51 protein-coding genes, 2 tRNA genes and 1 pseudogene (1 of these 54 cut by a window edge) are annotated in these 56,707 nt (G+C 70.5%); 29 read left to right on the top strand and 25 right to left on the bottom strand.

Features of this window, described 5'->3' with window-relative positions:
- Positions 1-671: TetR/AcrR family transcriptional regulator (locus AOM00_RS10835; protein WP_156159134.1), on the bottom strand; the 671-nt coding region annotated here is incomplete at its 3' end.
- A 271-nt stretch (positions 672-942) separates the two neighbouring features.
- On the opposite strand from AOM00_RS10835, the gene AOM00_RS10840 reads away from it, so the two are divergent.
- The 5 genes from AOM00_RS10840 (at position 943) to AOM00_RS10860 (ending at position 7,501) form a co-directional block, all read left to right on the top strand.
- Complete coding sequence (locus AOM00_RS10840; protein WP_228373478.1) at positions 943-1,779, top strand: NADP-dependent oxidoreductase; 837 nt, start codon at positions 943-945, stop codon at positions 1,777-1,779.
- An 85-nt stretch (positions 1,780-1,864) separates the two neighbouring features.
- A complete protein-coding gene (locus AOM00_RS10845; protein WP_062517802.1) occupies positions 1,865-4,333 on the top strand; it encodes an MMPL family transporter in 2,469 nt (822 codons plus the stop codon).
- Positions 4,334-4,528: 195 nt separating this feature from the next.
- On the top strand, positions 4,529-5,521 hold the full coding sequence (locus tag AOM00_RS10850) for a phosphotransferase family protein (protein WP_062517803.1): 993 nt from the start codon (positions 4,529-4,531) through the stop codon (positions 5,519-5,521).
- A 1-nt stretch (position 5,522) separates the two neighbouring features.
- Positions 5,523-6,869 (top strand): MATE family efflux transporter, encoded by a 1,347-nt coding sequence (locus tag AOM00_RS10855; protein ID WP_062517804.1) that lies wholly within the window; start codon positions 5,523-5,525, stop codon positions 6,867-6,869.
- The gene (locus AOM00_RS10860) at positions 6,866-7,501 is read left to right on the top strand and encodes a TetR/AcrR family transcriptional regulator (protein WP_062517805.1); all 636 of its coding nucleotides are present in this window, start codon (positions 6,866-6,868) and stop codon (positions 7,499-7,501) included. Before AOM00_RS10855 ends, AOM00_RS10860 begins: the two co-directional genes overlap by 4 nt.
- 317 nt (positions 7,502-7,818) lie before the next feature.
- On the opposite strand, the gene AOM00_RS15820 is transcribed toward AOM00_RS10860, so the two are convergent.
- Positions 7,819-8,067 carry a hypothetical protein gene (locus AOM00_RS15820; RefSeq protein ID WP_228373482.1) on the bottom strand — a complete coding sequence of 83 codons (249 nt, stop codon included), beginning with the start codon at positions 8,065-8,067 and terminating at the stop codon, positions 7,819-7,821.
- Between AOM00_RS15820 and AOM00_RS10865 the strand changes: the two genes are divergently transcribed.
- Together AOM00_RS10865 and AOM00_RS10870 are read left to right on the top strand one after the other, a co-directional pair.
- A complete protein-coding gene (locus AOM00_RS10865) occupies positions 7,988-8,392 on the top strand; it encodes a flavin reductase family protein (protein WP_267127716.1) in 405 nt (134 codons plus the stop codon). The two genes, AOM00_RS15820 and AOM00_RS10865, sit on opposite strands and share 80 nt — an antisense overlap.
- Positions 8,393-8,445: 53 nt before the next feature.
- Positions 8,446-9,114, top strand: a complete 669-nt coding sequence (locus AOM00_RS10870) for a nuclear transport factor 2 family protein (protein ID WP_169746842.1) — start codon at positions 8,446-8,448, stop codon at positions 9,112-9,114.
- Between the two features lie 71 nt (positions 9,115-9,185).
- Here the strand turns inward: AOM00_RS10870 and AOM00_RS10875 are convergent, their stop codons facing one another.
- On the bottom strand, positions 9,186-9,494 hold the full coding sequence (locus AOM00_RS10875) for a hypothetical protein (protein ID WP_062517808.1): 309 nt from the start codon (positions 9,492-9,494) through the stop codon (positions 9,186-9,188).
- A gap of 333 nt (positions 9,495-9,827) precedes the next feature.
- Between AOM00_RS10875 and AOM00_RS10880 the strand changes: the two genes are divergently transcribed.
- From AOM00_RS10880 to AOM00_RS10895, 4 genes are all read left to right on the top strand, one after another.
- A complete protein-coding gene (locus tag AOM00_RS10880) occupies positions 9,828-10,496 on the top strand; it encodes a GntR family transcriptional regulator (RefSeq protein WP_062517809.1) in 669 nt (222 codons plus the stop codon).
- A gap of 208 nt (positions 10,497-10,704) precedes the next feature.
- A complete protein-coding gene (locus tag AOM00_RS10885) occupies positions 10,705-11,976 on the top strand; it encodes an acyl-CoA dehydrogenase family protein (protein WP_156159135.1) in 1,272 nt (423 codons plus the stop codon).
- Between the two features lie 36 nt (positions 11,977-12,012).
- Entirely contained in the window at positions 12,013-12,741 is a 729-nt protein-coding gene (locus tag AOM00_RS10890; protein ID WP_062517811.1) for a dienelactone hydrolase family protein, read from the top strand.
- A 649-nt stretch (positions 12,742-13,390) separates the two neighbouring features.
- Positions 13,391-14,488 (top strand): NAD-dependent epimerase/dehydratase family protein, encoded by a 1,098-nt coding sequence (locus AOM00_RS10895; RefSeq protein WP_082096934.1) that lies wholly within the window; start codon positions 13,391-13,393, stop codon positions 14,486-14,488.
- Positions 14,489-14,561: 73 nt separating this feature from the next.
- Here the strand turns inward: AOM00_RS10895 and AOM00_RS10900 are convergent, their stop codons facing one another.
- From AOM00_RS10900 to AOM00_RS10910, 3 genes are all read right to left on the bottom strand, one after another.
- Entirely contained in the window at positions 14,562-15,566 is a 1,005-nt protein-coding gene (locus AOM00_RS10900; protein WP_062517813.1) for a glycine betaine ABC transporter substrate-binding protein, read from the bottom strand.
- Between the two features lie 138 nt (positions 15,567-15,704).
- Positions 15,705-16,436 carry an ABC transporter permease gene (locus AOM00_RS10905; RefSeq protein WP_062517865.1) on the bottom strand — a complete coding sequence of 244 codons (732 nt, stop codon included), beginning with the start codon at positions 16,434-16,436 and terminating at the stop codon, positions 15,705-15,707.
- Positions 16,433-17,098, bottom strand: coding sequence for an ABC transporter permease (locus AOM00_RS10910; protein WP_228373479.1), 666 nt, complete (start codon positions 17,096-17,098; stop codon positions 16,433-16,435). Before AOM00_RS10910 ends, AOM00_RS10905 begins: the two co-directional genes overlap by 4 nt.
- A gap of 59 nt (positions 17,099-17,157) precedes the next feature.
- On the opposite strand from AOM00_RS10910, the pseudogene AOM00_RS10915 reads away from it, so the two are divergent.
- A pseudogene (locus AOM00_RS10915) lies at positions 17,158-17,883 on the top strand (ABC transporter ATP-binding protein); the annotation flags it as partial.
- A gap of 72 nt (positions 17,884-17,955) precedes the next feature.
- On the opposite strand, the gene AOM00_RS10920 reads toward AOM00_RS10915, so the two are convergent.
- The 3 genes from AOM00_RS10920 to orn all read right to left on the bottom strand — a co-directional run bounded on the left by AOM00_RS10920 (position 17,956) and on the right by orn (position 19,454).
- The gene (locus AOM00_RS10920; RefSeq protein WP_082096938.1) at positions 17,956-18,621 is read right to left on the bottom strand and encodes a DUF4126 domain-containing protein; all 666 of its coding nucleotides are present in this window, start codon (positions 18,619-18,621) and stop codon (positions 17,956-17,958) included.
- A gap of 105 nt (positions 18,622-18,726) precedes the next feature.
- Positions 18,727-18,799: transfer RNA gene (locus AOM00_RS10925), tRNA-His, on the bottom strand.
- Positions 18,800-18,836: 37 nt separating this feature from the next.
- The gene (orn, locus tag AOM00_RS10930) at positions 18,837-19,454 is read right to left on the bottom strand and encodes an oligoribonuclease (protein WP_062307573.1); all 618 of its coding nucleotides are present in this window, start codon (positions 19,452-19,454) and stop codon (positions 18,837-18,839) included.
- Positions 19,455-19,580: 126 nt separating this feature from the next.
- Here orn and AOM00_RS10935 point away from each other — a divergent pair, with 126 nt between their 5' ends.
- The 9 genes from AOM00_RS10935 (at position 19,581) to AOM00_RS10975 (ending at position 29,203) form a co-directional block, all read left to right on the top strand.
- Complete coding sequence (locus AOM00_RS10935) at positions 19,581-19,937, top strand: GntR family transcriptional regulator (RefSeq protein ID WP_062517814.1); 357 nt, start codon at positions 19,581-19,583, stop codon at positions 19,935-19,937.
- A complete protein-coding gene (locus AOM00_RS10940) occupies positions 19,934-20,821 on the top strand; it encodes an ABC transporter ATP-binding protein (RefSeq protein ID WP_062517815.1) in 888 nt (295 codons plus the stop codon). Before AOM00_RS10935 ends, AOM00_RS10940 begins: the two co-directional genes overlap by 4 nt.
- Positions 20,818-21,558 carry a hypothetical protein gene (locus AOM00_RS10945; RefSeq protein ID WP_062517816.1) on the top strand — a complete coding sequence of 247 codons (741 nt, stop codon included), beginning with the start codon at positions 20,818-20,820 and terminating at the stop codon, positions 21,556-21,558. Before AOM00_RS10940 ends, AOM00_RS10945 begins: the two co-directional genes overlap by 4 nt.
- A gap of 310 nt (positions 21,559-21,868) precedes the next feature.
- On the top strand, positions 21,869-22,870 hold the full coding sequence (locus tag AOM00_RS10950) for an ABC transporter substrate-binding protein (protein WP_062517817.1): 1,002 nt from the start codon (positions 21,869-21,871) through the stop codon (positions 22,868-22,870).
- A gap of 105 nt (positions 22,871-22,975) precedes the next feature.
- Positions 22,976-24,511, top strand: a complete 1,536-nt coding sequence (locus AOM00_RS10955; protein WP_062517818.1) for a sugar ABC transporter ATP-binding protein — start codon at positions 22,976-22,978, stop codon at positions 24,509-24,511.
- A complete protein-coding gene (locus tag AOM00_RS10960) occupies positions 24,508-25,572 on the top strand; it encodes an ABC transporter permease (protein ID WP_062517819.1) in 1,065 nt (354 codons plus the stop codon). The genes AOM00_RS10955 and AOM00_RS10960 overlap by 4 nt, the downstream gene beginning before the upstream one ends.
- A complete protein-coding gene (locus AOM00_RS10965) occupies positions 25,572-26,603 on the top strand; it encodes an ABC transporter permease subunit (protein ID WP_228373480.1) in 1,032 nt (343 codons plus the stop codon). Before AOM00_RS10960 ends, AOM00_RS10965 begins: the two co-directional genes overlap by 1 nt.
- A 55-nt stretch (positions 26,604-26,658) precedes the next feature.
- The gene (locus AOM00_RS10970) at positions 26,659-28,182 is read left to right on the top strand and encodes a sugar ABC transporter ATP-binding protein (RefSeq protein WP_062517820.1); all 1,524 of its coding nucleotides are present in this window, start codon (positions 26,659-26,661) and stop codon (positions 28,180-28,182) included.
- A gap of 1 nt (position 28,183) precedes the next feature.
- Positions 28,184-29,203: a LacI family DNA-binding transcriptional regulator gene (locus AOM00_RS10975; RefSeq protein WP_062517821.1), complete on the top strand. Its 1,020-nt coding sequence runs from the start codon at positions 28,184-28,186 to the stop codon at positions 29,201-29,203.
- A gap of 3 nt (positions 29,204-29,206) precedes the next feature.
- Here AOM00_RS10975 and AOM00_RS10980 read toward each other — a convergent pair whose 3' ends face one another.
- Both AOM00_RS10980 and AOM00_RS10985 read right to left on the bottom strand, forming a co-directional pair.
- A complete protein-coding gene (locus tag AOM00_RS10980; RefSeq protein ID WP_062517822.1) occupies positions 29,207-30,316 on the bottom strand; it encodes an NADH:flavin oxidoreductase/NADH oxidase in 1,110 nt (369 codons plus the stop codon).
- Positions 30,317-30,411: 95 nt separating this feature from the next.
- Positions 30,412-31,011 (bottom strand): TetR/AcrR family transcriptional regulator, encoded by a 600-nt coding sequence (locus AOM00_RS10985; RefSeq protein ID WP_062517823.1) that lies wholly within the window; start codon positions 31,009-31,011, stop codon positions 30,412-30,414.
- 280 nt (positions 31,012-31,291) lie between these two features.
- Here AOM00_RS10985 and AOM00_RS10990 point away from each other — a divergent pair, with 280 nt between their 5' ends.
- Complete coding sequence (locus AOM00_RS10990) at positions 31,292-32,356, top strand: heme-binding protein (RefSeq protein WP_062517824.1); 1,065 nt, start codon at positions 31,292-31,294, stop codon at positions 32,354-32,356.
- A gap of 96 nt (positions 32,357-32,452) precedes the next feature.
- Here AOM00_RS10990 and AOM00_RS10995 read toward each other — a convergent pair.
- Positions 32,453-32,525: transfer RNA gene (locus tag AOM00_RS10995), tRNA-Arg, on the bottom strand.
- Positions 32,526-32,677: 152 nt separating this feature from the next.
- Between AOM00_RS10995 and AOM00_RS11000 the strand changes: the two genes are divergently transcribed.
- The 4 genes from AOM00_RS11000 (at position 32,678) to ettA (ending at position 38,215) form a co-directional block, all read left to right on the top strand.
- Complete coding sequence (locus AOM00_RS11000) at positions 32,678-34,267, top strand: dynamin family protein (protein ID WP_062517825.1); 1,590 nt, start codon at positions 32,678-32,680, stop codon at positions 34,265-34,267.
- The gene (locus AOM00_RS11005; protein ID WP_169746843.1) at positions 34,264-35,727 is read left to right on the top strand and encodes a GTPase; all 1,464 of its coding nucleotides are present in this window, start codon (positions 34,264-34,266) and stop codon (positions 35,725-35,727) included. Before AOM00_RS11000 ends, AOM00_RS11005 begins: the two co-directional genes overlap by 4 nt.
- 156 nt (positions 35,728-35,883) lie before the next feature.
- Positions 35,884-36,414: a single-stranded DNA-binding protein gene (locus tag AOM00_RS11010; protein ID WP_062517827.1), complete on the top strand. Its 531-nt coding sequence runs from the start codon at positions 35,884-35,886 to the stop codon at positions 36,412-36,414.
- Between the two features lie 118 nt (positions 36,415-36,532).
- Positions 36,533-38,215 carry an energy-dependent translational throttle protein EttA gene (gene ettA, locus AOM00_RS11015; RefSeq protein ID WP_062517828.1) on the top strand — a complete coding sequence of 561 codons (1,683 nt, stop codon included), beginning with the start codon at positions 36,533-36,535 and terminating at the stop codon, positions 38,213-38,215.
- A gap of 132 nt (positions 38,216-38,347) precedes the next feature.
- On the opposite strand, the gene AOM00_RS11020 is transcribed toward ettA, so the two are convergent.
- Positions 38,348-38,731, bottom strand: a complete 384-nt coding sequence (locus AOM00_RS11020; RefSeq protein ID WP_062517829.1) for a VOC family protein — start codon at positions 38,729-38,731, stop codon at positions 38,348-38,350.
- A 40-nt stretch (positions 38,732-38,771) separates the two neighbouring features.
- Between AOM00_RS11020 and AOM00_RS11025 the strand changes: the two genes are divergently transcribed.
- Entirely contained in the window at positions 38,772-39,251 is a 480-nt protein-coding gene (locus AOM00_RS11025) for an acyl-CoA thioesterase (RefSeq protein ID WP_062517830.1), read from the top strand.
- Between the two features lie 136 nt (positions 39,252-39,387).
- Here the strand turns inward: AOM00_RS11025 and AOM00_RS11030 are convergent, their stop codons facing one another.
- From AOM00_RS11030 to AOM00_RS11055, 6 genes are all read right to left on the bottom strand, one after another.
- Positions 39,388-40,290 (bottom strand): glycine betaine ABC transporter substrate-binding protein, encoded by a 903-nt coding sequence (locus AOM00_RS11030; protein ID WP_082096942.1) that lies wholly within the window; start codon positions 40,288-40,290, stop codon positions 39,388-39,390.
- 142 nt (positions 40,291-40,432) lie between these two features.
- A complete protein-coding gene (locus AOM00_RS11035; protein ID WP_174442341.1) occupies positions 40,433-41,377 on the bottom strand; it encodes an ABC transporter permease in 945 nt (314 codons plus the stop codon).
- The gene (locus AOM00_RS11040) at positions 41,377-42,675 is read right to left on the bottom strand and encodes a quaternary amine ABC transporter ATP-binding protein (RefSeq protein WP_062517832.1); all 1,299 of its coding nucleotides are present in this window, start codon (positions 42,673-42,675) and stop codon (positions 41,377-41,379) included. The genes AOM00_RS11035 and AOM00_RS11040 overlap by 1 nt, the downstream gene beginning before the upstream one ends.
- Before the next feature lie 338 nt (positions 42,676-43,013).
- Positions 43,014-43,886, bottom strand: a complete 873-nt coding sequence (locus AOM00_RS11045) for an acyl-CoA thioesterase (RefSeq protein WP_062517833.1) — start codon at positions 43,884-43,886, stop codon at positions 43,014-43,016.
- The gene (locus AOM00_RS11050; protein ID WP_062517834.1) at positions 43,886-44,308 is read right to left on the bottom strand and encodes a globin; all 423 of its coding nucleotides are present in this window, start codon (positions 44,306-44,308) and stop codon (positions 43,886-43,888) included. Before AOM00_RS11050 ends, AOM00_RS11045 begins: the two co-directional genes overlap by 1 nt.
- Before the next feature lie 11 nt (positions 44,309-44,319).
- A complete protein-coding gene (locus AOM00_RS11055; protein WP_062517835.1) occupies positions 44,320-45,426 on the bottom strand; it encodes a mechanosensitive ion channel family protein in 1,107 nt (368 codons plus the stop codon).
- Positions 45,427-45,490: 64 nt separating this feature from the next.
- Between AOM00_RS11055 and malQ the strand changes: the two genes are divergently transcribed.
- Positions 45,491-47,635: a 4-alpha-glucanotransferase gene (gene malQ, locus AOM00_RS11060; RefSeq protein WP_062517836.1), complete on the top strand. Its 2,145-nt coding sequence runs from the start codon at positions 45,491-45,493 to the stop codon at positions 47,633-47,635.
- Positions 47,636-47,681: 46 nt separating this feature from the next.
- On the opposite strand, the gene pepN (AOM00_RS11065) is transcribed toward malQ, so the two are convergent.
- Together pepN (AOM00_RS11065) and pepN (AOM00_RS11070) are read right to left on the bottom strand one after the other, a co-directional pair.
- On the bottom strand, positions 47,682-50,276 hold the full coding sequence (gene pepN / locus AOM00_RS11065; protein WP_082096946.1) for an aminopeptidase N: 2,595 nt from the start codon (positions 50,274-50,276) through the stop codon (positions 47,682-47,684).
- 298 nt (positions 50,277-50,574) lie between these two features.
- The gene (gene pepN, locus AOM00_RS11070; RefSeq protein WP_062517838.1) at positions 50,575-53,175 is read right to left on the bottom strand and encodes an aminopeptidase N; all 2,601 of its coding nucleotides are present in this window, start codon (positions 53,173-53,175) and stop codon (positions 50,575-50,577) included.
- 87 nt (positions 53,176-53,262) lie between these two features.
- Between pepN (AOM00_RS11070) and AOM00_RS11075 the strand changes: the two genes are divergently transcribed.
- On the top strand, positions 53,263-53,697 hold the full coding sequence (locus tag AOM00_RS11075; RefSeq protein ID WP_062517839.1) for a GNAT family N-acetyltransferase: 435 nt from the start codon (positions 53,263-53,265) through the stop codon (positions 53,695-53,697).
- Positions 53,698-53,742: 45 nt separating this feature from the next.
- On the opposite strand, the gene AOM00_RS11080 is transcribed toward AOM00_RS11075, so the two are convergent.
- From AOM00_RS11080 to AOM00_RS11095, 4 genes are all read right to left on the bottom strand, one after another.
- Entirely contained in the window at positions 53,743-54,588 is an 846-nt protein-coding gene (locus AOM00_RS11080) for a MetQ/NlpA family ABC transporter substrate-binding protein (protein ID WP_062517840.1), read from the bottom strand.
- Positions 54,589-54,632: 44 nt separating this feature from the next.
- Positions 54,633-55,313 (bottom strand): methionine ABC transporter permease, encoded by a 681-nt coding sequence (locus AOM00_RS11085; protein WP_062517841.1) that lies wholly within the window; start codon positions 55,311-55,313, stop codon positions 54,633-54,635.
- Entirely contained in the window at positions 55,310-56,302 is a 993-nt protein-coding gene (locus AOM00_RS11090; RefSeq protein ID WP_062517842.1) for a methionine ABC transporter ATP-binding protein, read from the bottom strand. The genes AOM00_RS11085 and AOM00_RS11090 overlap by 4 nt, the downstream gene beginning before the upstream one ends.
- A 349-nt stretch (positions 56,303-56,651) precedes the next feature.
- Positions 56,652-56,707 carry the end of a GGDEF domain-containing protein gene (locus AOM00_RS11095; protein WP_062517843.1) on the bottom strand. Its footprint extends 1,402 nt past the window's final position, so 56 of the gene's 1,458 nt are visible here — the last part of the coding sequence; the start codon falls outside the window, past its right edge; the stop codon is at positions 56,652-56,654.

The following is a 56,707-nucleotide window of genomic DNA, read 5'->3' on the forward strand; positions in this document are numbered from 1 at the left end:
CGCGAGGGCGCGTCGGCGTTTCCTGTCATGCTGCGGTAGAACTCGTCTCCGGATAGCGCGGGGGTGCCCAGGTCTGTCGGACCATCCCGCCGCGTCCGCAGGCCGTCGAGCAGCAGGCCGGCGTAGCGCCGCCATTGACCGGGTGCGACGTCGCGGCTTCGTTCCGATGCGGCGCCGAGCATGAGCTGGATGATCGGGAAGTCGATGGGCTCGAGGTCGTCGCGCAGCTGTCCGGAGCGCTGTGCGCGCGCGATGAGCGCGTCCACCCTCGGGGTGAGGAGCGTCTGTGCCATCTCCAAGGCGGCGCCGGTGCCGTGTCCTCCGACCATCAGGATCTCTCGCAGCCCACGGTCTTCGGCGAGCGCCGCGGTGGCCTCCAGGAAGAAGCGCTCGAAGGCCGCCCAGGGGTCGTCCTCGGTGAGCGCGTTCTTGGCTATCTCGGCGACTTGCCGGACGCCTTCGTCGAGGACCGCCTCGATGAGCTCCTCGCGGTTCGCGAATCGTCGGTAGACGGTGCCGACGCCTACGCCGGCGTGGCGGGCGACGTCGTCGATTGCCACGTCGAGGCCGCGCGCTGCGAACACCTCTCGGGCCGCGCGGAGGAGGCGCTGGCGGTTGCGTTCGGCGTCGGCGCGAAGGGGGCGCTGCTGCGGCGAGGCCGAGGTGCTCATGGGCTCATCCTAGAGCGGTAAGCGGATGCATGTGCTCCGTTTTGGTGCTAAGGTCCCAACCAAGCGGAGGGTGATCCTCCGCTTCTAGGGCGTCGATGCCGGCCGCGCAGGCGCCACGATGGGCCGACGCTGCCAGCCCCGACGCCGTTGACTGCCCGTCATGCGCACCAGGTGCGCACGTGGCGCGCACCGAACGGAGAGGTACGACATGAAGGCGCTGCGCATCCATGCCTACGGAGGACCCGAGGTCCTTGAGGTGGACGAGGTTCCGATGCCTCGACCGGCCCCAGGGGAGGCGCTCGTCAAGGTGGCGGCGACGTCCTTCAACCCTGCCGATGTGGCGATTCGCGCGGGTGCCTTCGCCGCCGTGCTCCCGTTGACCTTCCCTCACACGATGGGCATGGACCTCGCCGGGACGGTCGTCGGAGATGCCGGACCGGAGTTCGCGCAGGGGGATGCTGTCGTGGCATTCCTCCCGCCGAGCATGGCGGGCGCCGCAGCCGAGTACGTCTCCGTGCCGGTCGGGCTGCTCGCCCACGCGCCGACCACGATCCCGTTGATCGAGGCAGCGGCGTTGCCGTCCACCGGGACCACCGCGTGGCAGGCGCTGTTCGAGCACGGTGAGCTCGCCGGTGGTCAGCGCGTGCTCGTCAACGGTGCGGGCAGCGTGGTCGGTGGCCTCGCGGTCCAGCTCGCGGTTGCCGCCGGTGCGGAGGTTGACGCGATCGCGGGGCCGATGAGCGTGGAGCGCGTGCGCGGCTACGGCGCAGCGAGGATCCTTGACTACACCGAGATGGCGGTCAGCGACATCGAGCCGGGTTCCTACGACCTCGCCGTCAATTTCGCGCCCACCCCGGTCGCGGAGCTCGCGCCGCTGGTGCGGACCCGCGGTCGTCTGGTGTCGGCGACCACCGACATCGACGCGGCCGACGAGCGGATCGCCGCGATCAGGATGGCCGCGCACCCCTCGCGCGCGGTCCTCGAGAAGCTTGTCGCGTCAGTCGACGCCGGCCGACTCCGCCTCCACGTGACAGGCGTGCGTCCCCTCGAGGATGCACCCCTCGTGCATGTCGACCGCGACCGAGGGAAGACCCTCCTGCGCCCGTGACCCGTTGCTGCCGGGCGTGCCCCGCCTGGCGGCTCTCCGACCGCTCCCTGTTTTTCAGTCCCCTACATTTCTGAAAGGACCTCCAGTGGCTGCACTTCTCTACCGGCTCGGCATCTCGTCGGCCCGGCATCCATGGCGCGTGATCGGTGCGTGGCTCAGCGCGCTCGCACTCGCCGTCGGCGCCTTCGTGCTGTTCGGCGGCACGCTCTCCACCGCCATCAGCATCCCCGGCACACCGACCGAGGAGATCGGCGCGCAGATCGCCGAGGGCTTCCCCGACGCGGGTGCAGGCGCCAGCACCGTCCTCTTCCAAACCGTCGACGGCGAGCCGTTCACGGAGGCGCAGCAGGCCGAGGTCGGCGCGACGCTCGCTGCCTTGGCGGACGTCGATGGCGTCACAGGCGCCGTGGATCCCTTCGCGACCGCGAACGAGATCGAGACGCAGCATGCGGACGTCACCCGGGGCCTTGATGAGATCGCGGCGGCCCGCGCCGACGTCCAGGCGGGGCTCGAGCAGATCGCGACCCAGCGCGAGAGCCTCACGGAGGCGGGAACCCTCGACGTCGCCGTCGACGCCCTCGACGCGCAGCAGGAAGAGCTTGAAAGCGCGCTGGCCGAGCTTGACGCTCAGGAGGCTTCGCTCGGCAACGCGGTCGCGCTCATGTCCCTCGCGGACGGTGCCCAGCAGATCTCGGACGACGGTGCGACGGCGATGGCCGCAGTCCAGTTCAACGAGGCGGCGACGACGATCTCGGAGGAGCTCAAGGACGCCGTCAAGGACAGCCTCGCGGACCACCCGATCGACGGCGTCGACGGTATTCCTGCGGGTGAGATCTCCGGCGAGATGCCCAGCATCGTCGGGCCGGGGGAGATCGGCGGCCTGCTGGTCGCGGCGATCGTCCTGGTCGTCATGCTCGGGACGATCACCGCGGCCGGCCTCCCGCTCATCGTCGCGCTGCTCGGCGTCGCTGTCGGGCTCATGGTCTCGCTCAGCCTTTCGAGCGTCCTCGACATGATGACGCTGACGCCGATCCTCGGGCTGATGCTTGGCGTCGCGGTCGGCATCGACTACGCGCTCTTCATCATCAACCGTCACCGCAAGCAGCTCCGCGGCGGCATGGAGGTCCAAGAATCGATCGGCCTGGCCAACGGCACGTCGGGCAACGCCGTGCTCTTCGCCGGAGCCACCGTGGTGACCGCGCTGCTGGCGCTCAACCTCGTGGGCATCTCCTTCCTTGGCGCGATGGGCACCGTGGGGGCGATCTGCGTCGCGGTCGCCATCGCGATGGCGCTCACGCTCACCCCGGCCCTCATGGGGCTCGCAGGATCGCGTCTCACCCCCAAGGCGAAGGAGCGCGGCCCGGCCCGCGCGGCGCGAAAGCGCGACCGGGGCGCGACCCCCAAGCAGATGACCACGCGTCGCGCCGTCCTCACGATCGTCGGCGCCGTCGCGCTGCTCATCGTGATCGCCATCCCCGCGCTCGACATGCGCATGGGGCTCAACACGAGCGCCGGGGAGCCGGCGGAGTCCGACGGCTATCGCGCCTACACGCTCACCCGGGACGAGTTCGGGGCCGGCTTCAACAGCCCGCTCGTCACGGTCGCGGACATGGGGGAGGTTGTCACGGACGATGCGCTGCTGGCGGAGCAGGTGCGCGTCGGTACCGCGTTGAAGTCGCTCGACGACGTCCGCGCGGTGGTGCCGATGGGCGCCTCTGAGGATGGCACCCTCCTCGCGTTCCAGCTCATCCCGACCGAGGGGCCCACCGAGGTATCGACCGAGGACCTGGTGGTCGAGATCCGCGACCTGGAGCTTGCCGGGCTCGACTCCTTCGGCGTCGCAGGCAATGCCTCGGGCAACATCGACATCAGCGAGAAGGTCGCCGATGCGCTCCCGATCTACCTCGCCGTGGTCGTGGGATTCTCGCTGCTGATCCTGCTGGTCGTGTTCCGCTCGGTGCTCGTCCCGCTCACCGCGACGCTCGGCTTCGTCCTGTCGCTCGTTGCGATGTTCGGCGGCCTGACCGCGGTGTTCCAGTGGGGGTGGCTCTCGGGGGTGTTCGGCATCAACGAGCCCGGGCCCGTGCTGACGTTCATCCCGATCGTCGCGATCGGCGTGCTGTTCGGGCTCGCGATGGACTACCAGTTGTTCCTGGTGTCCGGCATGCGTGAGGCGCACGTACACGGAGCGCCCGCGCGCGAGGCTGTGGTCACCGGCCTCCGCGCGGGCCGGAGCGTGGTGGTCGCGGCCGCCCTCATCATGGTGTCGGTCTTCTCCGGGTTCATCTTCGCGGAGTCGGCTCTGGTGAAGTCCGTGGGGTTCGCGCTCGCGTTCGGCGTGCTCCTCGATGCGTTCGTCGTGCGGCTCCTGCTCATCCCGGCTGTCATGCACCTGCTCGGATCGGCTGCGTGGTGGCTTCCTGCGTGGCTCGATCGCATCCTCCCGGATGTGGATGTCGAGGGCGCGGCGCTCGAACGCTCGCACCCCCTCCCGCAGGCGGATGACGCGACGGACGAGGGCGACCTGGTCGCGGCGGGGTCGCCGAAGGTCTGACGCACGGCCTCCTGGCCGCTCCGGGGCGCGTGGTCGCGCGCCCTGGAGCGGCCCAGTGCTGTCCGGCCGCGTGTGTGGCGTGCCTCGGGCAGAACGATGCGTGAAACCCGGCACCCCTGTCGGTTTCTGTTAGGCTCACTTCTCATGCCGGCCATGCAGGTCGGAGTATCGCGATGCACGAGAGGACGAGTCTCGATGGAGAGCCTCACCAAGAACCGCCAGTCCACCGACACCCTCCGGGTGCTGATCGAGCGCGGGTTCGGACACGATGAGGTGCCCGACGGCGAGGGCTTCGCCGAGGAGATCACCGAAGGCTGGTTCAACGTCGCCTACCGCATCCGGCTTCGGTCGGGTCGGCGGGTGGTGCTCAAGGTTGCCCCGCCGGCCGACGTTCCCGTGCTGACGCGCGAGGTCGGCATGATGCGTAACGAGCTCGAGGCGATGCGTCTGGTGGCCGAGCAGACGTCCGTCCCGGTGCCGCGGATCGAGCACGTCGACCTCTCGCACGAGGTCGTGGATGCGGACCTGTTCTTCATGGAGCACATCGATGCGGACAACTTCGGATTCGCGGCCGCCGAGGGCCGCCTCGCGCCTGACGTGATCGCAGCGGGCAACCGCGAGCTCGGCGCGCTCAACCGCGAGATCAACCAGGTCATGGGCGACCACTTCGGCCCGCTGCTCGGGCCCGGCTTCCGCACCTGGCGGGAGGCATTCAGTGCCGCTATCGAGGACACGTTGCGTGACGGCGCCGCCGTGGAGATCGACCTCGGATGGGAGCCGGACGAGATCCGCGAGGTGCTCGCGGAGCATGCCGGCGCGCTCGACGAGGTCACCGAACCGAGGCTCATCGAGGTCGATCTGTGGGCGAAGAACTCCATGATCAGCGACGGGCGCATTGTCGCGATCCTCGATCACGAGCGCGCGCTGTACGGCGATCCGCTCATGGAGGCCGGCCTCACCGGGCTCGATCTCGCCGGGTTCGACGACCCGGCGGACTTCATGGAGGGCTTCGGGTTGCGCGTGCTCAGCGAGACTCAGCGCATGCGACGCCGCCTCTACTCGCTGTACCTCGCGCTCATCATGGTGGTCGAGACGCGCTACCGCGGCCACACCGACACGGTCGTCTACGACTTCGGCAGGACGGAGCTCGACCGCGTTTTGGCAGCGCTCGGTCGCACGCGCGGCTGACGTGACGCGCTCACCCGCGCGCGCCGATGAGCTCGGGGCGCGTCCTCTGGGACCTCTCCTGTGGGAGTCGTGCCTGCACACGACCATGTCCGTGGGTGTGTACGGCGTCTACGCGCTGACCAACACCTGGTTCGTGGCTCGGATGGTCGGTGAGACAGCGCTCGCGGCGGTCGCGCTGGCGACGCCGCTCCTGCTGCTCGTCGGCGCGGTCTCGACGACGGTCGGCGTCGGGGCGGCGTCGCTGGTCGCGCGGGCGCTCGGGGCGGGTCGGAGGAGCGACGCTGCGCGCGCCACGGGCAACGCGATCGTCCTCTTCTGGTCGGCAGCCGGAGCGACGACCGTGCTCGGGTTGACCTTCCTGGATCCGCTGCTGCGCCTGTTGGGCGCGACGGCGGAGACGATGCCGTACGCGCGGCCCTATGCCGCGGTGATCCTTGCAGGCGCTCTGGTGTCCACCGGCTTCTCGGCGATCGTGCGCGCCGAGGGACGGATCGGATTCTCCACGCTCCTCTGGGTGATCCCCGTGGCGTTGCAGATCGCGCTCGACCCGCTGCTCATCATGGGGCTCGACATGGGCGTCGCAGGCGCGGCGCTCGGCACCGTGGGCGGGCAGGCGGTGTCCGCGCTGATGTCCCTGTGGTTCTTCTTCGCGCAGCCGAACCGCCCGTATCGGATCACGCTCGCGCATCTCCGCCCCCGCCTGCGCACGCTCGGCACCATGATCGCGATCGGTGCGCCCTCGTTCCTCGCCGGCATCGGAGCGACCATCGTCGCGGCGGTGGTGAACGCATCCCTCGCCACCGCGGGCGCGGCCGCGCTCGCCGCGTTCGCTGTCTGCGCGCGGGTCCAGACCTTCGTCACGATGCCCCAGACCGGCATCACCCAGGGGGCGCAGCCCGTGGTCAGCTACTCGAGCGGCGCCGGCCTCGCCGACCGGGTCGGCGCCGCGACGCGCATCGTCATGCGCTCGACCGTCGTCTACGGCGCGGTGGCGTGCGCGGTCGTGCTCCTCGCCGCTGAACCCCTGGTAGCAGTCTTCCTCGGCCCGGGCCCGGCGCATGGCGATGCGGCGACGGCGCTCCGCATCGTCGCCCTGGGATTCGTCTTCTCCGGCGTGGCCCCGCTGGTGTCGGGGCTCTTCCAGGCCACGGGGTCGCCCAAGGCCTCCTATGCCGTTTCTGTGGGCTCGGTGCTCCTCATCCGGCTTCCGCTCGTCGCGACGTTCGCAACCTTCGGCCCGAACGGGATCTGGGTCGCTCTCGCGTTGGGCGAGCTGGTGTCAGCCATCGCGGCCCTGGGCGTGATGCGGCGAGTTCGGCATGCCTCGCGTGCCATGGTGGTGGCATGACGGAGAACGACGCGCCGCATGCAGCGCGCGCCCGTGGCGGCTATGCGAAGGGCGACCGGCGTCGCGCCGAGATCCTCAACACGGCCTTCTTCGCATTCGCCGCGGGCGGATATCGATCGGCCTCCATGGTGCAGATCGCCGCGGCGTGCGGCGTCTCGCGCGCGGGACTCCAGCACCACTTCCCGACCAAGGAGGCGTTGCTCACGGCCGTCCTCGAGGAGCGTGACCGGATCAACGGCGACCTGTTCTTCCAGGGGTCCGACCCGCGGCGCGACGGCATCGACTACCTGCGTCGCCTGCTCGACGTCGTCGCGCACAACGTCACCCAGCGCGAGATCGTCGCGCTGTTCGCCGTGCTCTCCGCCGAGGCGTCCGACCCCGAGCATCCCGCGCACGCCTATTTCGTCGCGCGCTACCGATGGCTGCGAACGGACATCGCCGATGCGCTCGCCGAGGCGGAGCGGAGCGGCCGGACTCGACCGGGGGCGCTGCAGCCGGGCCTCGCATCGGACCTCATCGCGCTCATCGACGGCCTTCAGGTCCAGTGGCTCCTCGAGCCCAGCTCCGTCGACATCGTCGAACGGCTCCGGAGCAGGCTCCAGGAGATCGTGACCGAGGATCTCTCCGTCTAGACGCGTCGCACCTCCTGATCGACCGCACGCCGCGCGCCCGCTGCATCGCCGCACGCCCGCTGGATTGCCGCGTGAGACCTCGTTGAGCAGCAAGCCAACACCTGCGCCGGCGGCAGACGCGGCGCAGTTTCGGCTCTGGGGCGTCTGGTCCAAGTCGCATGGTGCGCTCATGGCAAGACGCCGTATGGGAGTGCAGACGCGGGGGTGGCTGCGTGCCGAGATCAGGGGGTGGCAACTGAAAGGTCAACGCGTTACTGTGGCATTGCAGATTGGCGACAACGAGGTCGCACCAACGATGCAAAGGCACAAGTGATGACTCAAATCGGAGAATCTCGAGCGTCGACCGTCCCGTCGACGTCGGCCATCGATCGGGTAGTGCTCGGAGGCGAGCCAGGCGTGAGCCCCGACGCGTTGAAGGCGCTGTTCCGCGACCATCCGTCCGGCGTTGCGGTGATCACCGCGGACGCGGGGCGCGGCCCAGTGGCGATGACAGCGTCGTCGCTGTTCTCCATCAGCGTCGCGCCGCCGTTGCTCGTCTTCTCGGCGTCGGAGATGTCGTCCAGCACTCCCACGCTCCTCGCCGCGGAGACCGTGGTGATCCATCTGATCGACGCCGCGTGTCACGACATCGCCGTGCTCGGCGCCACGAGCGGTGTCGATCGCTTCGCCGACCCCGAGCAGTGGGCGGTGCTGCCCACGGGTGAGCCGTACTACGTCGCTCCCCGTCGACGCATCCGTGGGCGGGTGGTCAAGAAGGAGGACGCGGGCGCGGCGACGCTCTTCGTCGTGCATGTCATCGAGTCGTGGCAGGAAGGAGAGGGCGATGCCCCGCCTCTCGTGTATCACAACCGTGAGTGGCACGTCCTCGGCGACGTCTCGAGGCTCGCATGAGAGTCGACGCGGGCGCCGCAGCCTCGGGGTCGCTCCCGGAGGCGGGTGCATCCATGGCAAACGACCCTGATGAGCACGCCGCGGCGCTGATCGAACGCATTCGCATGCAGGATCGGATCGACGACCCGACGGTCGGGTGGTGCGACGCTGGTGCATTCGAGGCGGAGTCCCTTGTCTGGCCCGAACGGACGTGGGCGGCGATCGAGCGCATCTCTGCGACCGAGTCCGCCGAGCGGGACGTCTGGGAGTACGCCTTCCGACGCGACGATGGCCAGCCTGGCGAGGTCCCGGTGGCGTTCGTCTGGGACAAGACCGGCGCTGAACCCCGAGCGCGCGTCTACTACAACAAGGCACACTTCGGGCTCGCCGATCCCCGCCGCCCCGTGCTTGCGCGCACCGACTTCGAATGGCCGGACGAGCTGGAGAGGTACTTCAGGGCCGTGACGCGCGGCGACCGTGCGCTGCTCGAGGCGGTCGTGCACCCGGACGCCGAGTTCCACTCGCCCTTGGGCATCGTCGGGCGTGACGTGTTCGTCGCCGCGTTCTCCGGCGGCAACGGAGGGGTGCCGCTCGAGTTCAACACGGTGACGCGAGCGGGCGACGAGTATGCGGTCGAGTTCACCAGCTGGAGGCGCCCGCCGCACGCCGGCCTCGGTGTCTACTCGTTCCGCGAGGGCATGATCGTCGGCGCTCGCGTGTACGAAGGCCCCGTGTACCGGTGACAGCAACGAGGGGGCGCCCCGCTTCGCGGCGGGGCGCCCCCTCATCTGTGTCGCCGAGCTGAGGAGCCCTTTCAGTCGACGACACGCCATCCGGCGGCGCGTGCTGGCGGGAAGATGCCGGCCTTCACCTTCCCCGTCACTGCGTCGCCGTCGAAGTCGAGGGAGAGATTGATCTTCATCGCCATCGGCGTCGTGGTCTGGATCCCGAACTCGACCTTCGAGCCGTCCACCTTCGCGTCGAGGATCTCGGACGACGTTCCATCGGGTCCGGCGAGCGTGCCCGTCGCGGACGACCCGTCGACGGCGAGGTCCAGTACGGACGTCTGCTTGCCCATCGGCGTCATCGCCTCGATATGCCACCGGCCATCGATCTCTGCCATGTCCTGCTCCCTTGCTCTCTCGTCGGCGGACAGCGGACCTGTACGCCCGGGCGCCCGGCCAGGACTGCCCGCCGGGGCCGCGCGTGACGGCTCGAGAGCGAGGTGGGTCCGCATTGACGCCTCGTAGTCCCTGAAACTAGGCAGCGCGCCGTTGATATGTCAATAGACCAGTCTGCGATTTCAGTGCGTGCGCCGGCGTGCGGGCGGCGACGATCGACGCGGCTTCGGAAGAGGCATGGCGGCATGCGTGTGGGCGCCAGGCAGACCGGATCGCGGAGGCGCGCCGGTGCATGGGAGCCAGGAGGCGATCACCGCTTGCCCTACGCTGGGCGAATGAGCGATCAGCCGTCGACTACCTCCCTGGTTGATCGCGCCTACGATCTGCTCCGCCGTGAGATTCTCGAGTGCACCCTGGCCCCCGGGTCGCAGGTGACGGAGCGCTCGCTCGCCGCGCAATACGACCTGGGGCTGTCGGCGGTGCGCGGCGCGCTCGTGCGGTTGACCGCCGACAATCTGCTGACCGCCATCCCGAGAGTCGGCTACCAGGTCGCACCGATCACCTTGCGTGGCATCATCCAGTTCTTCGAGGCGTGGGAGATCCTCGGCCCGCCGATCCTCCGGCTCGCGGTGACGCGCATGACGGATGAGCATCGCGCGCAGATCACGGCCTTGCAGGTACCTGGCGCGCAGTCCAGCGGTGAAGAGATGGTCGCCTATGCCACGAAGACGTGGGCGGTTGTGGTCGCGGCCGCGGACAACGTGATCCTCTCCGACCTCTATAGGAGGCTCGCGGGGGACATGCAGCGCATCTTCACGCTCGTGTGGAAGTCGGAGACGTTGAGCGCGATGCAGGTGCTGGGCATGTCGGCGGCGCTGTCGGCAACGCCCGACGAGGCCGAGGAGCTCGCGCTGTCATTCATCCGTGAATCGCGAGCTCGGGTCACCGAGTGGCTGCTGACCTCGACGTCGCTCGCGAGCCACTCCGTGAGCTTCCAGTTCTGACGGCCCCGGCGTCGATCGCGCCTTGGTGGTCAGGATGGGCGTCGTGACGATGCTCGCCGAGGGCGGTCACAAGGACGCCTGAGCTTCTCCTTGGGTGCCGCTGCGTGAACGCCCTCATCACCGGGCTTCTCGTGGTCAAGTCGCATCCAGGCCTTGACCTCGCACTCTGATATGTCAATACTCGGATGTGAACTGACACGGCGCGCCCGTGCAGTCGCACCCCATCGGCACCGGAGCCGATCGGGGTATTGAGAGAAGGGCTCCAGCAATGACGCTGACCGCAGAACCTCAGCACCACCTCGACAACGCGGAGATCGTCGCCGCAATCATGCGCAAGCTCGAGTCTGTCGCCGACGACCTCAAGGCAGAGGCCGCCGAGACGGAGGAGACGCAGAAGCTCACCGACCGTGCAATCGAGCTGCTCCTCGAAACCGGCGTGACCCGGGTCTTCCTGCCGAAGGAGCTCGGTGGCCTCGGCCTCTTCCCCGGCGAGGCGCTCCCGATCCTGGATCGTGTCGCGCAGATCGACGGCTCGATCGGCTGGGTCAACACGATCTTCGCTGCTGGCGGCCACATGATCGACTACCTCGAGTACGACCCCGCGCGAGCGATCATCGACTCGGGGGAACCGCTTTTCGGCGCCGTGAGCAACGGCGCGGCGACCGCGGTCGCAGTCGAGGGAGGCTGGAAGCTCACGGGCTCGTACCGGTACGCGAGCGGCTCGAAGCACACCCGCTTCATCTTCACGCCGGCAAGGAAGATTGTGAACGGCGAGCCGGTCGAAGGCCCTCCCGCAATGTTCGCCGTTCCGACATCGGAGATCGCCTATGGCGGAGGATGGGACACGATCGGGCTTCGCGGCACCGGCAGCGTCGACTTCACCTTCACCGACGTGTTCGTTCCCGCCGCCCACGAGGCAGTGGTGCTCGGCGCGCCGATCCTTGGCGGTGATGAGGCGCTCGGCGGCGTCGGGCTGCTCATTCCCTTGATGCACCTGGGCTTCGCCACGGGAATCACCCGCCGGATCCTCGACGACGCCGCCTCGAACGCGAGCCGCCCGCCGAGTCGGCCCGGGGCCCGACGACAGGCCGACAGCGACCGGTTCCGAACGGAGTACGCGCAGCAGGAGATGAAGGCTCAAGCTGCGCGAGCTCTCGTGACCGAGGTGCTCGCGGACATCGACGACACCCTGCGCGAGGGCTGCGGCCTCTCCCGCACGCAGACCTCGATGCTGATGGGCGCCAACATCCATGCGCACGACGTCGCACGCGAGATCGCGGAGTGGGCCTACCGGCGCGGGGGCGGCATCACCCTGCGCGCCGGCGACACGCAGCGCGCGATCCGCGACGCGCTCGCGGGCGTCCAGCACTTCATCGTGGACGACTCGCACATGGTCAACGTGGGCTGGGACCTTCTCGGTGCGCCCGCGAACTACATCTGGATGGGCCCGACCTTCGGCCCGATCCCCGGAACCGAGTGAGCCGGCACACCTCAGTCGCGAAGGGATGGGTGACACATGACCATCGAGATCGGTGAGCTCAACGGGGTGCCGATGAGGGTCGCGCGTGCCGACGGCGGTGCGCGCGGCGGGGTCGTCGTGCTCCACCAGGCACCTGGGTACACGCCGCAGATCGCGGAGTGGCTCGAGCGGCTGGCGTCGCACGGCTATACGGCGGTGGCTCCGATGCTGCATCACAGGCGCGGCGAGGACGTGGTCGACCCGTTCGGCTTCCCAAGCATCGAGGAGTTCGCACTCGCGATGCCGGGCGACGACTCCACCGGTGCCGATATCGCGAGCGCCATCGAGCTCCTCCACGACTTCGGTATCGATGCTGCCCGGATCGGCGTTCTCGGCTTCTCGTTCGGCGGCCGTGCGGCCTTGGTCGCCGCGCTCGAGGGCTCGGTGGCAGCGGCGGCCAGCTACTACGCCAACGGCATCATCGAGCCTGCGTACGGGGAGCACCCGGGGCTGCAGGCTCTGGGCAACCGACTTCCGGCACTGACGACTCCGTGGCTCGGGCTGTTCGGAGCCGATGACTTCCTCCTCGCCGAGGGTGAGCTGGATGCGATCGAGCGGGCTCTTGGCGATGCTGCCGCGGCGGCTCAGGTGGTCCGCTACGACGGCGCGGGACACGCCTTCGACCTGGAGGAGTTCATGCCCGGGATGCCGAGTCCGCTCGTGCCTGAAGCCGCTGAGGATGCTCGAACGCGCACGTTGGCGTTCTTCGAGCAGCACCTCGGCTGACGAGGGGGCCTCAGGCCGTCACGCCGGTCCCATGCCGAGCGGCATGGGACCGGCGCTTGACGGTCGAGGGCTCCGAGGTCCGGCTGGTCGACCAGCGGCTGGTGGGGCACGCCGCGACCGCGGCGGCCAGTCGATTCAGGGGTCACACGCGAGCAGGAACACCAACGCACACCCTGCCAGCCGGCCCCAGGCCAGCCACCCTCAGACTTACAGCCAATTCATGTCGCGATGGGGGCATCCCACGGTCATGGAAAGGAATTCGAGGTTCCATGGAGAAGAAACCCCGGGACCCCTGTATCCACCCAGGTAGACCCCAATCGAGAAGACACCACTACACACGAAGGCCCGGTCCGGATGGACCGGGCCTTCGTCGTTCCCGGCGGCCGTCGGCGCGCCGATCACCGTCCAGCGCACGCACGAATCCACGCCCGATTCCGCCGAATCACGCATTCCGTCGCGATCAACACTGGCCAAGCGCGCATCGGTGCGCTACAAGTAGAGGCGTGGACAAAAGGGACGAAGGCGGACCATTCGGTACGCCGGAATCCTGCAAGGGTCCGCGAGGCGAGGGTTCCTGGTCTGTGGCGCGGTGAGCGCTGTCGGCCGGTGCGCGCGCCGTCCAGGGGGGATCACAACACGGGGGTACGTGATGGGCAACGCTGAGAGGGCTGGCGACAGCTCGACCTTTTCCGGGAAGACCGTGTTCATCACGGGTCACAGCGGATTCATCGGAGCGTGGCTCGCCACGGTCCTCGACCACCTGGGGGCGAACGTCGTCGGCTACTCGATCGACGACGACCCCTCCTCGGCGGAACGGGCCGAGTGGCTCGAGGAGATGGGCGTCCACCGCATCGTCGGAGACGTCCGCGACCGCTCCCGGCTGTTCGCCGCGCTCGAGGTGACCCGCCCGGACATCGTCTTCCACCTCGCGGCCCAGGCGATCCTGTGCCGCGGCTTCGACGACCCCCACCTCACCTTCGACGTCAACCTCAACGGTTCCCTCAACATCCTCGAGGCGGAGCGGATCGGGCTGATCCCGTCGCTCGTGCACGTGACCTCGGACAAGTGCTACGTGCCCATGTCCGCGGACAGCGGGATGCTCACCGAGGACAGCCCCATCGGCGGGCACAGCCCGTACTCGGCCTCGAAGTCGATGTGCGAGAGCATGTTCAGCGAGTTCATGGACCTGCCCCGCCTGGGCGGCGCCCCGCACCGCGCCGGCTCGGTGCGGCTCGGCAACGTGATCGGCGGCGGCGACGATGCGGACCGTCTGGTCCCCAACTGCATCCGCGTCTTCCAGGACGACCGCGTCTTCGCGGTCCGCGATCCGCTCGCGGTCCGACCCTTCCAGCATGTGCTCGACGTGGTCGACGGCTTCGTGCGCCTCGGCGCTCGCCTGCTGACGGCGCAGGAGGAGGACGTGCACGCCCTCAACTTCGCGCCGCCCACCGCGGGCCACACCGCGGGGGAGATGGTCTTCGAGCTCGCTCGGGCCTGGGGGGACGAGGCGCTCATCAGCCCCGAGCGCGATGTGTGCGGCTTCCCCGAGGACAAGCTGCTGTGGCTCGACGGCTCGCGGGCAGCCGAGCTGCTCGACTGGCACCACGCCTTCGACCTGCGCCGCTCGACCGAGCGCATCGTCGACTGGGTGCGCAGCGTCGACGCGGGTGCGACGCCCGCCGAGACCACGCGTCGACAGGCCGCCGAGTACTACCTCGAGCCCGTGCGCGTGGAGGCCGCCGCCTGACGGCCGCGCAGACGAACGGCACGAGGCCCCGGTCCGCTGGACCGGGGCCTCGTCGTCGGTGGGACGTGGCGGCTCAGCCGAGCTCGCCGTCGGAGCTGAACACGAGCCCGACCATCACCTGGCCCTGGCGCAGGGCGTTCTTGGTGAGCGGGCCGCCCGCGTCGAGCGAGTCGAACTGGGCGACCTCGAGGCCGTACTCCTCCTCGAGCCCGATCTGGCAGAACGGGCGCTCGGGGCACTCCGGGGGGCCGCCGAGCGAGATGGTCCCGCAGGTCTCCGCGAGCCCCGTGAGGGACGTCACGCCGTACTCCTCGGAGAACGCGGTGGTGACGGCGAAGGCGTTCTGGTCCTGCGCCGCCGAGGGGGCGCCGAAGACGAGCCCGGCGTCGGTCGCGAGCGGCTCGAGCGCCGCGACGGTCGCATCGACGTCACCCGAGGCGACGGGTGCCGCATCGGCGCCGTTGGCGGCGAGGTTGAGGTACTCCGTCACGGTCGCGGCGTACTCGGGAACCACCTGGATCTCGCCGCTCTGGAGCGCCGGCAGGTAGGTCTCGCGCGAGCCGATGGTCCGCACCTCCGTGTCCCAGCCGGCGGCGTCGAGCACGGAGGCGTAGATCTCCGCGACCGTGATGTTCTCGGAGAAGTTCGCGGCGCCGATGACGATCGAGCCCGAGCCCTGATCGGGCGCCGCGATGGCGTTGTCCGCGACGAACTGCGTCGCCGCCTCCTGCGAGGTCGCACGGTCGATGTCGACCGCCTTGTTGAGCGCGATGAGGTCCTCCGTGGTGAGCACCGCGGACACCTCGTCGAGCGCCGCGACGAGCTCGGGTGTCGCCGCGTCGGCGTTGATCGCGGGGATCACGTTGTCCGCGTTCTGCAGCATCGCGTCGTCGTCGAGCACCACGAGCGTGTCGCCCGGCACAGGCTGGCACTCCTGGGCCATCGCCCCACCGTCGGTGGAGCCCATGGTCGAGGCGTCGCTGCTCTCGAGAGGGAGGGTGTCCGAGCCGGAGCTGCAACCGGCAAGCAGCAGGACCGCGGTGGCGGTGCCCGCAAGGATGGCGTTGGTGCTTCGCATGTCGCTCCTCGGGTGGGGGTCTGGCCATGGTGCGCAACCGGGGTGCGAGGGCGTTTGTTCCCGCGCGGCCCGGCTTCCAGGGTATTCATCATTCACCGAGCCCGCGAGGGCGGATGGGTGCGCGGGACGATGCGCGCGTCAGGCGGCGGCGACGGTGGTCGCGCGCAGGGGGACAGGCGTCGCGGCCCGCTGGACGCGGCTGAGCAGCTGGTCGATCCCGAGGCACAGCGCGGCGATCAGGATGCCGCCGGCGAGGACCTGCCCGTAGCGCTGGGTCGCGACGCCAGTGTTGATGATGACGCCCAGCCCGCCGCCCGCGACCAGGGCTGCGAGCGGCACGGTGGCGACCGTCTGCGTGGTGGAGGTGCGCAGGCCCGCCGCGATGAGCGGCACCGCGAGCGGCAGCTCCACGCGCAGCGCGACCTGGCGGCGCGTCATGCCCTGGCCGAACGCCGCCTCGCGCACGTCCGCATCGACGCCCGCCATGCCGGTGAACGTGTTGGTGAGGATGGGCGGGAACGCGAAGATCGCGGCGGCGATGATCACGGCGCGGTTGCCGAAGCCGATCGCGGACGCCGAGAACAGCGTGAGCAGCGCGAGCGTGGGCATCGCGCGCGAGACGTTGGAGATCACGGTGGTCGCGCCCCCGCCGCGGCGGATGTGCCCGAGCCACAGCCCCAGCGGCAGCGCGAGGGCGGCGGCGATCGCGACCGCCGCGAAGGACATGTAGAGATGCTCGATCGCGAGGGCGATGATCGAGTCCTGCTGGAAGCGCAGCGAGCCGTCCAGGTTGGTGCCGAACATGCCGTGTGCGCCCGTCCAGCTCACGGGGTCGGTGAGGTAGTCCCACGCATCGCCGATGGTGCTCATACGGCGGCGCTCCGAGCGCGCGACCGCGCCCACGGCATCGCCCAGCGCGCCGCGAGGACCAGCAGCAGGTCCAGCACGAGCGCGAGGGCGAGGCACAGCAGCGCGCTGGTGGCGATCTGCGCGCGGTAGTTGGACTGCATCCCGCGGAACATCAGCTGGCCGAGCCCGCCGTATCCCACCACCACGCCCACGGTCACGAGCGCGACGGTGGAGACGGTGGCGATCCGCAGTCCGGCCACGATGCTGGGGAGCGCGTTGGGCAGCTCGACCGTGAGCAGCAGCCGGGTGGGGGAGTAGCCCAGCCCTCGCGCGGCGTCGACGATGTCCGGATCGACCCCTTGGAGCCCCACGAGCGTGTTGCGCACCAGCACGAGCAGCGCGTACGCGACCAGGCCGATGAGGACCGTGGTGCGCCCGATCCCCGTGAAGGGTGCGAGGAGCGCGAACAGCGCGAACGACGGCACGGTGTACAGCACGCCGGTGAGGCCCAGGATGGGGCCGGACAGCCTCGGCGAGCGGCGCGCGATCATCGCCAGGGGCAGCGCGAGCGCGATGGCGATGAGCATCGCCTCGACCGTGAGGGTCGTGTGGATCTGGAGGTGCTCCCAGACCTCGCCGCCGCTGCGGCGCAGGTAGTCGAGCGACAGCCAGGGGTTATCCACCCCTCGACCGTACACGGCGCGGCTGACGGCCCCGGAGGCGGTCACGCTACGGTGGACCGATGGACTCCAGCGGGATCCGCCTCGAGCAGGTGCACAAGATCTATCCGGACGGGACCGTCGCGGTCGGCGCCCTCGACCTCGAGGCGCGCGCGGGGGAGGTGCTCGCGCTCGTCGGGCCGTCCGGCTGCGGCAAGTCCACCACGCTGCGCATGATCAACCGCCTGGTCGAGCCCACCTCGGGACGGATCCTGGTGAGCGGCGAGGACGTCATGGGCCGGGACCCGGTCGAGCTGCGGCGCAGCATCGGCTACGTGATCCAGCATGTCGGGCTGTTCCCGCACCGCACGGTCGCGCAGAACGTGGCGACCGTGCCGCGGCTCGTGGGCTGGGACAAGGAGCGCACGCGCGCCCGCGTGGACGAGCTCCTCGAGCTGGTGGGCCTCCCGCACGCGACGTACGGCGCGCGCTACCCCCACGAGCTCTCGGGCGGCGAGCGTCAGCGCGTGGGCGTCGCGCGGGCTCTTGCGACGCGCCCTCCCGTGATGCTCATGGACGAGCCCTTCGGCGCGGTGGACCCTCAGGGGCGGCGTCGCCTCCAGCGCGAGTTCCAGGCGCTGCAGCGCGAGCTCGGCACCACGGTGGTGATGGTCACGCACGACATCCGGGAGGCGGTGCTGCTCGCGGATCGCATCGCGGTGCTCTCCCGGGGCGGCGTGCTCGAGCAGCTCGGTACCCCGGCGGAGGTCACGCAGGGGCCGGCCAACGACTTCGTCGCCGACTTCCTCGCCGACTTCGGCGAGGCGCCCGCGGCCTGAACGGTCACCGCCTGCGGCTCTGCCGCGGTGCCCGATGCGGCATCACCGCCAGCGGCCCCGCCACCACGGTGTCTTGAAGCCGGCGGCCGCGCGCTCCTCGCGCTCGGCGCGCTCCTCCGCCTCGAGCTGGGCGCGCCTGCGGCGTCGGCGGCGTCCGGTGGTGACGATGCGGTAGAACACGAAGCCCATCGCGATGAGCACCACCACCACGAGGATGGGCACGAAGATCGCGATGAGGCTGAGCGCGACGGCGGTCGCGTCCTCCGCGAACGACGCGACGGGTGCCCCGGTGCCCGCGGTCGCGGCGTTCACGGACGGCCGTGAGGCGGACTTCGCGGTGTGGACGGCGGCGGTGACGATCGCGCCGATGATGCCCGCGATGAGCGGGTTCTCCTGCCAGAAGCTGCTCTCGTCGATCACCTGCGCCGCCGCGGTGGCGGCGAAGATCACGCCACCGACGACCGGTCGCACGAGCGACTGGAGGAGGTCGTTGATGTGGTCGACGCCCGGGATCTTGTCCAGCACCAGCTCCGCGGCGAGCAGCAGCAGGCCGATGATGATGGTGGGCCACGACTGCAGCCAGTCGAGCTGCTCCGGCAGCACGATGAAGTCGGTGAAGCGGGCGAACAGTCCCACCAGCACGAGCGGGATGAACGCGTTGAGCCCCGCTGCGGCGGCCAGTCCGGCGCCGGTGAGAGCTGCGAGCATGTGACCTCCTCCAGGGGGCGCCGAGCCGCGGCGCCTTCGCAAGGATAGTCTGCGCGGGAACGACGAAGGCCCCGACGTCCATGACGTCGGGGCCTTCGTGCTCCGGGTGGCTAACGGGACTTGAACCCGCGGCCCCCGCGACCACAACGCGGTGCTCTACCAACTGAGCTATAGCCACCATCGTCCCTCGCGGGACGGAGACCAGTGTACCGGGTCTACGAGGGTGTCGGTGACGCGTCCGGCGTCACGCGTCCGGCCGCGGCCTTGGCCTGGTCCGAGTCCGGTCCGGGCAGCGGTACCAGGATGGTCTCGCGGTAGTAGCGCAGCTCCGTGATCGAGTCGCGGATGTCGCCGAGAGCGCGGTGGCCGCCGGTCTTGGCCGGCGCCTGGAAGAACACGCGGGGGTACCAGCGGCGCACCAGCTCCTTGAGCGAGCTCACGTCGACCACGCGGTAGTGGAGGTGGCCGATGACGTCGGGCATGTCGCGCTCGAGGAACATGCGGTCCATGCCGACGGTGTTGCCCGCGAGGGGCGACTTGCCGGCGACGGGGACGTGCTCCTTGATGTAGGCGAGCACCTGCTGCTGCGCGTCCTCCATGGTGGTGCCGTGCTCGAGCTCGGGCAGGAGCCCTGAGGTCTCGTGCATGGTGCGCACGAAGTCGCCCATGCCGGCGAGCGCCTGCTCGGACGGCTTGATCACGACGGAGACTCCGTCGCCCAGGATGTTGAGGTCCGAGTCGGTGACAAGGCAGGCGACCTCGACGAGGGCGTCGCTGCCCACGTCGAGGCCCGTCATCTCGCAGTCGATCCAGACGAGAGGGGTGTCGGTCATGGCCCACACCTTACCGAGGCCCTGCGACACGGGTCGGGCGCAGGGGTTGACAGCCCGCCGACCGCATGGTTGGTTAGTTAGTGAAGTAATCAACCAAGGAACTGACCAAGGAACCGGGGAGGTGCCGTGGACGACGGCCGGCCGATCTTCCAGCAGATCGCGGAGCAGCTCGAGGAGAGGATCCTCGACGGCTCCATGCCGGAGGAGGCCCAGGTGCCGTCGATCAACGAGCTCGCCGCGTTCCACCGCATCAACCCCGCGACCGCGCTCAAGGGCGTGAACCGCCTGGTCGACGCGGGGGTCCTCTACAAGCGCCGCGGCATCGGGATGTTCGTCGCGACGGGAGCGCGGGCCGCGCTGCTCGCATCGCGTCGCGACGAGTTCCACGACGCCTACATCGGCCCGCTCATGTCGCGGGCCGTCACGCTCGGGATCACCCCCGAGCAGCTCATCGAGATGATCAGGAAGGAGGCGGCACAGTGACCGCCATCATCGAGGCCACGGACCTCAGCCGACGCTTCGGCGCCGTCCGTGCGGTCGACGGCGCCACCTTCGCCGTCGAGGAGGGGAGCATCACGGGACTGCTGGGCCGCAACGGCGCCGGCAAGACCACGCTCATGAACCTCATCACCGGACAGGACTTCGCATCCTCGGGCACGGTGCGGGTCGACGGCGAGAACCCCGTCGAGAACGCGCGCGTGCTCACCCGCACGTGCTTCATCAAGGAGTCCCAGAGCTACCCGGACGCCTACCGCGGCCGTCATGTGCTCGCCATGGCGCCCCGGTTCTTCCCGCGGTACGACCCCGCGCTCGCGGCGAGGCTGGTCGAGGACTTCGACGTGCCGGTCGACCGCATGGTGAAGAAGATGTCGCGCGGCCAGCGTTCCGCGCTCGGGGCCATCGTGGGCATCGCGTCGCGCGCCGAGCTCACGCTGCTCGACGAGCCCTACGCGGGCCTCGACGCCGTGGCGCGGCACGTCTTCTACGACCGCCTCCTCGCGGACTACGCGGAGCACCCGCGCACCATCGTGCTGTCGACGCATCTCATCGACGAGGCCGCCGACCTGCTCGACCACGTGCTCGTCATCCACCAGGGACGCCTGCTCATCGACGCCGCGACCGAGGACCTGCGCGGGAGCGCCGCGACGCTCGTGGGGCGCGCGGCGGACGTCGAGGCCTTCGTCTCCGGGCGCGAGGTCCTGGGACGCGAGTCCATCGCGGGCATCGCCTCCGCGACCGTCGCGGGGCTCGACGCGCAGGACCGGGCGCGCGCCGCATCGTCCGGGCTCGAGGTCGCCCCGGTCTCGCTCCAGCAGCTCATCGTGCACCGCACCGGTGCGCCCATCCACCAGGAGGTGGCGTCATGACCGCCCTCACCGCCGAGATCCCCGCGCCGCGTCGCATCGCCTCCGTGATGCGGATCCACGTGGCCAACCCCTGGCCGACCGCGATCCTGCCGTGGCTCGTGCTGCTCGGCGTCCATGGCATCACGTGGTCGATCTGGGCGCTCATCGCCCACTACGCGGGCGACAGCCTCGAGCCGGACGCGTTCCGGTACGCCGGCGGGGTCTCATGGCTGGTCGTCTACATGATGGTGATCGCGATCCAGGCCATGAACGCCGGGTTCCGCTTCGCGCTGGGGTACTCGACCACGCGGCGCGACTACTACGCAGGCACGGTCGCGTTCTTCGCCGCGATGGCGGTGGTCTACGCGCTCGGGCTGGGGGTGCTCGCGATGGTCGAGCGTGCGACGGACGGGTGGGGCCTGGACGGCTCCTTCTACGCGCCGGCGTACCTGTACGACGAGCCCTTCGCCGTGATCGCGTTCCACTACCTCGCGCTGTACCTGCTGTTCACCGCCATGGGCGCGCTCATCGGCGCGCTGTTCGTGAGGTGGCGCGCGGCGGGTCTGTACCTGTACTTCGCGGGGCTCGCGCTCGCGGTGGTCGCGTTCGTGTGGTGGGCGCTCGACGCGGGGGACTCCCTGGTGGCGTTCTTCCGCGACAACCCGATCGAGGTCGTGATGGCCTGGACGCTCCCGCTCAGCGTCGCGCTCGCGGTGCTCGGTTGGCTGGTGATCCGCAGGGCGCCCGCGCGCGCCTGACCGGCGCCTGAGCCGGGCGGCGGCACGAACGGGCCCGCGCATCGTCCCCCCTCGACGATGCGCGGGCCCGTCGCGTCCCCCTCAGCGACGCGAAAAGTGAGCATTCACATTTCGCGTGCCACCATGGTGACCTGGGACGACGCGCGAGACGTCACCATCACGCCTTCTGTTACGGAAACGTGACCCTGGCGCGCTTGTGAGCCCTCACATTGTGAGCGCTAATATGCGAATGCACGGTGCCAACGTGGGCACCGTGGGGCAACGCGCTCGATCCGGCAACGAGGCCGGGCAGGACAGGGAGGTTCTGGCAATGAAGAAGCGTTTTCTCACCAGCATGGCATTCGCGGGGGTCGCGGCCTTCGCGCTGACCGCATGCTCCTCGGACGGCGACGGCGGCAGCGCTGACGCGTCCGGCGACACCGGCGGCGGCGGTGGCGACACCATCGTCGTCGGCTTCGCGCAGACCGGCTCGGAGTCGGGCTGGCGCTCGGCCAACACGGAGTCGATGAAGACCGCGTTCTCCGAGGAGAACGGCTTCGAGCTCATCTTCAACGCGGCCGACAACGACACGGCGGCCCAGATCGAGGCCGTGCGCGGCTTCATCAGCCAGGGCGTCGACGCGATCGTCATCGCGCCGATCGTCGAGGACGGCTGGGACGACGTGCTCCAGGAGGCCGCGGACGCGAACATCCCGGTCATCCTCGAGGACCGCACGGTCTCCGCATCGGACGACCTCTACGCGGCCTGGATCGGCCTCGACTTCGAGGAGGAGGGCGTCAAGGCGGGCGAGTGGGCCGCCGAGATGTACGGCGGCGAGGCGACCAAGATGGTGGTGCTCGAGGGCACCACGGGCTCGGCCCCGGCGAACGACCGTGCCACCGGCTTCGACTCGGCCATCGAGGGCACCATGATCGAGAAGATCGACTCGCAGACCGGTGACTTCACCCGTGACGGCGGCAAGTCCGTCATGGAGGGCTTCATCCAGAACTACGGCGTCGACAACATCGACCTGGTCTACGCGCACAACGACGACATGGCGCTCGGCGCCATCGAGGCGATCAAGGCGGCCGGCGCGGTGCCGGGCGAGGACATCAAGATCATCTCGATCGACGCGGTGCACGACGGCATGCAGGCGCTCGTCGACGGCGAGATCAACTACATCGTCGAGTGCAACCCGCTCCTCGGCGACCTGGTCGCCGCCGCCGTCACCGCCGTGGTCAACGGCGACAGCGTCGAGCCTGTGCAGTACGTCGAGGACCTGGCGTTCGACCAGGCCGCGGCCGAGGCGGCGCTGCCGGACCGCAAGTACTGATCCTGCCGGGATCATGACCTTGTAGGCGCGGGCTCCCCCTGCGGGGGTCGGCTCAGGCCGGCCCCCGCAGGGGTCCCGCGGCACCGAGCAGAAAGCTGCACCCACATGAATGCGGACACCGACGTCCCACCGATCGTCGAGATGCGCGGGATCACCATCAGGTTCCCCGGCGTGCTCGCCCTGGACAACGTCGACTTCACGCTGCGGCCCGGCGAGATCCACTCGCTCATGGGCGAGAACGGCGCGGGGAAGTCGACCCTCATCAAGGCCCTCACCGGCGTCTACGCGATCGACTCGGGGTCGATCGCCGTGGCCGGCAAGCGGCAGACCTTCTCCACCGCGGCCGATGCGCAGGACGCCGGCATCTCGACGGTGTACCAGGAGGTCAACCTCTGCGCGAACCTCAGCGTCGGCGAGAACGTCATGCTGGGCCACGAGAAGCGGCGCGGCACCGGCATCGACTGGAAGACCACGCACTCCGAGGCGGCCCGCCACCTCGCCAGCCTGGGTCTCACGCTCGACACGCGGTCGATCCTCGCGAGCCACTCGATCGCCATCCAGCAGCTGGTCGCGATCAGCCGCGCGATGGTGCTCGACGCGAAGGTGCTCATCCTCGACGAGCCGACGTCGAGCCTGGACCGGGGAGAGGTCGAGCAGCTCTTCGGCATCATGCGCGACCTGCGCGACAAGGGCGTCGCGATCCTGTTCGTCTCCCACTTCCTCGACCAGGTCTACGAGATCTCCGACCGCATCACGGTGCTGCGCAACGGTGCCCTGGTGGGCGAGCACCCGATCGCGGAGCTCCCGCGCGACGCGCTGGTCACCAAGATGATCGGGCGCGAGCTCGAGGATCTGGCCTCGATCGCGAGCTCGTCGCACCGCGAGATCGATCGCAGCGGCACGCCCGTGGTCCGGGCGACGGGCCTGGGCAAGCGTGGCGTGCTCGAGCCCGCAGACCTCGAGGTCTTCGAGGGCGAGGTCGTGGGCATCGCGGGCCTGCTCGGGTCGGGGCGCACCGAGCTGGTCCGCCTGCTCTACGGCGCCGACCGCGCCGACGAGGGCACGGTGGAGGTGCACGGCGAGCACGTGCGCCTGCATCAGCCGCGCCACGCGATCGAGCACCGCATCTCGCTGTCCTCGGAGAACCGCCGCGAGGAGGGCGTGGTCGCGGACCTGACCGTCGCGGAGAACATCGTGCTCGGGATGCAGGCGCGCCAGGGCTGGCTGCGCAAGATCCCCAAGAAGGACCAGGACGCGGTGGTGCAGGAGTACATCGACGCGCTGGGGGTGCGGCCGGCGAACCCGAACGCGCTCGTGGGCAACCTCTCGGGCGGCAACCAGCAGAAGGTGCTGCTGGCGCGGTGGCTTGCGACCGCGCCCGAGCTCCTGGTGCTCGACGAGCCCACACGCGGCATCGACGTGGGGGCGAAGGCCGACATCCAGCGCAAGGTCGCGGAGCTGTCCGCCCAGGGCCTCTCCGTGATCTTCATCTCGTCCGAGCTCGAGGAGGTGCTGCGCATGGCGCAGCGCGTCGTGGTACTCAGGGACCGCAAGAAGATCGGCGAGCTCGAGGCGGCGACCACCGACCTCGACGGCCTGATCGACTACATCGCCAACGCGGGTGAGGGGAGCGCGGCATGACCGCCGTCTACAAGCATCGGCTCTTCTGGCCGATCGTCTCGCTGGTCACGCTCATCGCGATCAACGCGATCGCGAGGCCGCAGTTCATCAAGATCACCATGCGCGACGGCGAGCTCTACGGCCCGCTCATCAGCATCCTGCGCGAGTCCGCGCCGCTCATGCTCGTCGCGCTCGGCATGACCATCGTCATCGCGACGCGCGGCATCGACCTGTCGGTGGGCGCCACGATGGCGGTGTCGGGAGCGGTCGCCCTCACCATCATCGACGGCTCGGGCGACCCGGGGAACCTCGGCACCGTGCTGGTCGCGTGCATCGTCGCGGTGCTCGTGTCGCTGGTCCTGGGCGCCTGGAACGGCTTCCTGGTCTCTGTGGTCGGGATCCAACCGATCATCGCGACGCTCGTGCTCATGCTCGCCGGCCGCGGCGTCGCCCTGCTCATCACGGGCGGCTTCATCACCACGGTCAACTCCGAGCCGTTCGCGTTCATCGCATCGGGCTACCTGCTGGCCCTTCCGTTCGCGTTCCTCATCGGCGTCGTCGCGATCGTCGCGATGTCGCTCGTGGAGCGGCGCACCGCTCTCGGGGTGCTCACCGAGGCGGTCGGCATCAACCCCGAGGCGAGCCGCCTCGCGGGCGTGCGGTCGCGCAGCATCATCTGGGGCGCGTACATGGTGAGCGGCGTGCTGGCCGGCGTCGCGGGGCTCATCTACGCCTCGAACATCAGGGCGGCCGACGCGAACGCGGCGGGCGTGTTCATCGAGCTCTACGCGATCCTCGCGGTGGTGCTGGGCGGGACCTCGCTCAATGGCGGCAAGTTCTCGATCGCCGGCACGGTGGTCGGCGTGCTCATCATCCAGACCCTCGAGTCCTCGATCCTGTTCCTGGGCGTCTCGTCCGCGCAGAGCCCGGTGTTCTTCGGCTTCGTGGTCGCGCTCGTGGTGGTGGTGCAGTCGCCGCGCATGAGGGAGGGCCTGGCATCGCTGAGCGGCAGGCTGCGATCTCGCGGGGCCGATGCGCGCAACGACGCCGCTCGCAACGACGACAAGGTGGAGGTGGCGTGATGGCCGCGATGACGACGGCGCGGCCCACGAGCCGCCCGAGCGAGGGGCGACCCTCGGTGGTGCAGACCTTCCTGAGCCGCCACGGCGGCATGATGCCGACCTTCGCGGCGGTGGCCATCCTTGTCCTCCTGTTCATCGGCGGCGAGATCTTCCTGCGTGGCGACTTCATCAAGCCGCTCACCATCTCGAACCTGCTGATCAACTACGCGTACCTGCTGGTGCTCGCGGTCGGGATGACGTTCGTGATCCTCACGGGCGGCATCGACCTCTCGGTCGGGTCGGTCATGGCCTTCACCGGGATGCTCGGGGCGAAGCTCCTCGCGGACGGATCCCCCGTCTGGATCGCGGTGCCGGCCATGCTGCTCGGCGGGGCCGTGATCGGGCTCTTCATCGGGATCCTGGTGCAGTACTTCGGGGTCCAACCGTTCATCGCCTCGCTCGCGGGCCTGTTCCTGGGACGCGGGCTAGCCTTCATCGTGAGCCTGAACTCCATCAAGGTCGAGGAGCCTGCCGTCGTGTGGCTCCAGTCGACCCGCATGAAGCTGGGCGACTGGGTCATCACCCCGACGGGCATCATCGCGCTCGTGACCGTCGCGATCGCGGCGTTCGTGCTCCACCTCACCCGGTTCGGGCGCACCATCTACGCGATCGGCGGGTCCGAGCAGTCCGCTCGGCTCATGGGTCTCAAGGTGGGGCGCACCAAGGTCGCGGCCTACGTGATCTCGGGCACGTGCGCGGGCCTCGCCGGACTGCTGCTCACCGCCTACTCGAACGCGGGCTATCCGCGCAACGGCATCGGCACCGAGCTCGACGCGATCGCGGCGGTGGTCATCGGCGGCACGCTCCTGACAGGCGGCCGCGGCTACGTGCTCGGGTCGATGATCGGCGTGTTCGTGTACGGCACCATCAAGACGATCATCAACTTCATGGGTGCCGAGCAGGCGTGGATGCAGATCATCGTGGGCTCGCTGCTGCTGCTGTTCATCGTGGTCCAGCGCGCGATCGTGGCACGTGCGGAGGGTCGACGTTAGCCCTCTTCCAGCCACGTTGCACGCCGCACCTCGTCCTCGCCCCGATAATGGGCGCGTGGACGAGGTGCGGCCTTTGCTCGAGCTCACCGGCGCGACGGTGCGCTTCGGTGCGGATGCTGCGCTGGATCACGTGGACTTCCGGCTGTACCCGGGCGAGGTGCACTCGCTCATGGGGGAGAACGGCGCGGGGAAGTCGACGCTGATCAAGGCGATCACGGGCGCGCTCGCGATGGACGAGGGCGAGCTGCGCCTCGGCGGCGAGCCGGTCGCCTTCGCCACGCCGCACCAGGCCCAGGCTGCCGGCATCAGCACCGTCTACCAGGAGATCGAGCTCCTGCCGAACCTGTCCGTGGCGGAGAACGTCTTCCTGGGGCGCGAGCCGCGGCGCGGCGGCGTGGTCTCCCGGCGCCTCATGCGCGAGCACGCAGCGGCCGTGCTCGAGGATCTGGGTCTCGCTCTCGACCCCGCCTCGCTCCTGGGCACGCACTCGGTCGCGGTGCAGCAGCTCGTCGCGATCGCTCGCGCGATCTCGGCGGACGTGCGCGTGCTCGTGCTCGACGAGCCCACGTCGAGCCTCGACCTCGACGAGGTCGCCGAGCTCTTCCGCGTGATCCGCGAGCTCAAGGCGCGCGGCGTCGCCATCCTCTTCGTGTCGCACTTCCTGGATCAGGTCTACGAGCTCGCGGACCGCATCACCGTGCTGCGCGACGGCGAGCTCGTGGGGGAGTACCTCACGGGCGAGCTGCTGCGCATCGACCTGGTCCAGAAGATGCTCGGGCGTGAGATCGGCGAGGTGCGCGCGCGTGGCCGTGTGCACGAGGACGATGCGGTCGACGGGGCGGCTGCCGTCCTGCGGGCGCGGGGGGTGTCGGTGGCGCACGGGGTCGCCGATGCGGACGTCGACCTCGCCGAGGGCGAGGTGCTGGGCATCGCTGGCCTGCTCGGCTCGGGCAGGACGTCGCTCGCGCACGCGCTCACCGGTGTCGCCCATCTCGAGGCAGGGGTGATCCGCATCGAGAGCGCCGACGCCCGGCTCGACTCGCCACGCCATGCGATCTCGCTCGGCGTCGTGTACTCGTCGGAGAACCGCAGGCGCGACGGCATCGTGGCCGAGCTCAGCGTCGTGGACAACATCACGCTCGCGCTCCAGTCCGAGCGCGGCGTGTTCCGCCGCATCCCGCCCGCGCGGCGCCGCGAGCTCGCGGCGAGCTGGGTCGATGCGCTCGACATCAGGCCACCCGACCTCGACCGGCCGGTCGGGACCCTGTCCGGGGGCAATCAGCAGAAGGTCCTGCTCGCACGCCTGCTGGCGCTGTCGCCGCGTGTGCTGGTGCTCGACGAGCCGACGCGCGGCATCGACGTGGGCGCGAAGGTCGAGATCCAGAACCTGGTGAGCGAGCTCGCCGACAACGGGATGTCGGTGGTCTTCATCTCCGCGGAGCTCGAGGAGGTGCTGCGCGTCGGGGACCGGGTCGCCGTCATGCGCGACGGCCACATCGTCGAGACGGTCGCGGCGGCGGACCTCACCACCGACTCGCTGCTCGCGCTCGTCGCGCAGCCGACCGAGGGCGAGGACTGACGTGGCGAAGCAGGGAAGCGCGAAGGCGGCGAACATCTTCGACGTCGCCCGCCTCGCAGGCGTCTCCCACCAGACCGTGTCGCGTGTCCTCAACGGGATGCCCAACGTCCGTCCCGCGACCAAGGAGCGCGTCGAGAAGGCGATCGCGCAGCTCGACTACAGCCCTTCCCCCGCCGCCCGTGCGCTCGTGACCCGGAGGACCCGGACCATCGGGCTCATCACCCCGAGCGCCGTGGACTTCGGGCCGTCGTCGATCGCGATGCACTTCAACCTGGCGGCGCGTGCGGCGCGCTACTCCGTCGACGCGGTGAGCACCGTCGACAGCGAGCCGGCGGCCGTACGGGCGGCGGTCGAGGGCCTCCTGCGGCAGCGCGTGGACGCGATCGTCGTGGTGGTGGCGTACTCCGGAGCGCTCGAGGTGGTGCGCGGGCTCGACCTCGCGATCCCCGTGGTCGCGGCGGCCTCGACCGCGCGCCGCGACCCGCGCATCGTCGCGATCGACCAGTACCGTGGCGCCCGCTCGGCCGTGCAGCACCTCGCGGACCTGGGGCATGAGCGGATCCTCCACCTCGCAGGTCCGGCGCAGGCGCCCGACGCGACGGAGCGCATGCGCGGCTGGCGCGACGAGCTCGCGGCGCACCGCTTCGAGGTGGTCGAGCCGGTCCATGGGGACTGGACCGCCGCGAGCGGGCACCGCCTGGGTCTCGAGCTCGACGTCGCTTCGGGCGACGCGGTGTTCGTGGGCAACGACCAGATGGCGATCGGGCTCCTGTCCGCGCTGCGCCAGCGGGGCCTGCGGGTCCCCGAGGACGTCGGCGTGGTGGGCTTCGACGACATCCCCGAGGCGGGCTACCTCTATCCGCCGCTCACCACCGTGCGCCAGGACTTCGAGGCGCTCGGTCGGCAGATCATGCAGAAGGTGCTGGTCGCGCTCGAGGAGCACGACGGCGAGACCTCCGACACGCCCCTGCCCACGCGGCTCGTGGTGCGCGGCTCGACGCGCGCCGTCGCTGCGCCGTAGCGCTCAGTCCTCGTCGGCCGTGAGCGTGGGCCGCGAGGTCCACGAGGCGCGCGTGTACTGCGGCGGCCAGTAGCCGATCTCCACGCCCAGCTCATGCGCCGCACGCAGCGGGAAGTGGGGGTCGCGCATGAACTCGCGGCCCACGAACACCGCATCGGCCTGTCCCGAGGCGACGATCCGCTCGGCCTGGTGCGCGTCGACGATCTGCCCGACGGCCGTCGCTGCGATGCCGGAGCGCTCGCGGATCGCGGCCGCGTGGGGAACCTGGTAGCCCGGCGCGACGGGGATGACCGCGCCAGGGACGAGCCCGCCGGTCGAGGTGTCGACCAGGTCCGCCCCTGCCTCGCGCAGCCACTGCGCGATGGTCACCGTGTCGTCGAGCGTCCAGCCCTCGGGCTCGAGCCAGTCCGTCGCGGACACGCGGACCAGCACCGGCACGTCCTCGCCCGCGACGGCGCGGACGCGGCGCACCACGTGCAGCAGCAGCCGCGCGCGCCCGACGAGGCTTCCGCCCCAACGGTCGTCGCGCTGGTTCGACACAGGGGACAGGAACTGGTGGATCAGGTAGCCGTGCGCGGCATGGACCTCGAGCACGTCGAAGCCGGCATCGAGCGAGCGGCGCGCCGCCTCCGCGAACGCCTCGATCACGGCGTCGATGCCGTCCTCGTCGAGCGCGCTGGGCTCCGCGTAGCCGGGGAACGCCACCGCCGACGGCGCGACGGTGGGCCATCCGCCCTCCTCGGCCGGCACGGTGCCCGTGCCGCTCCACTCCCGGTGGGTCGAGGCCTTGCGGCCGGCATGCGCGAGCTGGATCGCGGCGAGCGCGCCCTGGCCGTGGATGAAGTCCACGATGCGCGCCCAGGCGTCACGCTGCGCGTCGTCCCAGATCCCCGTGTCCCACGGCGAGATCCGCCCCTCGGGCAGCACCGCGGTGGCCTCCGCCATCACGAGCCCCGCGCCGCCTCGGGCGAACGAGCCCAGGTGCACCAGGTGCCAGTCGTTCGGCACCCCGTCCTGGTCCTCGCACGAGTACTGGCACAGGGGGCTGACCCAGAGCCGGTTGCGCGCCTCGATCGCGCGCAGCGGCAGGGGCGAGAACAGGGCGGACGTCATGGAGCTCCTTCAGCGATGGGATGGCGCTCCATGGTGGCGGAGCGCCGTGGGGGCGAGAACATCCGAAGGTCCCGCCCGATTCCGCGCACCTTCCCTCAGGCGCGCGCGACCGCGAACCAGAGCGGCGGGATCAGCGACAGGATCGTGTCGACGGCGACCTGGGGATCGAGCGGTCCGGGGCTGTCGAGCCACACCCGCAGGGCCCCCGCGGTGCCTTGGCCCACGAAGGCCGCGGCCATCGCGAAGCGCGGTCCGTCGCCCAGGTCGACCGCGATGCCATGGTCCCGCGCGAACGTGAGGAGGCTCGCCTCGACGTGCCCCGCGAGAAGCTCGGTCAGGACCGAGCCGTGCTCGCCCGCGGCATGAGCGAGCCCGCGCCGATAGACGTCGGCGTGCGACATCACGTGCTCGACCAGCACCATCTCGGACGCGCGCCAGATCCCCTCGATGTCCTGAGGATCGCGGTCCACACCAGCGAAGAACTCCTCGCGGATCTCGTCGAGGTCGCGCACCAGCACGGCGGTGAGGAGCGCGGCCGGCGACGTGGCGTGGTTGTAGAACGTCGCACGGGTGACACCGGCCATGCGCGCGATCTCGGTGACAGCGACTCGCTCGATCGGGCGCTCGGCGGCGAGCGTGAGCACGGCGTCGGCCAGCGCCTCGGCGCTGCGCGCGAATCGCGGATCGATGGTCACGGGGACAGCCTAGCGAGGCCCTGTGCATCCGGCCCCGACGCGAGGTCGCGCTCGTCCGGGCACAGCGCGCACGATCACCGCCGTGGCGACCCGGGATATGCGCATGAGGCGCATTTCCCGAGGGTCGTGACAAAGGCTCCGATATCTGCCGTCGTAGATGCGCGAATTCACGAACGGCCATTCTCGAAATATGCGTTCCGTGATGAAATCGGACATTGTGCCTGCATCGATGCAGGCGCGACAGCGATTGCTGCCACATCCAAGGGGGGAGGGGCACGTCATGCTGACCGTGACGGACAGCCTTTATACCGAGAAGTACCGCGCGAACTCGCGCGTGGTCGAGGTCGCGACCACATCCGATGAGGAGCTGGGGCCGTTCAAGCTCCTGCCGGGCACATGGAAGAACACGGACCGGCTCAGGGGCCGCGGCTGGAACATGATCGCGCTGCCGTTCGCGGCGGAGGGCGGCGCGCTCGACTACCGTCTGCTGGTGAACCAGTTCGACGAGGAGCTCAAGTTCTCGCTGGTGGACAAGCGGGTCCCCAACCGAGGCATCGACCTCGGCGAGCCTGGAGTCCGAGGCGACAGCTCGAACACCGATCAGCTGGTGGTGACGCTCGACTACGAGCAGATGATCGAGCAGATCGCGGCGGACGACTCCCCGGGGAGCGGGCTTGCGGGCGCGCCGGAGCTCGCCATCCATCACGAGCCCGGGCTCTTCCTGCACATGGGCGAGCCGCGCACCGACGGCATCTCCATCGCGCGCCTCGCGTCCATCCCGCATGGGAACTCGGCGCTCGCGCTCGGGACATTCCTGGATACCGATCAGCCCGCCCGCATCGAGGACATCTCGGGGCTCCCGATCGGTGCGTTCCCGCCGCCGGCGGACGGGGTGGAGATCTCGGAGGAGGAATTGCTGGAACGCGCTTATCTCGCGCCGTACAAGCATTTCCACGACAACAATTTCCAGGGTCTTTTCGACCCCGTCCATCCGAATGCGCTCCTCAACGCGTTGCCGACCGATGTGGTGCGCAACACCGTGCTCTTCCTCGACACGACCCTCGACCGGGCAGGCGTCCACAACATCCCGTTCGTCGAGCGCCAGGCGGACGTCACCGACATGAAGGCGACCTTCTGGATCCTCGAGCTCGACGGCGACGGGGAGGACGCGCCCAACCTGCTGCTGGCCTACACGCAGACGGTGATGCTCGAGTTCTTCCCGCGGCGCGACGGCCAGCCGGGGCTCATCAGGTGGCCCCATGTCTCCATCAACGTCATGGAGAAGGTGGTCGAGGAGGCGACCCCGGAGAAGCCGAGCATGCCCTCGCAGTACTACGGGGCCTAGGCGTCGGCGGCGCCCACGGCGCCGCGCGCCCGCGACCCGCTCGGGTCGCGACCCGGCGAGGGCCCCTCCGCTGGGGAGGGGCCCTCGCCGCCTGTGCGCCCCCGGCAGGACTCGAACCTGCAACCTACGGATTAGAAGGCCGTTGCTCTATCCATTGAGCTACGAGGGCAGGCGGCCGATGCCGCGCTCACCAGGGTAGTGCCCGCGGCAGGTGGGCCCCGTGCGGGCGACGCGCCATGGCGCCTCCGCCGCGTCCGTGCCGCCTGGTACATGCCCCCGCGCTACCCTGGGTCGCATGGTTCGGAGAGGGTGCGACGTCGCATGAGCATGCGACCCATCAAGACGTGGTCGTACCCCGGCAACCTCCTGGATGCCCTGGTCGACACCCGCCGCGTGGTCGCGGGGGTGCAGCTGCCCCTGCCCACCGCCGGGGTGGAGGAGGCGCGCGAGACCATCCAGCGCATGCTCGACCAGCTCGACCACCACCTCATCCCGCGCGTGCGCGAGGAGGCGTCCCCCGCGATCGTGGTGGTCGCCGGCTCGACGGGTGCGGGCAAGTCGACGGTGGTGAACGCCCTGGTAGGGGAGCAGCTCACTCCCTCCGGCGTGCTCCGGCCGACCACCCGCGTCCCGCACCTCTTCCACCACCCGCTCGACACGCAGGTGCTGACCGACGTCGCCCAACGCTGCCGCGTGATCGCCACCGAGGCCATGCCGCGCGGGCTCGCCCTGGTCGACTCTCCCGACCTCGACTCGATCAGCGGGGAGAACCGCGAGATCGCCCATCTCATGATGGAGGCCGCCGACCTCTGGATCTTCGTCACCACGGCCGCGCGCTACGGCGACGCGGTCCCGTGGGAGGCGCTGCGCGGAGGAGCGGACCGCGGCGCGTCGATCGCGATCGTGCTCAACCGCGTCACGGTCGACGTCGCGGCCCAGGTGCGACGAGAGCTGGTCGACCGGCTCGCGACCGAGCACCTCGAGACCCTCCCGCTGTTCGTCATCCCCGAGGACCCCACCCGCCAGGCCACCGTGCCGCGCGACGTGGTCGGCGGGCTCGGCCGCTGGCTCGACTCCGTCGCCGCGGCCTCCGCGACGACCATCGTGGAGCGCACGCTGCACGGGGCGGCGGAGTCGCTCAAGGAGTGGCTCGAGACGCTCGCCGAGGCGATGGACGATCAGTCCGCCGCCGCGAAGGACGTGCGCTCGGAGGTGCGCCGCGCCGCGGCCCAGGTCGCGCAGGAGGGCGGCGACCGTTGGTGGGAGACCATCCCCACCGGCGCGCTGACCGCCCGGTGGCAGCAGGCGACCGGCGACGGGGGTGCGCTGTTCAAGCTGCGCAACACGCGCTGGGTACGCCGCCGTCACGCCCGGGAGCAGCGCGACGAGGTGCTGCATGCGATCTACCGCGACATGCTCGAGGCGGTCGAGTCGCGCCTGGTCTTCGCCGCATCGTCCGTCGCTGACGCGATGGAGGAGGCGCTGCGGCGCGCGGAGACGGGTGTGGGGCCCTGGCTTGCGGAGCGCCGCGACCCGCGCGACGCGCGGCAGGCGCGCGAGCGCCAGGCCGCCGATGCGGCGCGCCGCTGGGCGCATCGTTGCCAGGAGATCGTGCTCCAGCTCCCGGGCGCCGAGCACGGCATCCAGGTGATCGGTGAGCCCGGGCTCACCACCACGCTGGCGTGCGCCGCGCTGGGCATCGAGCAGGCGCGGACGGCGCTCATGATCCTCACCTCGCAGGGCGTGGGCGACGCGGTCGAGGAGGCGCGCGCCGAGCTCGACGCCGCGCGACGCCATTGCGTCAACCGCGAGTCGCTCGACATGATGAAGCCCACCGACATCCCGTCGCTCATGCCGGACTCGTCCGCCAAGATCCGGCTGCGGCGCGCGGAGCTCAGGGGGCTGCTGTGAGCGTGAGCTTCGAGGAGGTCGCCCCGCGCGACGAGACCGAGCTGCTCCGCGAGCGCGTCGAGCGCCTCCGGTCCTCGCTCGAGTGGGCCCGCGAGGCGATCCCCGCGCCCATCCGCGACGAGCTGCACCGGGCGGTCGACCGCTGCGACGAGCGGCTCGAGCTGGGGATCGACTGGACCGTGGTCGCGCTCGCGGGCGGGACAGGCTCGGGCAAGTCGACGCTCTTCAACGCGATCGTGGGGGTCGAGTTCGCGATCTCCGGGGTGGCGCGGCCCACCACGTCGCATGTGAGCGCCGCGGTCTGGGGCCACGACCGCGCCGACGCGCTCCTCGACTGGCTGGGCGTCTCGCCCGAGAGCCGCCTGCGCCGGGACGATGCGCCGCTCGCCGAGGACCCCGAGCTCACGGGTCTCATCCTGTTGGACCTCCCAGACCACGACTCGGTCAACGTGCACAACCGCGAGGTGGTCGACCGGATCCTGCCGCAGGTGGACCTCCTGCTGTGGGTCGTCGACCCTCAGAAGTACGCCGACAACGCGATCCACGAGGGCTACCTGCGCGAGGCCTCGGCCACGGGGCAGCCGTCGCTGGTGGTGCTCAACCACGTGGACAGGCTCAGCACCGAGGACGCCTGGGACGTCGCGCGCGACCTGCAGCGGCTGCTCGCCGAGGACGGCATGCACGAGGTCCCGGTGATGCCCGTGAGCGCGCGCACCGGCCAGGGCGTCGACGTGCTGCGCGCCGAGCTCGAGGGCGCCGTCCAGGCACGCTCCGTCGCGGCCGACGCGGTCGCGGCCGACCTCGTGGACGCCGGACGCACGCTCGAGCGAGCGCTCGCGCGCGACGCCGACCCCGAGCTTCCGGATGTCGCGGAGCTGGTCGCCGCGCTCGCGGCGGCTGCGGGCGTCGACGCGCGTGCCGAGGCCGCCGCTGCGGTGGCGGCCGGGCGGGCCTCGTCGGTCCCGGCCCAGGAGCCGATGCGGCTGGAGGTGGTCGACCGCGAGCGGCTCGACTGGGTGGACGCCGCGTCCGAGGGGCTGCCCGTGCAATGGCGCGTGGTCATCGACGAGGCGGTCACGCCGGCCGACGAGCTCACGGTCGCGATCGACCAGGCGCTCGCGGCGGTCGAGTGGCCCGTCGCGAACCACGCGCCGCTGTTCCGCCGGCGCGCTCGCGGCGCGGCGGTGAGCAAGGAGATGCTGCGCCTGGGTCGCGACGCGGTGCGATCCGCGATCGAGCCCGCGGTGGTGGCCCCCACGAGCCTCATCCATCAGGCGTACCGCAACCTCGACGAGCTCACGGTGATCGCGCGCGCCGCGGCGCCCGAGCCGATCGCGCGTCCCGACGCCGTCGTGGCACCCGAGGAGCCGGAGCCCGTGACCGAGGAGCACGAGGCCCCGCTGCCTGCCGACATCTGGGCGCCCGTGATGCGCGCCGAGGACGGCGGGAAGCACCGCTGATCCGCGGGCGCGTGCGTGGCCCGCGCCCGCACGGGTGATGTCCACAGTTCTCCTGGTGCGAGGGCGCCTCCACGAGGCGCGAGTCGGACGCCCGGCGCGCCGGGCCGCTCCCCGCACCCTGGATCCGCCGCACCATGCGGCGCCAGGGAGGAGAGCATGAACGAGCTGACCATCACCGTCTCAGGCTGGGTCGCCACCGACGTCCGCCTGTTCCAGGGGCAGGGGGACCTCGCGATCGCGTCGTTCCGCCTCGCGTCCACGCCCCGCTTCTACGACCGCGAGCGCTCCGTCTGGGTGGACGGCGTGACCGAGTGGTTCACCGTCCGCGCGTTCCGCGGTGCCGCGATCACCGTGAAGCGCTCCATCGACAAGGGCATGCCGGTCGTCGTCACCGGCCGCATGCGCACCAGCACGTGGGAGGCCAAGGACGGCACCCGGGTCGACCACGTCATCGATGCGACCGCGCTGGGGCCGGACTGCATGCGAGGCGTCGCGACGTTCACCCGCGCCACGGGCGATGCCTCGCTCACCGAGGACGACATGGGCGCGGCCGCGGAGGCCGTGGTCGCCTCGCGTGAGGGCGACGTCGAGCAGCAGGAGGACGATGCGCAGCCGAGCGCTCTCGCGGACGGCCTCCTCGACGACCCCCTCGACGACGATGCGGACGCGCTCGCCGAGGCGTCCTGAGCCGGGCGGCGGCTGGTGCAGCCCTCGCTGCGCCCGCCGCCGCATCGTCCTCCCGTAGGCTAGGGGGCGGCATCCGGGCGCCTCCGCGCGCCCGCACGGTTCAACTGACGGAGCAGCAGTGGCAGAGTTCATCTACACCATGCAGAAGGCGCGCAAGGCGCACGGCGACAAGGTCATCCTCGACGACGTCACCATGGCCTTCTACCCGGGCGCGAAGATCGGCGTGGTGGGCCCCAACGGCGCAGGAAAGTCGACGATCCTCAAGATCATGGCGGGCATCGAGGAGCCCTCCAACGGCGAGGCGCGCCTCACCCCCGGGTACACGGTCGGCATCCTCATGCAGGAGCCGCCGCTGAACGAGGACAAGGACGTCATCGGCAACATCCGCGAGGGTGTGGGCGAGATCTACGGCAAGCTCGAGCGCTTCAACGCGATCTCCGAGGAGATGGCGAACCCCGACGCGGACTACGACACCCTGCTCGCGGAGATGGGCACGCTCCAGGAGGAGCTCGACCACGCCAACGCGTGGGACCTCGACGCGCAGCTCGAGCAGGCCATGGACGCGCTGCGGTGCCCGGCCCCCGACGCCGACGTCAAGGTGCTCTCCGGTGGTGAGCGCCGCCGCGTCGCGCTGTGCCGTCTGCTGCTCGAGAAGCCCGACCTGCTGCTGCTCGACGAGCCCACCAACCACCTCGACGCCGAGTCCGTGCTGTGGCTCGAGCAGCACCTCGCCAAGTACCCCGGCGCCGTGCTCGCCGTGACGCACGACCGCTACTTCCTCGACCACGTCGCGGAGTGGATCTGCGAGGTCGACCGCGGTCGCCTGTACCCGTACGAGGGCAACTACTCGACGTACCTCGAGAAGAAGCAGGAGCGACTCCAGGTCCAGGGCAAGAAGGACGCGAAGCTCGCCAAGCGCCTCAAGGAGGAGCTCGAGTGGGTGCGGTCCAACGCCAAGGGCCGCCAGACCAAGTCGAAGGCCCGCCTGGCCCGTTACGAGGAGATGGCTGCCGAGGCGGAGCGCACCAGGAAGCTCGACTTCGAGGAGATCCAGATCCCGCCGGGCCCGCGTCTGGGCTCCGTGGTCATCGAGGCGAAGAACCTCAAGAAGGGCTTCGGCGACCGCACGCTGATCGACGGGCTGTCGTTCTCGCTGCCGCGCAACGGCATCGTGGGCGTCATCGGTCCCAACGGCGTCGGCAAGACCACGCTGTTCAAGACCATCGTGGGCCTCGAGCCGCTCGACGACGGCGAGCTCAAGGTCGGCGAGACCGTGCAGGTCTCGTACGTCGACCAGAGCCGTGGCGGCATCGACCCGAACAAGTCGCTGTGGGAGGTCGTCTCCGACGGGCTCGACTACATCAACGTGGGCAAGGTGGAGATGCCGTCGCGCGCGTATGTGAGCGCGTTCGGCTTCAAGGGACCGGACCAGCAGAAGCCCGCCGGCGTCCTCTCGGGTGGTGAGCGCAACCGCCTCAACCTCGCGCTCACGCTCAAGGAGGGCGGCAACGTGCTCCTCCTCGACGAGCCGACCAACGACCTCGACGTCGAGACCCTCGGCTCGCTCGAGAACGCGCTGCTCGAGTTCCCCGGCTGCGCCGTGGTCGTCTCGCACGACCGCTGGTTCCTCGACCGCGTCGCGACGCACATCCTCGCGTACGAGGGCACCGAGGAGGACCCGGCCAAGTGGTTCTGGTTCGAGGGCAACTTCGAGTCCTACGAGGCCAACAAGGTCGAGCGCCTGGGCGCCGAGGCCGCGCGTCCGCACCGCGTGACCTACCGCAAGCTCACGCGAGACTGATCTCGCGGCCCGCGTCCTCACCCCATCGGAAGTGGTGGGTGAGGGTCGATTCTGCGATATTCGCGCCTCGCAGCGGTAGCTGACCGTCGCCCCTCGCCTCCCTCGAGGCGAGGGGCGACGTCGTCCCGGGGCTCACCCCACCCGCTGCACCAGCTGCACGGGATGCCCGTCGGGGTCGTTGACGAACGCCACGCGCAGCACGTCGCGGAACGCATGCGGCTCGCGGCGCGGCGCCCCGCCGGCCCCGACGGCGCGCGCGTAGGCGCCATCCGCATCGTCCGTCCAGAGGGTGAGGCATGCACGGTCGCCCTCGGTCACGGGCGACAGGCCGTGGCTCTCCGCGGCGGGTCCGGGCAGCGCCAGCCCGAGCATGAAGCCGCCGAGCGCCAGCTCGATCTTGACCGGAGCATCGTCCCCGCTGCGGAAGGTCTCGGTGAACCCCAGCGCGCCGTAGAACGACGCGGCGCGCTCGCAGTCGGCGACGAAGAGGATCACCTGCGGCTCGGAGAACTTCATCCTGTCAGGCTATGCGCGCCCGCGCGCTAGCGTGAGGGCCATGACACGCATCCACGTGCCGATCACGCTGCGGTGGTCGGATCTCGACGCCTACGGCCATGTCAACAACGCCGAGATGCTGCGGCTGCTCGAGGAGGCGCGCATCCGCGTGTTCTGGGCGGACCGCTCGGCGGCGGAGGAGCACGAGGTCCCGCACACCGCGCTCATCGCCGGCGGGCCCGACGCCGAGACGCTCACGCTCATCGCGGCGCAGCAGATCGAGTACCTCGCGCCGATCCCGTACCTGCGGCGTCCGCTCGACGTGCAGCTGTGGATCGGCAGGCTTGGGGGAGCGAGCCTCGAGATCTGCTACGAGGTGTGGTCGCCGTCCGGCGTCGAGGACCCGGTGCTGTACGCCAGGGCCGCGACCACGCTGGTCCTCATCGACAACGCGACGCAGCGCCCTCGGCGGCTGACCGATTCCGAGCGCGAGGCGTGGGCGCCTCATCTCGATGAGCCGGTGGTTTTCCGCAAGCGCTGAGCGACCACCACCTACCACTGCGGCGCACGGATCACCGGGACCCGACACAGGCCTACCACTTCCGTGGTGGGCGGGCTGGGAACGCAGAAGCGCCGGCCGCCCGCGAGGGGGCGACCGGCGCTTCCGGTGCCGGTGATCAGGCGGTGAGCGAGTCCACCCACTCCTGGTTCGCGGTGACCCACTCGGACACGATGTCCGCGTAGTCGGCCGAGTCGGCGCCGTTGAGCTGGTTCTCGAGGTCGTAGAGGTGGTCGGCGTCCATGCTGAAGGCGCCCATCCACTCCGCGACCTCGGGGAAGTCCTCGCCCAGGCCGGAGCGGCCGTAGGTCACGATGTTCTCGGCCTCGCCGAGCGTGCCCTCGGGGTCCTCGAGGTTCTTGAGGTCGTACGCGCCGTAGGCCCAGTGGGGCTCCCACAGCGTGACGATGATGTTCTCGCCGTTCGAGGTGGCGGTGTCGAGCTCCGAGAGCATCGCCGGGGTCGACGAGGTGAGGAACTCCATGTCCTCCAGGCCGTAGGTCGGGATGACCGCGTCCTGGACGGTGGCGGTGAGGCCCGCGCCGGGCTCGATGCCGACGATGCGGCCGCCGAACTCGTCGGCGTGCTCCGCGAGGTCCGCGAGCGAGTCGACCGGGGCGTCCGCGTTGACCGCGACGGTGAGGGCGGCGGAGTCGAACCAGGCGCCGAGCTCCTCCATGTCGTCGCCGAACTCCTCGATGTAGGAGGCGTGGGTGAGCGGCAGCCACACGTCGGTCACCACGTCGTAGTCGCCGTCCGCGACGCCCTGGAACACGACGGCCGGGTCGGCGTACTCGAGCTCGACGTTGTAGCCCTTGGCCTCGAGGATGTTCTCCCACAGGAGCGAGGTCGCGAGCGACTCGTCCCAGCCGTTGAACACGGCGAGGGTGAGGTCGCCGCCGGCGGTCTCGGTACCCGAGGTGGCGGCGTCGTCGGTGGTCTCGGCGTCCGACGAGCAGCCGGCGAGGACCAGGCCACCCGCGGCGGCCATGGCGAAGGGCGCGAAGGCGCGAAGCTTCATGATGATGTCTCCTTTCTCAGCGAGGGGTGTCTCCCCCCGCGACGAGCAGCACCGGTCGCCCATCGGTCGGGGCGGGGTGCACGCGACTCCCTGAGGGGTCGCGAGGTCGAGGGGCACCGCCCGAGGGGCGGTGCGGTGGTGGTCAGACGCCTAGGCCGGGCGCGGCGGTCGCGGTCGGGGCCTCGCTCTCCTCGGCATCGAAGCGTGCCTGCTCGGCTGCCTCGGTCCTTGCCCGGCGCGCCTTGCGCCAGCGTGAGTACAGGCCCATGCCCCGGCCGAAGGAGGCGGTGAACCGGTCGAGCAGGATCGCGAGGACCACCACCGACAGGCCGGCCTCCCAGCCGAGCCGGCCGTTGAGGGCCGAGACCGCCTGGACCACGTCGCCGCCGAGTCCGCCCGCGCCGACGAAGCCGGCGATGACGACCATCGACAGGGACAGCATGATGATCTGGTTGATGCCGGCCATGATCGACGGCATCGCGAGCGGGATCTGGATCTGGCGCAGGATGCGGCGCGGGTGCGCGCCGAAGGCCTGGCCGGCCTCGACGACCTCCTTGTCGACGCCACGGATCCCGAGCTCGGTCAGGCGCACGCCGGGGGCCATCGCGAACACGATGGTCGCGATCACGCCGGGGGCCACGCCGACGCGGAACAGCGCGAGCGCGGGGATGAGGTAGACGAAGGCGGGCAGCGTCTGAAGGAAGTCCATGACGGGCTTCACGACCTTGGAGACCGTGTCGTTGCGCGCGGCCCAGATGCCGAGCGGCACCGAGAGCACCACGGCGAGGAACGCCGCGACCAGCACGAGCGCGAGCGAGTCGATCGCGTTGTCCCACTGGTCCACGCCGATGATGAAGAGCAGGCCGAGCGCCGAGCCCAACGCGAACCTCCATCCGCGCGCCAGCAGCGCGCCGATCGCGACGACGGCGACCACCACGAGCTCCGGAGGAGTGGCGAAGATCCAGGCGACGGCGTCGAAGAGCTGGATGAAGACCTCGCGGAGGCCCTCGAAGAACCACGAGAACGTGTCCTCGAGCCAGTCGAAGAAGCTGTCGATCCAGGTACCCACGGGGATGCGGAACTCCATCAGATGGCCTCCTTCGTCTCGGGGGTCCCGGCTCCGACGGCGGCCTCCAGGACCTGGTCGACCTCGGCGGTGGGCATCGGGTCGGGTCGCGGCGCCGCCTGGACGGCGGCCTCGGGCTCGCCGCCGAGCGCGGCGAGGAGCGTGACGCGGGGGATGACGCCCACCAGGCGCTCGCGCGAGTCGAGCACGCCGAGCGGCAGCGCCGCCTCGAGGGACGGGATGAAGAGGTCCGCGAGCGCGGTGTCGTTCGCGACGGCGCCGTGGTCGGACTGGATCACGGTGGAGAGGTCCTTCACCCCGCGGCGCACCAGGTCGAAGACGTCGCGGTCCCGGACCCAGCCCACGATGGTGCGGTCCTTGTTCACCACGTACGCGCCGGCGAGCTGCTCGTCGCGCATCAGCGTCAGCGCGGCGCGGGGGCCGGCGCCCACGTGGACGACGGCACGCGGCTTGCGCATGACCGACTCCGCGGTGAGCACCTTGGTGCGGTCGACGTCCTGCACGAACTGCTCGACGTAGTCGTTCGCGGGGTTGGTGAGGATGTCCTCGGGGGAGCCGATCTGCACGATGCGGCCGTCGCGCATGACGGCGATGCGGTCGCCGATGTACATGGCCTCGTTGAGGTCGTGCGTGATGAAGATGATGGTCTTGCCCAGCTCCGCCTGGAGCTCGAGCAGCTGGTCCTGCATCTCGCGGCGGATCAGCGGGTCGAGCGCGGAGAAGGCCTCGTCCATGAGCAGCACGTCGGTGTCGGCTGCGAGCGCGCGGGCGAGGCCCACGCGCTGCTGCATGCCCCCCGAGAGCTCCGAGGGGTGCTTCTCCTCCCAGCCCTTGAGGCCGACGATCTCGGTGACCTGGCGTGCCTTCGCGATGCGCTGGTCGAGCGGCATGCCCTGGATCTCGAGGCCGTAGGCGACGTTGTCGATGACGGTGCGGTGGGGCAGCAGCGCGAAGTGCTGGAACACCATCGAGACGCGCTTCCTGCGGATCTCGCGCAGGCGCTTCGGGGAGACGTCGGTGATGGACTCGCCGCCCACCTCGACGGTTCCGGCGGTCGCCTCGTGCAGGCCGTTGAGCATGCGGATCAGGGTCGACTTGCCCGAGCCGGACAGCCCCATCACCACGAAGATCTCTCCGCGCCTCACCTCGAAGGAGGCGTCGATGACGGCGGCCGTCGTGCCGGCTCCGAGCTCGTCGCGCGGCGTTCCCCGGTGCAGCGCGATCACCGCCTCGTCGGCGTGGCGCCCGAAGACCTTGTAGAGGCCGTCGGCGCGCAGGGCGATCGTGTCGTCGTTCATGTGGTCCTTCTGCTCCTCGAGAGGTGCGCAAGGGCCTCGGCTAGCGAGGGGACTCGCAGCCGTCGGACGGCAATCACGGGCCCGCCGGGCAGCACCCCTCGGGCGCCGCTACTAACACTCCGACGCGTCTACCGGGGACGGTGCGCGTCAGGAGGCCTTTGGCTGGTCATTGACGCTCGCTTGAAAGATCTTTGCCAAGCGCAGCGGCCCTAGGACCGTAACAACCGGGACCTGTGTCCTGTCCACCCGAGACGGGCTTCGTTACACAAATGCAACAATTGATCAGATGCAAAGAACGATGCGCCGCCGGTGCATCGTACCTGGCAGATATCGCCTCCTTAGAGGCGGATCATGCCCTCCTGCGACGCCGAGGCGACCAGGCGTCCGTCCTCGGAGAAGATCCAGGTGCCCGTGAGCCCCCGGCCGCCCTGAGCGGTGGGGGAGTCCTGGACGAACAGGAGCCACTCGTCGGCGCGGGCCGGGCGGTGCCACCACATCGCGTGGTCGAGGCTCGCGAAGGAGATGTCGGGCGTGACCCACGAGGCGCCGTGGCGGCGCAGCAGCGGCTCGAGCATCACCTGGTCGGAGCCGAAGGCGAGGAACGCGCGGTGGAGCAGGTCCGAGCCCTCGATGGGCCGGCGCAGGCGCATCCACGCGCTCTGGTACTGCTTGGGACGCTTGTCGGGGCCGAGGAACAGCGAGCCCTCGACGTGGCGCACGTCGAACGGCGCCTCCGTGAGCCAGAAGTCCGCGGTGGGGTGCCCCTGGAAGGGCGCCAGGATCTCGACGCCGGAGCGCACCGTCTCGGGGCCGGGGACCTCGGGCATGCGGACCGAGTGCTCGGGCCCCTCCTGGTCCACCTGGAAGGACGCGATCATCGACAGGATGGGGCGACCCTCCTGGAGCGCGTGGGTGCGTCGCGCGGAGAACGAGCGTCCGTCGCGCAGCACCTCGACCTCGAACTGGATGGGCTTGGAGGCGTCGCCCGCGCGCAGGAAGTAGCCATGGAGCGAATGCGCGAAGCGGTCGTCCTCCACGGTCGCGCCCGCGGCGAGCAGCGCCTGCGCGAGCACCTGGCCGCCGAACACCCGACCGCCGGGCATCGGCATCGAGTCGCCCTCGAAGCTCGTGTCGCCCTCGCGCCGCAGCGTCAGCGCGGCCAGGCCCGCCGCCATGGCGGACTCCGCCCACACGTCCTCGGTCACGGACATCAGACCTCCTCGGTCGGTTCGAAAGAGTTGACCATCGAGTGCGCGGCGCGCTCGAGGTAGTCCATCAGCGTCACCGCATGGAGCGGCGCGAGGTCCTGCCGCGCGACGGCCTCGCGCATGTGCGAGATCCAGCGATCGCGCGCATCCGGGTTCACCTTGAAGGGCATGTGACGCATGCGCAGGCGCGGGTGGCCCCGCTGCTCCGAGTAGGTGGTCGGGCCGCCCCAGTACTGCTCGAGGAACATGGTGAGCCGCTCCACGGCGCCCTCCATGTCGTCGGCCGGGTACATGGGCTTCAGCACGGGATCCGTCTCGACGCCCTCGTAGAAGCGCCGCACGATCGCCACGAAGGTGGCATGCCCGCCCACCGCGTCGAAGAAGCTCTGGTGCTCCGCCTGCGTGGGGCCCGCGCCGACGTTCATGCCGGGGACGCTCACTCGTCGTCCCCGTCAGCGTCGTTGCGGGGCGGCAGCGGCCGCCCGTTGTCGTCGGTCGGCTGATCGCGGTCGTCGTCGGAGCCGGAGTCATGCACCGCGCGTGGGCCCCGCCCGCTGTCGACCACCATGGCGTCGCCCGGCACCGCGAGCTCGATACCCCGCTCGGCGAGGATGCGGCGCAGGTGCATGCGCACCTCGCGCTGCACGTCCCACTGCGTCGCGGGGTTGACCTGCACCAGCAGGCGCAGCATCACCGCGTTGTACTCGAGCGACTCGACGCCCGCGACCTCCGCGTCGCCCAGGATCGCGGCGGCGATGCGCTTGTGGCTGCCGCGCGCGGCCTCGACCGCGTCGATCATCGCCCGGCGCGCGGCCTCGATGTCGGTGTCGTACGCGAAGCGCACCTCGATGAGCGCACGCGACCACAGGCGCGTCATGTTCCCCACGCGCGTGATCTCGCCGTTGGGGACGTACCAGACGGTGCCGTCGAGCGACCGCAGCCGCGTGCAGCGCAGCGCGACCTCCTCGACCGTGCCGGTCGCCTCGCCCAGGTTGACCACGTCGCCCACTCCGTACTGGTCCTCCATCAGCATGAAGACGCCGCTCAGCACGTCCTTGACCAGCGACTGCGCGCCGAAGCCCAGCGCGACACCGGCGATACCGGCGGAGGCGAGCATGGGCCCCACGGGGACGCCGAACACGGACAGGGCCGTGGTCACGCCGATCGCGACCAGGATCACCGCAAGTGTGGACGTGAGCACCCGCCTGAGCGTGTTGGCGCGCTGGCGCCGGCGCTCGGCCTCGAGCCGCAGCTCCATGGTCGGCGGCTCCGCGACCGGCATCTTGGCCTTGCGCAGCGCGCGTCGCGCGCGGTGGTCCAGCGGGGCGCCCCGCTCGATGCCCATGGTGATGCCCTGGATGAGCGCGCGGCCCACGAACCATGCGATCACCAGGATCAGCAGGGCGACGCCCAGGCCCACCAGCTCGCCGTTGCGGCCGCTGAGGATGTCCGACCAGGTGTCGGCGATATCGCCCGCGGGGCCCGTGAGCGACGAGTCGACGGATGAGGACGTCTCCGGCTCGGAGGTTTCCAGGTGCAGCATTGGACCAATGTAACCAGCGCGCGGCGCTCGACCTATCCACCCTCGCATCTGGCAGGATTGCAGTGTGATCGATGCGCCCGAGGTCGAGCGCGAGACTCCGTCAGAGGCTCTCGTCGCGCTCGCGCGCGCGTGCAAGGTCTCGGTGGAGTACTACGCCATCGACGGAACCCAGGTCCAGTGCTCCGCCGCGGCCATCCGCGCCGCCCTCACGGCGATGGGGCTCGATGCCTCGTCGGATGCGGCATGCGAACGCTCGCTCACCGCGCTCGAGGACCAGGACTGGCTCCGGCTGGTGCCTCCGATCACGGTGCTCACGCAGGGCGAGGCGCGCGAGATCCCCGTGCACGTGGTGGACGGCGAGCCTGCCGGCCTGACGCTGACCCTCGAGTCGGGGGAGGAGCGCGAGCCCGAGCAGCTCGACCGCTGGGTGCCGCCGCGCGAGGTGGGCCACCAGACGATGGGGCGCGCCACCTTCGAGATCCCCGGCGACCTGCCGCTCGGCTGGCACCTGGTGGAGGCGCGGACCACGGGCCGTACCGCGCGCGGCTACGTGGTGGTGACCCCCCGCGAGGTGACGGTCCCTGCGCACGTGCGCGAGCATCGTCCCTGGGGGCTCACCGTGCAGCTGTACTCGCTGCGCTCGTCGCGCTCGTGGGGGATCGGAGACCTCGCGGACCTCGCGGACCTGTGCGCGCTGGGCAAGGCGCGCGGCGAGGCCGACTTCGTGCTCATCAACCCGCTGCACGCGACCGAGCCCGTCGCGCCGATCACCAACTCGCCGTACCTTCCCACCTCCAAGCGCTACATGTCCCCGCTGTACATCCGCGTCGAGGACATCCCCGAGGTCGCGTACCTCCCGTCGCAGCAGCGCGCGCTGCTCGCATGGGAGGCGGAGCGGCCGCAGCGCACCAACGACACGGACGAGCAGCTGGACCGCAACGCGATCTGGCGCCTCAAGTCCGCCGCGCTCGAGGAGGTGTTCCGCGCGCCGCGCAGCGCGGGCCGCGAGGCGTTGTTCGAGCAGTTCTGCATCCGCGAGGGCGCCGCGCTCGAGGACTTCGCGACCTGGAGCGCGATCGCGGAGGCGCACAAGGGCCTTCCGTGGCCCGCGGAGCTCGAGTCGCCGTCCTCTCCCGCGGTGGCCGCATGGCGCGACGAGCATGCCGATCGCGTGCTGTACCATGCGTGGCTCCAGTGGATCTGCGAGGAGCAGCTCGCGAGCGCGCAGGCGACCGCGGACCGCGCCGGCATGAGCATCGGCGTGATGATCGACCTGGCCGTGGGCGTCCACCCCGAGGGTGCCGACGCGTGGTCGTACCAGCGCGTGCTCGCCCAGGGCATGAGCATGGGGGCGCCGCCGGACTTCTACAACGCGCTGGGCCAGGACTGGTCCATCCCGCCGTGGCAGCCGCGCGCGCTCGAGGCCGCGGCCTATCTGCCGTTCCGCGACCTGGTGCGCGCCGCCGTGCGCAACGCGGGCGCGCTCCGCATCGACCACGTGCTCGGCATGTTCCGGCAGTGGTGGGTGCCCGAGGGCCACATCCCGGTCGACGGTGTGTACGTCTACGTGGACCACGAGGCGCTCATCGGCATCATCGCGCTCGAGGCGGAGCGCGCGGGAGCGATCGTGATCGGCGAGGACCTGGGCACGGTCGAGCCGTGGGTGCGCGAGTACCTGCACGGCCGCGGCATCCTCGGCACGTCGATCGCCTGGTTCGAGCGCCACGACGACGGCGCGCCGCGCCTGCCCGAGGACTACCGAGCCGACACCCTCGCGGCGGTCACCACGCACGATCTCCCGCCCACGGGCGCGTACCTCGCGGGCGAGCACGTGCGTCTGCGCGCCGAGCTCGGGATGCTGGGCGAGGGATCGATCGAGGACGCGCAGGCCGAGGCCGAGCGTGAGCGTCAGGCCTTCATCGACGTCATGCTCGAACGCCGCTGGATCCTCTCCGACTACAACGAGGAGGACCTCATCGCGGGGCTGCACCGGTGGGTGCTGTCGAGCCCCGCGCTGCTCATCGGTGTCGCCGTGACCGATGCGGTGGGCGAGCGTCGCGCGCAGAACATGCCCGGCACGGACACCGAGTACCCGAACTGGTGCATGCCGGTCACGGACGGCAACGGCGTCCCGGTGCTGCTCGACGACCTCTTCGAGCACCCGCGCGTGCGGCGCCTGTTCCGCGCGATCAAGTCCGCGCGCTCCTGACTGCACCAGGGACGATGCGGCGGGCGCCGCATCGTCCCTCGCCCCGCTAGGAGGCGGCGGCCATGCGGCTCGTGGTCTGCGCGATCTGCGCGCGGCGCACGTGGTCGAGCCCCTCGACCACCACCTTGCGCAGCACGCTCGGGGCATCGTGGTGGTCGGCGAGCCACTGCTCCAGGCGCCCCGCGAGGCCGTCGACGCGGCCCACGAGGTTCACGGGCAGCACGAGCCGCGCCACGCGGACGCCCACGAACCCCGCGTTCGCGTCGTAGTACTCGCGCAGCGAGCCGAGCAGGTCCTCCACCAGGGGCGCGAGCAGCGCGGGGTCGACCGCGCGCGCGAGCCCTGCGGCCATCTGGAACTGCACGGCGTTGATCGCGGGGCCGTCCGCAGGGCGCACCAGCGCATCCCATGCGGCCTGCTTGGCCTCGGGGCTCGCGATCGCGGCGCGCACACCCGCGGCGCGGCGCTGGCCTGCGGCGCTCACGTCGCGCGAGGCGTAGTGGTCGATCTCCTCGACGTCGATCCCGCCGGCAGCCGCGAGGCCCCCCAGCAGGTCCCACGTGAGGTCCGAGTCGATGTCGAGCCCCGCGACCTCCGCGGTGCCCTCGACGAGCGCCCGCAGGCGCAGGCCCTGCTCGGTGGTGGACGCCACCTGCGCGTAGCCCTTGAGCAGCTGGAGCTGGATGTCCGAGCCGTGCTCGGCCTCGCCCACCGCGTGCCAGAGCCGCTCCGCCGCCGCCTCCGTGATCTCCGCGACGTGCTCGGGTGCGAGGTAGCGACGCAGCGCGACCACCATGAGCTCGAGATGGGACTCGGCGGTCGCGGAGTTGAGCAGCCTCGGCGCGACGCTCAGCACCGCGTCGATGTAGCGCTGCGCTGCCAGCGATCCGTCGCGCGTCATGTGCCACAGCGCGTCGAGCACGGTGGCCTGCGCCATCGCGTCGTCGACATGCGCGATGTGCGCCTCGAGGTTGGCGAGCGACACGTCGTCGAGGTGGAGCTTCGCGTAGGTGAGGTCGCGGTCGTTGACCAGCAGCAGGTCGGGGCGGGGCCTGCCGGCCGCCTCGGGGACCTCGGTGAGCGGGCCGTCGAGCGTGGCGGGCACGGTCCACGAGCGCACGAACGTGCCCTCGGAGAGCTCGTACCCCGCGATCTCCACGCCATGGGGACGATGCACCGGGTGCTCGGCCGGCACATCCTCGGCGACCGCGAGGCGGGTAAGGGCTCCCGCATCGTCCGTCGCGATGATCGGGCGGAGCGTGGTGACGCCGGGGGTCTCGAGCCAGACCTCGGCCCACGAGTCGAGCCGGCTCTCCGCGGCGGTCTCGACCTCCGCGAGGAACTCGGCGAGCGTGGCGTTCCCATGGTGGTAGCGCTGCAGGTAGGAGGCGACGCCTCCGAAGAACGCGTCCTCGCCCACGAACTCCGCGAGCTGCTTGAGGGCCGACGCCCCCTTCGCGTACGTGATCATGTCGAACGCCGACACGGTGGCCTCGGTGTCCGGCACCTCGGTGACGATCGCGTGCGTGGTGGGGAGCTGGTCCTGCACGTACGCGACGGACTTGCGGTCCGCGGCGAACGTGACCCACGCGTCCTTCCACTCGGAGACCTCGGCAGCGGCCCATGTCCCGATGAACTCGGCGAACGACTCGTTGAGCCACAGGTCGTCCCACCACTTCATGGTGACGAGGTTGCCGAACCACATGTGGGCGAGCTCGTGGAGCACCACCACCGTGCGGAACTCGAGCTCCGCGGCGGTCGCGCGCCCGCGGAACAGGAGGCGGTCCTCGGAGATGGTGACGCACCCGATGTTCTCCATCGCGCCCAGGTTGTACTGCGGCACGTAGATCTGGTCGTACTTCTCGTACGGGTACGGGGTCTGGAAGACGCGCTCGTAGAGCTCGAGGCCCGCCTGGGTGTCCTCGAGCACGCGGTCGCCGTCGAAGTGCTGCTCGAGCGACGGGCGGCCGTAGACCCGCGCGGGGATCTCGCCGTCGGTGCCGTGCAGCACCCCCTCGTGGTAGGCGTAGGGTCCCGCGACCACCGCCGCGCCGTAGCTCGGGATCGGGACGGTCGGCCCGAAGGACCAGCGTGCGAGGCCGTGCTCGACGCCCGCCACGGTGACCGTCCCGTCGACGGGCTCGGGCTCCGGGGTGGGCGAGTTGGAGATCACGGCCCAGTGGTCGGGCACCGTGACGGTGAACGTGAACTCGCCCTTGATGTCGGGCTGGTCGAAGCATGCGAAGGCGGCGCGGGTGTCGTTCGCGGCGAACTGGCTGTAGAGGTAGACCTCGCCATCCGCGGGGTCGACGAAGCGGTGGATGCCCTGACCGTCGTTGCGGTACCCGAAGGCGCCCGCGACCCGCAGCGTGTTGTGCTCCTTCAGGCCCTCGAGCGGGATCCGTCCCTCCACGTGGAGCGCGGGGTCGAGGGGCTCGCCGTTGAGCTCGATCGCGTCGATGTCCGCCCACGCGGCCTCGATGAACGTGCTCGCCCCGGGCGTGGCGTCGAACTCGACGGTCGTGTCGGAGCGGAAGGTGCGGCCCGGGTCGCTGAAGTCGAGGTCGATCGCGTAGCGCGCGTGCGAGACCGTGGCGAAGCGCTCCGCGGCCTCCTGCTTGGTGAGGTTCATGCCTGGCATGCCACAAGTCTGGCAGTCCCCACCTCCCTCCGCTCCCGAAGTGGTGCCTCAGTGTCGCTTCTGCGCGATCCCGGGTCTGCAGTGGTGCGTGGTTGTCGGTGGCACGACTCAGGCGTCCGGTGAGACGGCGGCGACCACGGGACCCGCGCATCGTGCGCATGCGAAAGGCCGCCCCGGCGCGAACCGGGGCGGCCTCTCGCATCCTCGCCGCTCGAGCGACGGTGATCTACCACTGTGATGCCGGGACCCTCAGGATCCGACGATCACCGACCACTTCGGGGGAGACGCGGGTGGAGGATCAGCCCTCGAAGGCCAGGTCCGCCGCCTGGGCCTTGAGCGCACGCCGCACGCCGTCCGAGCCCTCGCGCACCAGGCGCTTGAGCGCATCGTGCGCGTCGGCGTTGGCCTCGAGCCATGCGAACGCCTTGTCCTGCAGGTCGGGCACGCGCCCCGCGAGCAGGGTCGGGTACAGGCCCTCGATGAGGTTCGCCGCGATCTCGTTGGTCTTGGTGCCGTAGATCCGGCGCAGCGCGTCGAAGTACTCGTCCACGTACGGCACCAGCAGACCGAGGTCGTGAGCGTGGTTGAAGCCCGCGATGGTCTCGTACTGCAGCGCGTTCGGGAGGTCCTTCTCCGCGTTGATGAGCGCGTCGAACGCCGCACGCTTCGCGGCCTCCGTCGCGACCGAGGCGCGGGCATGCGCGGCACGGCGCTGGCCCGAGGCGGTCGCGTCCTTGGTGAGCTGGACCTCGATCGCGACGTCGCCCGCACGGCCGCCGGCGGCCAGCGAGATCAGCAGGTCCCACGTGAGGTCCGCGTCGATCGCGAGGCCGTCGATCTGGATCTTGCCGTCGATGAGCGCCTGGACGGTGTCGAACATCGAGTCGACGCTCGCGAGCGAGGCGAAGGCCTTGACGAGCTGCAGCTGGCTGTCCGAGCCGGGAGCCGCGGCCACCATGAGCCGCCAGATCTCGCGCGCGGCGGCCTGCTGCACCTCCTCGGTGCGCGTCGGGTGGACGTACAGCGCGATGGTGGTCTGGAGCTGGCGGAGCATCACCAGCACCGTGGTGGACTCGGTCTCCTCGCCGATGTTCTTCAGCACCAGGTCGACGTACTGGCGCGCGGGCATCTCGGCGTCGCGCGTCATGTCCCAGGCGGCCGCGAGCACCATGGAGCGGGCGAGCGGATCCGTGAACTTGGACACGTGCTCGACCGCGGTTGCGAGCGAGGCCTCGTCGAGACGGACCTTGGCGTACGCGAGGTCGCCGTCGTTGACCAGCACGAGCGCGGGACGGGCCTTGCCCACGAGCGCCGGGATCTCCGTCAGCTCGCCGTCCACGTCGACCTCGACCGACCAGGTCTGGGCGAGGACGTCGTCGCCCTCGTCGTCGACCGCCAGGTCGTAGCCGCCGATGCGGAGACGGTGCGGGCGCTGGGTCGGCCACTCGGCGGGCACCTCCTGGGCGACCGCGAAGGACGTCATGACCCCCGCATCGTCCGTCTCGATGACGGGACGCAGCGTGGTGACGCCGGCCTTCTGGAGCCACACGTCGGACCAGCCGGACAGGTCGCGGCCGGACGCCTTCTCGAGCTCGACCAGCAGGTCGTTCAGCGTCGCGTTGGAGTGGTGGTGCTTGCGCATGTACTCGGCGACGCCCGCGAAGAACTCGTCCTGGCCCACCCACGCGACCAGCTGGCGCAGCACGGAGGCGCCCTTCGCGTAGGTGATGCCGTCGAAGTTGACCTCGACGTCCTCGAGGTCCTTGATGTCGGCCATGATCGGGTGCGTCGACGGCAGCTGGTCCTGGCGGTACGCCCAGGACTTCTCGAGCGCGTTGAAGGTCACCCAGGAGTTCTTGTAGCGCGTGACCTCGGCGGTCGCGAGCGTCGAGGCGAACTCCGCGAACGACTCGTTGAGCCAGAGGTCGTTCCACCACCTCATGGTGACCAGGTCGCCGAACCACATGTGCGCGAGCTCGTGCAGCACGGTGACGGTGCGGCGCTCGACGCGGGCCTGAGCGGTCTTGGAACGGAAGACGTAGTCCTCGAGGAACGTGACGCAGCCCGCGTTCTCCATCGCGCCCGCGTTGAACTCGGGCACGAAGATCTGGTCGTACTTCTCGAAGGGGTAGTCCGTCTCGAACTTCTCCTCGTAGAAGGTGAAGCCCCGCTGCGTGTCATCGAGGATGACGTCCGCATCGAGGTGCTGCGCGAGCGTCTTGCGGCAGTACACGTTGGCGCTCAGCGTGCCCTTGCGGGACTCCACCGTGCCCTCGACCTCGTGGTACGGGCCCGCGACGATCGCGGTGACGTAGCAGGGGATGCGCGTGGTGGGGGAGAAGGACCAGCGCGCCTTGGCGTGCTCGGTGCCGGCGACCGTGATGGTGCCCTGCGCGGCCTCCTTGGCGGACGGCGAGTTGGACAGCACGTGCCAGTGCTCGGGTGCGGTCACCGTGAAGGAGAACGAGGCCTTGAGGTCGGGCTGCTCGAACACCGCGTACACGCGGCGCGTGTCGGCGACCTCGAACTGCGAGTAGAGGTAGACCTCGCCGTCCTCCGGGTCGACGAAGCGGTGGAGGCCCTCGCCCGTGTTCATGTACGCGCACGTCGCGTCGACCACCAGCTCGTTGTCCGCGGCGAGGCCGGGGAGGGAGATGCGCGAGTCGGCGAAGTGGGTCGCGGGGTCGAGCTCCACGCCGTTGAGCACGATCCGCTCGACGCTGGGCGCGATGAGGTCGATGAACGTGCTCTCGCCGGGGGTCGCGGTGAAGCGCACGGTCGAGGTCGAACGGAAGGTGGTGTCCGACGAGGTGAGGTCGAGGTCGACGGTGTAGGTGTCGACGGCGACGATGGCGGCGCGGGCCTCGGCCTCGGCGCGCGTGAGGTTGGTACCTGGCATGGCGCGATTCTGCCACGCGTCGGTCCGGCTCAGCACGGCACGCCGATAGCAGGGGCGACGATGCCCCCTGCGGGGTAGCGTCGTCGGATGGGCGACTCCTCCGATCGGATCCGGCCCGCGGTCGGCGCGGACGGCGCGGCGCTCGCGGCCTTCGCCTCGGAGCTGGCGCTGGGCGCGCGCCCGTCCCCGTCCGCGGCCGCGGACGCGCTGTCCGCGTTGCTGGTCCGCGCGGACGCTGCCGTGCTCGTCGCCGAGCGTGCGGGGACGCCGGTCGGGTACCTCGTGGTGCAGCGCCAGCCGGCGATGTTCGCCGGCGGCGCCGTGGCCGTGATCACGGAGCTGTATGTGGCGTCCGAGCGTCGCGGCGAGGGGCTCGGACGAGCGCTCGTCGAGGCGGCCGAGGCCGCGGCGAGGCGTTGGGCCGTGGCCTGCATGTGGGTCGCGACGAGCCGCGCTCAAGGGTTCTACGAGTCCCTGGGGTTCGCGGCCACGGCGACCTTCCTCAAGAAGCCGCTCGGCTGACGCGACGGGGCCCCGCGTGCGACGCGGGGCCCCGTCGCGGAGGGTTCAGGCGCCCGGGAGGACGTCGCCCGACGGCCAGGTCTCCGTGATGAAGTCCGTGACCTCGTCCGAGTGCAGCAGATCCTCGAGGATCGCGACGCCCTCGTTGGTGGTGTCCGCGCGCCACACGAGCAGGTTGGCGTTCGGGTTGCCCTCGACGGTCTCGACCAGCAGCGCGTCGTCCGTGTTGAGGCCGGCCTGCAGGATGAAGTTGCCGTTGACGAACGCGAGGTCGATCGCCGGGTCCTCGATCTGCTGGACGATCACCTCGGGCTGGTTCTCGACGAACACGAAGCCGTGCGGGTTCTGCTCGTCCGTGAGGTTGATGGCGGAGGACTCGTCCGTGACGCCGTTCAGCAGCCCCGCCGAGTCGAGCAGGCGGAGGCCGCGGAGCTGGTTCGCGACGTCGTTGGTGATCGCGATGGTGGCGCCGTCAGGGAGGTCCTCGATCGCATCGTGCTGGGTGGAGAACGCCGCGTACGGCTCGATGTGGACGCCCTCGCCGTGCTCGAACTCGTAGCCCTTGTCCGCGATCTGCGACTCGAGGTACGGCAGGTGCTGGAAGTAGTTCGCGTCGAGCTCTCCCGAGTCGAGCGCCTCGTTGGGCAGCACGTAGTCGTCGAACTCGACGATGTCGAGGTCGATGCCTGCCTCGGCGGCGAGGTTCTCGTCGATGAACTCGAGGATCTGGGCGTGGGGGACGGGGCTCGCCCCGACGGTGACCGTGATGAGGCCGTCGGACGCTGCGGCGTCCGCCTGGTCCGAGGCCGAGTCCGCGCCGCAGCCGGCCAGGCCGAGCGTGGCGATGCCGGCGACCGCGGCGGTGACGAGGGGGGTGCGCGTGAGACGCATGGGGGTTCTCCTTTGTTGGGGTGGTTCGTGAGGGACCGGACGGTTCAGCGGTGGTCGGCGCGGCGCGCGAGCGCGTCGCCGAGGGCCTGCACGGCCTGCACCAGCAGGACGAGGACCACGAGGACCGCGATCATCACCTCGGGCTGATAGCGCTGGTAGCCGTAGTTGTAGGCGAGGCGCCCGAGGCCTCCGCCTCCCACCAGGCCGGCCATCGCGCTGTAGCCGACGATGGTCACCACGGTGGTGGTGACGCCCGCGATCAGCGAGGGCAGCGCCTCGGGCAGCAGCACGCGGGTGACGATCTGGCGGCGGGTGGATCCCATCGCGTTCGCGGCGTCGACCTTGCCCGGCGCGACCTCCCGCAGCGAGGTCTCGACCAGGCGGGCGAAGAAGGGGACCGCCGCGACCGTGAGGGAGACCGAGGCCGCGATCGGGCCGATGGACGTCCCCACCAGCGCCTTGGTCACGGGGATGAGCGCGAGCATGAGGATCGCGTAGGGGATGGACCGCGTGATGTTGACGATGACGCCCGACAGCACCGCGCTGACCGCGCGGTTCTCCGCCAGGCCGCCCCGAGCGGTCACCACCATCGCGACGCCCAGCGGCAGCCCGAGCGCGACGGTCGCGATGCTCGCGATCCCGACCATCTGGGCGGTCTCGAGAGCGGCAGGGCCGAGCGCCTCGGTGATCGCGGGGTTGGCGAGCAGGTTGTCGATCCAGCTCATCGGGTCACCTCCTGGGCCTGGGCGCCGTGCGTGGTGAGGGCATCGACCAGGCGCGCCGGCGATGTCCCCGGAGGCGCGACGAGCCGGAGACGGTGGAAGGTGACGCCGCCGAGCGTCTCGACGGTGCCCGCGACGATGCGCGGCGCGGCACCCAGTTCGCGGGTCGCGGCGTCGAGCGCGGACCCGCGGGTCCCGTGGCCCGGAGCCGAGGTGCCGAGCGCGTCGAGCGCGTCGACGTCGCCGTCCTCCAGGTCCCCGGGAAGGGCGAGCAGCGATGTGCTGAGCCGGCTCCCGAACGCCGCGACCACGTCCGCGAGCGGGCCGGACTCGACGATCGCGCCGGCCTCGAGCAGCGACACCGTGTCGCAGATGCGCTTCACCACGTGCATCTCGTGGGTGATCACGAGCACCGCGAGGCCGAGCCGCTGCTTGAGCGAGGCGATGAGGTCGAGGATCTCGTCCGTGGTGCGCGGGTCGAGCGCGCTCGTGGGCTCGTCGCACAGGAGCACGTCCGGATCGGTGGCGAGCGCGCGGGCGATGCCCACGCGCTGCCGCTGGCCGCCGGAGAGCTGCGCGGGATGCGCGCCCGCCGCCTCGGACAGCCCGACCAGCCCGAGCAGCTCGAGGGCACGCGCCCGGCGCTCGCGCCGGCTGACCCCGGCGATCTCGAGCGGGTAGGCGACGTTGTCGAGCACCGTGCGGGAGTCGAACAGGTTGGCGTGCTGGAAGACCACGCCGAGGCGGCGCCGCGCCTTGCGCAGCTCGCCCGCCGGCACCGAGGCCAGGTCGACGCCGTCGATCTCGACCGTGCCGGATGTGGGGCGGTCCAGCAGGGCGAGGCAGCGCACGAGCGTGGACTTGCCGGCGCCCGACGGGCCGATGACGCCGTGGACGGAGCCGGCGGGCACCTCCAGGCTGACGCCGGCGAGGGCATGGATGTCGCGTCCGGCCTGGGAGTAGACCTTGGCGAGGTGGGTGACGGAGATCAACGCGTGCCTTTCGGAGGGGAGATCCCGGGTCGGGATCGAGGGCGAAGGTGCGCGCAGGCGTCGCCGAGCAGGGCGGCGGCCCGCGGCGGGTGTGAGCGGAGGGGCGTGAGCGGCAGCGACCCCGGCGGGAGGTGCCCGTCAGAGGAAGGGTGCGGCTATGCGCAGGGGGTTCGGCTCAGGTGCGTCAGCACATTCGCATGCACATGGGCGCCGAGGCAGCGAGGATCGCGCGGGCGGGCATCATGAGCATGGTGAACACGGAGGGGAAACTACCGTGCCCACCCGGAACGGACAAAATCGACGATGCGATCGCACCCGCCGCGCATGACTTCCGGCGGAGCGCCGCACCTCAAGCCTGCGCGCGCTTGTCCTGGTACATCGCGCGATCCGCGCGACGGAGCAGCG

The organism is Demequina gelatinilytica (genome assembly GCF_000971115.1).
Lineage (GTDB): Bacteria > Actinomycetota > Actinomycetes > Actinomycetales > Demequinaceae > Demequina > Demequina gelatinilytica.

What these genes read in the sequence shown, in the direction of transcription:
- AOM00_RS11030 (WP_082096942.1), bottom strand. Translation starts at nt 40,290, where the DNA reads ATGAAGCTTCGCGCCTTCGCGCCCTTCGCCATGGCCGCCGCGGGTGGC.
- AOM00_RS10890 (WP_062517811.1), top strand. Translation starts at nt 12,013, where the DNA reads ATGACCATCGAGATCGGTGAGCTCAACGGGGTGCCGATGAGGGTCGCG.
- AOM00_RS11020 (WP_062517829.1), bottom strand. Translation starts at nt 38,731, where the DNA reads ATGAAGTTCTCCGAGCCGCAGGTGATCCTCTTCGTCGCCGACTGCGAG.
- AOM00_RS11050 (WP_062517834.1), bottom strand. Translation starts at nt 44,308, where the DNA reads ATGAACGTCGGCGCGGGCCCCACGCAGGCGGAGCACCAGAGCTTCTTC.
- AOM00_RS10840 (WP_228373478.1), top strand. Translation starts at nt 943, where the DNA reads ATGCCTCGACCGGCCCCAGGGGAGGCGCTCGTCAAGGTGGCGGCGACG.
- AOM00_RS11040 (WP_062517832.1), bottom strand. Translation starts at nt 42,675, where the DNA reads ATGAACGACGACACGATCGCCCTGCGCGCCGACGGCCTCTACAAGGTC.
- AOM00_RS10960 (WP_062517819.1), top strand. Translation starts at nt 24,508, where the DNA reads ATGACCGCCGTCTACAAGCATCGGCTCTTCTGGCCGATCGTCTCGCTG.
- AOM00_RS10945 (WP_062517816.1), top strand. Translation starts at nt 20,818, where the DNA reads ATGACCGCCCTCACCGCCGAGATCCCCGCGCCGCGTCGCATCGCCTCC.
- AOM00_RS10875 (WP_062517808.1), bottom strand. Translation starts at nt 9,494, where the DNA reads ATGGCAGAGATCGATGGCCGGTGGCATATCGAGGCGATGACGCCGATG.
- AOM00_RS10980 (WP_062517822.1), bottom strand. Translation starts at nt 30,316, where the DNA reads ATGACGTCCGCCCTGTTCTCGCCCCTGCCGCTGCGCGCGATCGAGGCG.
- AOM00_RS11080 (WP_062517840.1), bottom strand. Translation starts at nt 54,588, where the DNA reads ATGCGTCTCACGCGCACCCCCCTCGTCACCGCCGCGGTCGCCGGCATC.
- AOM00_RS10880 (WP_062517809.1), top strand. Translation starts at nt 9,828, where the DNA reads ATGAGCGATCAGCCGTCGACTACCTCCCTGGTTGATCGCGCCTACGAT.
- AOM00_RS11045 (WP_062517833.1), bottom strand. Translation starts at nt 43,886, where the DNA reads ATGTCCGTGACCGAGGACGTGTGGGCGGAGTCCGCCATGGCGGCGGGC.
- AOM00_RS11010 (WP_062517827.1), top strand. Translation starts at nt 35,884, where the DNA reads ATGAACGAGCTGACCATCACCGTCTCAGGCTGGGTCGCCACCGACGTC.
- pepN (WP_062517838.1), bottom strand. Translation starts at nt 53,175, where the DNA reads ATGCCAGGTACCAACCTCACGCGCGCCGAGGCCGAGGCCCGCGCCGCC.
- AOM00_RS10920 (WP_082096938.1), bottom strand. Translation starts at nt 18,621, where the DNA reads ATGCTCGCAGCTCTCACCGGCGCCGGACTGGCCGCCGCAGCGGGGCTC.
- AOM00_RS11055 (WP_062517835.1), bottom strand. Translation starts at nt 45,426, where the DNA reads ATGCTGCACCTGGAAACCTCCGAGCCGGAGACGTCCTCATCCGTCGAC.
- orn (WP_062307573.1), bottom strand. Translation starts at nt 19,454, where the DNA reads ATGACCGACACCCCTCTCGTCTGGATCGACTGCGAGATGACGGGCCTC.
- AOM00_RS10965 (WP_228373480.1), top strand. Translation starts at nt 25,572, where the DNA reads ATGGCCGCGATGACGACGGCGCGGCCCACGAGCCGCCCGAGCGAGGGG.
- AOM00_RS11035 (WP_174442341.1), bottom strand. Translation starts at nt 41,377, where the DNA reads ATGGAGTTCCGCATCCCCGTGGGTACCTGGATCGACAGCTTCTTCGAC.
- AOM00_RS11085 (WP_062517841.1), bottom strand. Translation starts at nt 55,313, where the DNA reads ATGAGCTGGATCGACAACCTGCTCGCCAACCCCGCGATCACCGAGGCG.
- AOM00_RS10860 (WP_062517805.1), top strand. Translation starts at nt 6,866, where the DNA reads ATGACGGAGAACGACGCGCCGCATGCAGCGCGCGCCCGTGGCGGCTAT.
- AOM00_RS10905 (WP_062517865.1), bottom strand. Translation starts at nt 16,436, where the DNA reads ATGAGCACCATCGGCGATGCGTGGGACTACCTCACCGACCCCGTGAGC.
- AOM00_RS10955 (WP_062517818.1), top strand. Translation starts at nt 22,976, where the DNA reads ATGAATGCGGACACCGACGTCCCACCGATCGTCGAGATGCGCGGGATC.
- AOM00_RS10850 (WP_062517803.1), top strand. Translation starts at nt 4,529, where the DNA reads ATGGAGAGCCTCACCAAGAACCGCCAGTCCACCGACACCCTCCGGGTG.
- AOM00_RS10950 (WP_062517817.1), top strand. Translation starts at nt 21,869, where the DNA reads ATGAAGAAGCGTTTTCTCACCAGCATGGCATTCGCGGGGGTCGCGGCC.
- pepN (WP_082096946.1), bottom strand. Translation starts at nt 50,276, where the DNA reads ATGCCAGGCATGAACCTCACCAAGCAGGAGGCCGCGGAGCGCTTCGCC.
- AOM00_RS11025 (WP_062517830.1), top strand. Translation starts at nt 38,772, where the DNA reads ATGACACGCATCCACGTGCCGATCACGCTGCGGTGGTCGGATCTCGAC.
- AOM00_RS11075 (WP_062517839.1), top strand. Translation starts at nt 53,263, where the DNA reads ATGGGCGACTCCTCCGATCGGATCCGGCCCGCGGTCGGCGCGGACGGC.
- AOM00_RS11000 (WP_062517825.1), top strand. Translation starts at nt 32,678, where the DNA reads ATGAGCATGCGACCCATCAAGACGTGGTCGTACCCCGGCAACCTCCTG.
- AOM00_RS10990 (WP_062517824.1), top strand. Translation starts at nt 31,292, where the DNA reads ATGCTGACCGTGACGGACAGCCTTTATACCGAGAAGTACCGCGCGAAC.
- AOM00_RS10900 (WP_062517813.1), bottom strand. Translation starts at nt 15,566, where the DNA reads ATGCGAAGCACCAACGCCATCCTTGCGGGCACCGCCACCGCGGTCCTG.
- AOM00_RS10865 (WP_267127716.1), top strand. Translation starts at nt 7,988, where the DNA reads ATGACAGCGTCGTCGCTGTTCTCCATCAGCGTCGCGCCGCCGTTGCTC.
- AOM00_RS10895 (WP_082096934.1), top strand. Translation starts at nt 13,391, where the DNA reads ATGGGCAACGCTGAGAGGGCTGGCGACAGCTCGACCTTTTCCGGGAAG.
- AOM00_RS10870 (WP_169746842.1), top strand. Translation starts at nt 8,446, where the DNA reads ATGGCAAACGACCCTGATGAGCACGCCGCGGCGCTGATCGAACGCATT.